50 protein-coding genes (2 of these 50 cut by a window edge) are annotated in these 56769 nt (G+C 71.6%); 27 read left to right on the top strand and 23 right to left on the bottom strand.

Annotated features, from left to right (window positions below; translation table 11 throughout):
* Positions 1-334 carry the 5' end (the start) of a beta-galactosidase gene (locus tag HD597_RS10645; RefSeq protein WP_253741845.1) on the bottom strand. It extends 1595 nt beyond the left edge of the window, so the window shows 334 of its 1929 coding nt (coding positions 1-334); its start codon is at positions 332-334; the stop codon falls past the left edge of the window.
* Between the two features lie 168 nt (positions 335-502).
* Positions 503-1552, bottom strand: a complete 1050-nt coding sequence (locus HD597_RS10640) for a Gfo/Idh/MocA family protein (RefSeq protein ID WP_253741844.1) — start codon at positions 1550-1552, stop codon at positions 503-505.
* Between the two features lie 139 nt (positions 1553-1691).
* On the opposite strand from HD597_RS10640, the gene HD597_RS10635 reads away from it, so the two are divergent.
* The 6 genes from HD597_RS10635 (at position 1692) to HD597_RS10610 (ending at position 9882) form a co-directional block, all read left to right on the top strand.
* Positions 1692-2693, top strand: a complete 1002-nt coding sequence (locus HD597_RS10635) for a LacI family DNA-binding transcriptional regulator (RefSeq protein WP_253741843.1) — start codon at positions 1692-1694, stop codon at positions 2691-2693.
* Entirely contained in the window at positions 2690-4105 is a 1416-nt protein-coding gene (locus tag HD597_RS10630) for a rhamnulokinase (RefSeq protein ID WP_253741842.1), read from the top strand. Before HD597_RS10635 ends, HD597_RS10630 begins: the two co-directional genes overlap by 4 nt.
* Before the next feature lie 62 nt (positions 4106-4167).
* Complete coding sequence (gene fdh / locus HD597_RS10625) at positions 4168-7395, top strand: formate dehydrogenase (RefSeq protein WP_253741841.1); 3228 nt, start codon at positions 4168-4170, stop codon at positions 7393-7395.
* Positions 7395-8213 (top strand): 4Fe-4S dicluster domain-containing protein, encoded by an 819-nt coding sequence (locus HD597_RS10620; RefSeq protein WP_253741840.1) that lies wholly within the window; start codon positions 7395-7397, stop codon positions 8211-8213. The genes fdh and HD597_RS10620 overlap by 1 nt, the downstream gene beginning before the upstream one ends.
* The gene (nrfD, locus tag HD597_RS10615) at positions 8210-9211 is read left to right on the top strand and encodes an NrfD/PsrC family molybdoenzyme membrane anchor subunit (protein ID WP_253741839.1); all 1002 of its coding nucleotides are present in this window, start codon (positions 8210-8212) and stop codon (positions 9209-9211) included. Before HD597_RS10620 ends, nrfD begins: the two co-directional genes overlap by 4 nt.
* A 134-nt stretch (positions 9212-9345) precedes the next feature.
* The gene (locus HD597_RS10610; protein WP_253741838.1) at positions 9346-9882 is read left to right on the top strand and encodes an NUDIX hydrolase family protein; all 537 of its coding nucleotides are present in this window, start codon (positions 9346-9348) and stop codon (positions 9880-9882) included.
* Between the two features lie 7 nt (positions 9883-9889).
* On the opposite strand, the gene HD597_RS10605 is transcribed toward HD597_RS10610, so the two are convergent.
* The 3 genes from HD597_RS10605 to HD597_RS10595 form a co-directional block, all read right to left on the bottom strand.
* Positions 9890-10408: a peptidoglycan recognition protein family protein gene (locus HD597_RS10605; RefSeq protein WP_253741837.1), complete on the bottom strand. Its 519-nt coding sequence runs from the start codon at positions 10406-10408 to the stop codon at positions 9890-9892.
* 183 nt (positions 10409-10591) lie between these two features.
* Positions 10592-12232 (bottom strand): arylsulfatase, encoded by a 1641-nt coding sequence (locus HD597_RS10600; RefSeq protein WP_253741836.1) that lies wholly within the window; start codon positions 12230-12232, stop codon positions 10592-10594.
* Positions 12233-12323: 91 nt separating this feature from the next.
* Positions 12324-13217 (bottom strand): sulfotransferase family protein, encoded by an 894-nt coding sequence (locus HD597_RS10595; RefSeq protein ID WP_253741835.1) that lies wholly within the window; start codon positions 13215-13217, stop codon positions 12324-12326.
* A gap of 184 nt (positions 13218-13401) precedes the next feature.
* Between HD597_RS10595 and HD597_RS10590 the strand changes: the two genes are divergently transcribed.
* A complete protein-coding gene (locus HD597_RS10590; protein ID WP_253741834.1) occupies positions 13402-14256 on the top strand; it encodes a hypothetical protein in 855 nt (284 codons plus the stop codon).
* 38 nt (positions 14257-14294) lie between these two features.
* Here the strand turns inward: HD597_RS10590 and HD597_RS10585 are convergent, their stop codons facing one another.
* Entirely contained in the window at positions 14295-15176 is an 882-nt protein-coding gene (locus tag HD597_RS10585; RefSeq protein WP_253741833.1) for a MurR/RpiR family transcriptional regulator, read from the bottom strand.
* An 80-nt stretch (positions 15177-15256) separates the two neighbouring features.
* On the opposite strand from HD597_RS10585, the gene HD597_RS10580 reads away from it, so the two are divergent.
* The 9 genes from HD597_RS10580 (at position 15257) to HD597_RS10540 (ending at position 24882) form a co-directional block, all read left to right on the top strand.
* Positions 15257-16804 carry an ABC transporter substrate-binding protein gene (locus tag HD597_RS10580; RefSeq protein WP_253741832.1) on the top strand — a complete coding sequence of 516 codons (1548 nt, stop codon included), beginning with the start codon at positions 15257-15259 and terminating at the stop codon, positions 16802-16804.
* Entirely contained in the window at positions 16801-17766 is a 966-nt protein-coding gene (locus HD597_RS10575; protein WP_253741831.1) for an ABC transporter permease, read from the top strand. Before HD597_RS10580 ends, HD597_RS10575 begins: the two co-directional genes overlap by 4 nt.
* The gene (locus HD597_RS10570; RefSeq protein WP_253741830.1) at positions 17763-18581 is read left to right on the top strand and encodes an ABC transporter permease; all 819 of its coding nucleotides are present in this window, start codon (positions 17763-17765) and stop codon (positions 18579-18581) included. Before HD597_RS10575 ends, HD597_RS10570 begins: the two co-directional genes overlap by 4 nt.
* Positions 18578-19477, top strand: coding sequence for an N-acetylmuramic acid 6-phosphate etherase (gene murQ / locus HD597_RS10565; protein ID WP_253741829.1), 900 nt, complete (start codon positions 18578-18580; stop codon positions 19475-19477). Before HD597_RS10570 ends, murQ begins: the two co-directional genes overlap by 4 nt.
* Entirely contained in the window at positions 19474-20697 is a 1224-nt protein-coding gene (locus HD597_RS10560) for an anhydro-N-acetylmuramic acid kinase (protein ID WP_253741828.1), read from the top strand. The genes murQ and HD597_RS10560 overlap by 4 nt, the downstream gene beginning before the upstream one ends.
* Entirely contained in the window at positions 20694-21719 is a 1026-nt protein-coding gene (locus HD597_RS10555; RefSeq protein ID WP_253741827.1) for a serine hydrolase domain-containing protein, read from the top strand. The genes HD597_RS10560 and HD597_RS10555 overlap by 4 nt, the downstream gene beginning before the upstream one ends.
* The gene (locus tag HD597_RS10550) at positions 21716-23308 is read left to right on the top strand and encodes an ABC transporter ATP-binding protein (RefSeq protein WP_253741826.1); all 1593 of its coding nucleotides are present in this window, start codon (positions 21716-21718) and stop codon (positions 23306-23308) included. Before HD597_RS10555 ends, HD597_RS10550 begins: the two co-directional genes overlap by 4 nt.
* Before the next feature lie 4 nt (positions 23309-23312).
* Positions 23313-24044, top strand: coding sequence for a carbon-nitrogen hydrolase family protein (locus tag HD597_RS10545; RefSeq protein WP_253741825.1), 732 nt, complete (start codon positions 23313-23315; stop codon positions 24042-24044).
* A gap of 145 nt (positions 24045-24189) precedes the next feature.
* A complete protein-coding gene (locus HD597_RS10540) occupies positions 24190-24882 on the top strand; it encodes a sensor domain-containing protein (protein WP_253741824.1) in 693 nt (230 codons plus the stop codon).
* On the opposite strand, the gene HD597_RS10535 is transcribed toward HD597_RS10540, so the two are convergent.
* Positions 24860-25669, bottom strand: a complete 810-nt coding sequence (locus HD597_RS10535) for an SDR family NAD(P)-dependent oxidoreductase (RefSeq protein WP_253741823.1) — start codon at positions 25667-25669, stop codon at positions 24860-24862. The genes HD597_RS10540 and HD597_RS10535 overlap by 23 nt on opposite strands.
* Before the next feature lie 71 nt (positions 25670-25740).
* Here HD597_RS10535 and HD597_RS10530 point away from each other — a divergent pair, with 71 nt between their 5' ends.
* Positions 25741-26289, top strand: coding sequence for a TetR/AcrR family transcriptional regulator (locus HD597_RS10530; RefSeq protein ID WP_253741822.1), 549 nt, complete (start codon positions 25741-25743; stop codon positions 26287-26289).
* Here HD597_RS10530 and HD597_RS10525 read toward each other — a convergent pair.
* Positions 26274-29972 carry a S8 family peptidase gene (locus HD597_RS10525; protein WP_253741821.1) on the bottom strand — a complete coding sequence of 1233 codons (3699 nt, stop codon included), beginning with the start codon at positions 29970-29972 and terminating at the stop codon, positions 26274-26276. The two genes, HD597_RS10530 and HD597_RS10525, sit on opposite strands and share 16 nt — an antisense overlap.
* Before the next feature lie 156 nt (positions 29973-30128).
* Between HD597_RS10525 and HD597_RS10520 the strand changes: the two genes are divergently transcribed.
* Positions 30129-30935 (top strand): alpha/beta fold hydrolase, encoded by an 807-nt coding sequence (locus HD597_RS10520; protein ID WP_253741820.1) that lies wholly within the window; start codon positions 30129-30131, stop codon positions 30933-30935.
* A gap of 45 nt (positions 30936-30980) precedes the next feature.
* Here HD597_RS10520 and HD597_RS10515 read toward each other — a convergent pair whose 3' ends face one another.
* Positions 30981-31586 (bottom strand): VOC family protein, encoded by a 606-nt coding sequence (locus tag HD597_RS10515; RefSeq protein WP_253741819.1) that lies wholly within the window; start codon positions 31584-31586, stop codon positions 30981-30983.
* Positions 31587-31696: 110 nt separating this feature from the next.
* On the opposite strand from HD597_RS10515, the gene HD597_RS10510 reads away from it, so the two are divergent.
* Complete coding sequence (locus HD597_RS10510) at positions 31697-34687, top strand: alpha-mannosidase (protein ID WP_253741818.1); 2991 nt, start codon at positions 31697-31699, stop codon at positions 34685-34687.
* Between the two features lie 29 nt (positions 34688-34716).
* Here HD597_RS10510 and HD597_RS10505 read toward each other — a convergent pair whose 3' ends face one another.
* A complete protein-coding gene (locus HD597_RS10505; protein ID WP_253741817.1) occupies positions 34717-35898 on the bottom strand; it encodes an ROK family transcriptional regulator in 1182 nt (393 codons plus the stop codon).
* Positions 35899-36009: 111 nt separating this feature from the next.
* On the opposite strand from HD597_RS10505, the gene HD597_RS10500 reads away from it, so the two are divergent.
* From HD597_RS10500 to HD597_RS10490, 3 genes are read left to right on the top strand one after another with little or no spacing between them, the layout of a single operon-like run.
* Positions 36010-37341 carry an extracellular solute-binding protein gene (locus HD597_RS10500; protein ID WP_253741816.1) on the top strand — a complete coding sequence of 444 codons (1332 nt, stop codon included), beginning with the start codon at positions 36010-36012 and terminating at the stop codon, positions 37339-37341.
* The gene (locus tag HD597_RS10495; protein WP_253741815.1) at positions 37338-38255 is read left to right on the top strand and encodes a carbohydrate ABC transporter permease; all 918 of its coding nucleotides are present in this window, start codon (positions 37338-37340) and stop codon (positions 38253-38255) included. The genes HD597_RS10500 and HD597_RS10495 overlap by 4 nt, the downstream gene beginning before the upstream one ends.
* Positions 38252-39073 carry a carbohydrate ABC transporter permease gene (locus tag HD597_RS10490; RefSeq protein WP_253741814.1) on the top strand — a complete coding sequence of 274 codons (822 nt, stop codon included), beginning with the start codon at positions 38252-38254 and terminating at the stop codon, positions 39071-39073. Before HD597_RS10495 ends, HD597_RS10490 begins: the two co-directional genes overlap by 4 nt.
* 307 nt (positions 39074-39380) lie before the next feature.
* On the opposite strand, the gene HD597_RS10485 is transcribed toward HD597_RS10490, so the two are convergent.
* Both HD597_RS10485 and HD597_RS10480 read right to left on the bottom strand, forming a co-directional pair.
* Positions 39381-40196: a maleylpyruvate isomerase family mycothiol-dependent enzyme gene (locus HD597_RS10485; protein ID WP_253741813.1), complete on the bottom strand. Its 816-nt coding sequence runs from the start codon at positions 40194-40196 to the stop codon at positions 39381-39383.
* Positions 40197-40337: 141 nt separating this feature from the next.
* The gene (locus HD597_RS10480; protein WP_253741812.1) at positions 40338-41951 is read right to left on the bottom strand and encodes an endo-1,4-beta-xylanase; all 1614 of its coding nucleotides are present in this window, start codon (positions 41949-41951) and stop codon (positions 40338-40340) included.
* Between the two features lie 306 nt (positions 41952-42257).
* Between HD597_RS10480 and HD597_RS10475 the strand changes: the two genes are divergently transcribed.
* From HD597_RS10475 to HD597_RS10460, 4 genes are all read left to right on the top strand, one after another.
* Complete coding sequence (locus HD597_RS10475) at positions 42258-43919, top strand: class I adenylate-forming enzyme family protein (RefSeq protein WP_253741811.1); 1662 nt, start codon at positions 42258-42260, stop codon at positions 43917-43919.
* 313 nt (positions 43920-44232) lie between these two features.
* Entirely contained in the window at positions 44233-44640 is a 408-nt protein-coding gene (locus HD597_RS10470) for a hypothetical protein (RefSeq protein ID WP_253741810.1), read from the top strand.
* A gap of 33 nt (positions 44641-44673) precedes the next feature.
* Positions 44674-45027 carry a nuclear transport factor 2 family protein gene (locus HD597_RS10465; protein WP_253741809.1) on the top strand — a complete coding sequence of 118 codons (354 nt, stop codon included), beginning with the start codon at positions 44674-44676 and terminating at the stop codon, positions 45025-45027.
* Between the two features lie 114 nt (positions 45028-45141).
* Positions 45142-46431 (top strand): MFS transporter, encoded by a 1290-nt coding sequence (locus HD597_RS10460; RefSeq protein ID WP_253741808.1) that lies wholly within the window; start codon positions 45142-45144, stop codon positions 46429-46431.
* 23 nt (positions 46432-46454) lie between these two features.
* Here HD597_RS10460 and HD597_RS10455 read toward each other — a convergent pair whose 3' ends face one another.
* Both HD597_RS10455 and HD597_RS10450 read right to left on the bottom strand, forming a co-directional pair.
* A complete protein-coding gene (locus HD597_RS10455; protein WP_253741807.1) occupies positions 46455-47198 on the bottom strand; it encodes a metallophosphoesterase family protein in 744 nt (247 codons plus the stop codon).
* Between the two features lie 60 nt (positions 47199-47258).
* Positions 47259-47492 carry a hypothetical protein gene (locus HD597_RS10450; RefSeq protein WP_253741806.1) on the bottom strand — a complete coding sequence of 78 codons (234 nt, stop codon included), beginning with the start codon at positions 47490-47492 and terminating at the stop codon, positions 47259-47261.
* Positions 47493-47569: 77 nt separating this feature from the next.
* On the opposite strand from HD597_RS10450, the gene HD597_RS10445 reads away from it, so the two are divergent.
* Positions 47570-48184, top strand: a complete 615-nt coding sequence (locus HD597_RS10445; RefSeq protein ID WP_253741805.1) for a Uma2 family endonuclease — start codon at positions 47570-47572, stop codon at positions 48182-48184.
* A 41-nt stretch (positions 48185-48225) separates the two neighbouring features.
* On the opposite strand, the gene HD597_RS10440 is transcribed toward HD597_RS10445, so the two are convergent.
* The 9 genes from HD597_RS10440 to mltG form a co-directional block, all read right to left on the bottom strand.
* Positions 48226-50778 (bottom strand): phenylalanine--tRNA ligase subunit beta, encoded by a 2553-nt coding sequence (locus HD597_RS10440; protein ID WP_253741804.1) that lies wholly within the window; start codon positions 50776-50778, stop codon positions 48226-48228.
* The gene (gene pheS, locus HD597_RS10435) at positions 50778-51818 is read right to left on the bottom strand and encodes a phenylalanine--tRNA ligase subunit alpha (RefSeq protein WP_253759302.1); all 1041 of its coding nucleotides are present in this window, start codon (positions 51816-51818) and stop codon (positions 50778-50780) included. The genes HD597_RS10440 and pheS overlap by 1 nt, the downstream gene beginning before the upstream one ends.
* A gap of 132 nt (positions 51819-51950) precedes the next feature.
* Entirely contained in the window at positions 51951-53042 is a 1092-nt protein-coding gene (locus HD597_RS10430; RefSeq protein ID WP_253741803.1) for a sensor histidine kinase, read from the bottom strand.
* A gap of 50 nt (positions 53043-53092) precedes the next feature.
* Positions 53093-53896, bottom strand: a complete 804-nt coding sequence (locus tag HD597_RS10425) for a TrmH family RNA methyltransferase (protein ID WP_253741802.1) — start codon at positions 53894-53896, stop codon at positions 53093-53095.
* 106 nt (positions 53897-54002) lie between these two features.
* Positions 54003-54386, bottom strand: coding sequence for a 50S ribosomal protein L20 (gene rplT / locus HD597_RS10420; protein WP_253741801.1), 384 nt, complete (start codon positions 54384-54386; stop codon positions 54003-54005).
* Positions 54387-54413: 27 nt separating this feature from the next.
* Positions 54414-54608 (bottom strand): 50S ribosomal protein L35, encoded by a 195-nt coding sequence (rpmI, locus tag HD597_RS10415; protein WP_090761693.1) that lies wholly within the window; start codon positions 54606-54608, stop codon positions 54414-54416.
* 121 nt (positions 54609-54729) lie between these two features.
* Positions 54730-55299: a translation initiation factor IF-3 gene (infC, locus tag HD597_RS10410; RefSeq protein ID WP_312904441.1), complete on the bottom strand. Its 570-nt coding sequence runs from the start codon at positions 55297-55299 to the stop codon at positions 54730-54732.
* 352 nt (positions 55300-55651) lie between these two features.
* Entirely contained in the window at positions 55652-56506 is an 855-nt protein-coding gene (locus HD597_RS10405) for a shikimate dehydrogenase (protein ID WP_253741799.1), read from the bottom strand.
* Between the two features lie 83 nt (positions 56507-56589).
* On the bottom strand, positions 56590-56769 hold the 3' end of the coding sequence (gene mltG, locus HD597_RS10400; RefSeq protein ID WP_253741798.1) for an endolytic transglycosylase MltG. It continues 972 nt past the right edge of the window; only the last 180 of its 1152 coding nucleotides appear in the window; its start codon lies off the right edge, out of view; it ends in the stop codon at positions 56590-56592.

Raw genomic sequence — 56769 nt, 5'->3', positions numbered from 1 at the left:
GACAGAAGCCCTGCCTGCTGCCGTGATGAAGGCGCCGGCCGTCTGCGTCCACGGGCAGCGCCTGCGGGTAGGCCTCCGAGAACCACGGCGGCGGGGAGGCGGTGGGGGTGGCGAGGTTGGCGCCGATCCCGTTCTCGGCCAGCAGGTCCATCACCCGGTCGAACCAGCCGAAGTCGAACACGCCCTCGACGGGCTCCAGCGACGACCAGGAGAAGATCCCGACGCTGACCCGGTTGACGCCGGCCTCGCGCATCAGCGCGACGTCCTGCTCCCACGTCTCCTCGGGCCACTGCTCGGGATTCCAGTCCCCGCCGTACGCGATGCCATCCGGCATGAATGTCTGCCTTTCGAGATAACCGTTAGCGCTCACAGTCCGTTACGCCTGTGTTTACGGGGGATTAAAACGTTCCGGCCGTACGCGCACAAGACCTGAGCTGCCTGGACCTGACGTTCCCGCAGGTCGGCAGGGGTACATCGGTGAGAGCCGGAAGACCCGTGCGGCTCACGCGATCCCGGCGGTGAAGAACGTTTCAATGCCACCGTCCAGCCGGTCGTAGAAGGGGCTGTCCGCGGTGAGCTCCTCGCGCAGCACCGGGCGGCCGGTGAAGGCGGAGGCGTACAGGCCGGTGACGAACTCCATGGCCCGCCTGGCGTCCGCGCCGGAGGCAGGCGGGCGCTCGCCGCGCTCGTAGGCGTCGAGCAGCAGGCCGAGCTGGGTGGCGTGGCTGCTCGGGACGTCCTCGGGCGGGCTCCACAGCGGGGAGGTGGAGGTCCAGGCCGCGTTGCCGTAGCCGTACAGGTGGCGCAACTCCACCGTGGCGTCGGCGAAGTCGAAGCGCAGGTAGCTCTCCTCGCGCGGTGACAGCACGCTGGTCACGACCGAGCCCATGGCGCCGTTCTCGAAGCGCACCATGGCCAGCGACACGTCCTCGGTCTCGATCGGCCGGTCCAGCCGCCCGGCCATGGCCCTGATCTCCGCCCAGTCTCCGAACACCGACAACATCAGGTCCATCTGGTGCACGCCGTGCAGCACCGTCGTGCCGCCGCCCTCGGTGGCCCACCTGCCGCGATACGGCGTCGCGTAGTACTCCTCGCCCCGGTGCCAGGTCGTCTGACACAGCGCCAGCATCGGGCGGCCCAGCGCCCCGCCCAGCGCGCGCAGGTGCTCGGCCCCCGAGCCGAAGCGCTGCTGGTAGACGACCGACAGGTACGGCCCGCCCGGCCCCTCGGCCGCCGCCATCCGGTCGAGTTCGGCCAGCGAGAGCGCGGCCGGCTTCTCGCACCACACCCACGCCCCCGCCGACAGGGCCGCCACGGCCTGGCCGGCGTGCAGGTACGGCGGCGTGCAGACGATCACCAGGTCGGGATGCTCGGCGTCGAGCAGCTTCCCCAGATCGGTGTAGACGGCCGCGCCGGGAACCAGCGACCCGGCCCTGGTCTCGTCCACGTCCGCCACGGCCACCACCTCGACCCGGTCGCCGTGGGCCCGCAGGGCGGGCACGTGGCTGTGCGCGGCGATGGCGCCGGCCCCTACGATGGCAGCGCGGATCACGAGCGCCCCCTCCGATAGAAACGTTTTACTTCCGGCGCGCGACGTTAGGCGTCGGCTCCCGACGATGTCAACGCGGATTTGCCGTCCCACCGGTGCCGCGACTGGCGCACTCTCCGTTAGTACGTTTTAATTTAGCTTCATGGCCATGGTCAGCATCAAGGACGTCGCCGCGCACGCCGGCGTCTCCCCGGGCACGGTCTCCAACGTACTGAACCGGCCCGGCAAAGTCGCCCCCGCGACGCGCGAGCGGGTGGAGGCGGCCATCAACGAGCTGGGGTTCGTCCGTCACGGCTCCGCCTCGACGCTGCGCGCGGGGCACAGCAGGACGATCGGCCTGAGCGTGATCGACATAGGCAACCCGTTCTTCACCGAGGTCGCCGCCGGGGTCGAGGACGTCGTCAGCGAGCTGGGGTACGCCGTGATCCTCGGCAACTCCGCCGGCTCTCAGGACAAGGAGGACCGCAACCTGCGGGTGCTGGCCGAGCACCGGGTGCGCGGCGTGCTGATCACCCCGTCGGGCGAGGACCCCGCCAGGCTCGACCGGCTGCGCGAGCACGGCATCAGCGTGGTGCTGGTCGACCATCCGGCGCACCGGCCCGACCAGTGCGCGGTGGCCGTGGACGACGTCGCCGGCGGCCGGGCCGCCGTGGCGCATCTGCTGTCCAAGGGCGCTCGCACGATCGCGTACGTGACGGGCCCGCTGACCATCCGCCAGTGCGTGGAGCGGCGTGAGGGCGCCAAGGCCGCGATGCGCGCGGCCGGGCTGGACCCCGACGACCTGCGGGTGAGCGAGGCCGCGACGATGACGGCCCGCGCGGGCGAGAAGGCCGCCGCCGACCTGATCGCCGGCGGCCTGCCCGAGGCCGTCTTCTGCGCCAACGACCTGCTCGCCCTCGGCGTGCTGCGCGCGCTGCTGCGCTCGGGGGTGCGGGTGCCCGAGGACGTGGCGCTGATGGGGTACGACGACATCGACTTCGCCGCCGCCTCCACCGTGTCGCTCAGCTCGATGCGGCAGCCCACGTACCAGCTCGGCCGCATCGCCACCGAGTTGCTGCTGGACGAGTGCGACAACCCCGACACGCACGCGCACCAGCACATCATGTTCCAGCCGGAGCTCGTCGCCAGGGAGTCCACCCAATGAGCCGCCGTTTCGCCGCCGTCGACCTCGGCGCCTCCAGCGGCCGGGTGATGCTGGCCGACCTGTCCGACGGGCTGAGCCTGACCGAGGCGCACCGCTTCCCGAACGGCCCGGTACGCCTGGCCGGCCACCTCTACTGGGACATTCTCGGCCTCTACCGCGAGATCCTCGCCGGGTTGCGCGCGGCGGGCCCGGTCTCCTCCATCGGCGTGGACTCGTGGGCGGTGGACTACGCGCTGCTCGACGAGTCGGGCGCCATGCTGGGCAACCCCGTCCACTACCGCGACGACCGCACGGCCGGCGTGGCCGAGCGGGTGGCCGCCTCGGTCGGGGCGGAGACCCTGTACGACGTGTCGGGGCTGCAGGTCCTGCCGTTCAACACCCTCTACCAGCTCCTGGCGGAGCGGCGGCTCGGCGAGGCGGCCACGATGCTGCTGATCCCCGACCTGATCGGCTACTGGCTGACCGGCGAGGCGGGCGCCGAGGTGACCAACGCCTCCACCACGGGCCTGCTCGACGTGCGCACGCGCGAGTGGTCGTTACCGCTGATCAAGCAGCTCGGCCTGCCGGCGGGCCTCTTCCCGCCGCTGCGTCAGCCCGGCGAGGCGGTCGGCGGCCTGCGCAGGGACGTGGCCGGGGAGATCGGCTGGTCGGCGCCCGTGCGCGCGGTCGGCTCGCACGACACCGCCTCGGCGGTGGCCGCGGTGCCCGCCACCGGCTCCGCGTTCGCCTACGTCTCGTGCGGCACCTGGTCGCTGGCCGGCGTGGAGCTGCCCGGCCCGGTGCTGACCCCCGAGAGCCGCGCCGCGAACTTCACCAACGAGGCCGGCATCGACGGCACCGTCCGCTACCTGCGCAACGTCATGGGCCTGTGGCTGCTGCAGGAGTGCCTGCGCGCCTGGCCGGGCGCCGACCTGGGCGGGCTGCTGAAGGCCGCGGCGGCCGAGCGGCCGTTCGCCGCCGTGGTGAACCCGGACGAGCCCGCGTTCCTGCCGCCGGGCGACATGCCGGCCAGGATCGCCGCCGAGTGCCGCCGCACCGGCCAGCGCCCGCCGGCCTCCCCCGCCGCGTACGTGCGGTGCGTGCTGGAGAGCCTGGCGCTCGGGCACCGGCTGGCCGTGCGGCAGGCGATGGAGCTGTCGGGCCGCGACGTCGAGGTCGTCCACCTGGTGGGCGGCGGGTCGCGCAACGAGCTGCTGTGCCAGTTCACCGCCGACGCGTGCGGGCTGCCCGTGGTGGCCGGTCCCGGGGAGGCCACCACGTTCGGCAACGTGCTGGTGCAGGCGCGGGCGGCCGGGCTGGTGTCGGATCTCGGGGAGATGCGCGCGCTGGTCGCCTCCTCGCAGCCGCTGCGCCGCTACGAGCCGTCCGGCGACCGCACCGCCTGGGACGAGGCGGCCTCCAGGGTGTTCTGACCTGCCGGTTTTCCCCCGGCCTGTCCAGGGCAGGACTCGGGCCGGGGGCATCGGGGGGTGTCATGGAGTTCGGGTGGCCGCTGCTGCGGCAGCTCACGGGGGCGGACCGGACGGCGCGGGGCTCGGCGGCGCGATCGGCGACGACGGCGAAGCTGCGGGCGCGTACGGCCACGGCCGACCGGGTGGTGAAGTCGGTGTGCCCGTACTGCGCGGTGGGCTGCGCCCAGAACGTGTTCGTGCGGGACGAGAAGGTCGTCCAGATCGAGGGCGACCCCGACTCCCCCATCAGCCGCGGCCGGCTGTGCCCCAAGGGCGCGGCCAGCCTCCAGCTCACCACCGACTCCCGCCGCCAGTACCAGGTGCTCTACCGCCCGCCCGGCGCGGCCGACTGGCAGGAGCTCGACCTGGCCACGGCGATGGACATGATCGCCGATCGGATCCTGGCGACCCGGCGCGAGACGTGGGAGCAGGAGCGCGACGGCCTGCGCACCGCCAGGACCATGGGCATCGCCAGCCTGGGCGGCGCCACGCTGGACAACGAGGAGAACTACCTCATCAAGAAGCTGCTGACGGCGCTCGGCGTGGTGCAGATCGAGAACCAGGCCCGCGTCTGCCACAGCTCGACCGTGGTGGGGCTCGGCACGTCGTTCGGGCGGGGCGGCGCGACCACGTTCATGCAGGACCTGCAGCACTCCGACTGCGTGATCATCGAGGGCTCCAACTTCGCCGAGGCTCATCCCGTGGGCTTCCAGTGGGTGATGGAGGCCAAGGCGCGCGGCGCGGTGATCATCCACGTGGACCCGCGCTTCACCCGCACCAGCGCGCTGGCCGACCTGCACGTGCCCATCCGGGCCGGCTCCGACGTGGCCTTCCTCGGCGCGATCATCAACCACGTGCTGGAGAACGAGCTGTACTTCCACGAGTACGTGGTCAACTACACCAACGCGGCGACGATCCTGCGCGAGGACTACCGCGACGCCGAGGACCTGGACGGTCTCTTCTCCGGCTTCGACGCCGAGGGCCGCTCGTACGACGTGGACTCCTGGCAGTACGAGGGCATGACGACGGTCGCCGCCTCGGGCGACCGGGACCAGGAGTACCAGGAGCGGAAGGGCGGTTCCCCGCCCGGCCGCTCGGAGGTGCAGGGCGGCACCGGGGCGCCGCTGGACGGCCACGCGCAGCGGGACGAGACGCTGCGCCATCCGCGCTGCGTGCTGCAGGTGCTGCGGCGCCACTACGCCCGCTACACGCCGGAGATGGTCGAGCGGGTGTGCGGCGTGCCGCGGCACCTGTTCGAGGAGGTGTGCCGGCACCTGACGGAGAACTCGGGGCCGGACAAGACGGCCGAGTTCGTGTACGCGGTCGGCTGGACCCAGCACAGCGACGGCTCCCAGTTCATCCGGGCGGCCTGCATCCTGCAGCTCCTGCTGGGCAACATCGGCCGTCCCGGCGGTGGCATCCAGGCGCTGCGCGGCCACGCCAGCATCCAGGGCTCCAGCGACATCCCGACGCTGTTCAACCTGCTGCCCGGCTACATCCCGATGCCGCACGCGCACGAGAACGAGCGGCTGCGCGACTTCCTCCAGGGCGACGCGCCGCGCCAGGGCTTCTGGGCCAACATGCCCGCCTACCTGATCAGCCTGCTCAAGGCGTGGTGGGGCGAGTCCGCGCAGCCCGACAACGACTACCGGTTCAGCTGGCTGCCGCGCCTGACGGGCTCGCACAGCACCTACGACACGGTGCTGGCGCAGCTCGACGGCATCTGCAAGGGGTACCTGCTGCTCGGCGAGAACCCCGCGGTCGGCTCGGCCAACGCGCGGATGCAACGCCTGGGCATGGCCAACCTCGACTGGCTGGTCGTGCGCGACCTCAACCTGATCGAGAGCGCGACCTGGTGGAAGGACGGCCCGGAGATCGAGACGGGCGAGCTGAAGACCGCCGACATCCGTACCGAGGTGTTCTTCCTGCCCGCCGCCTGCCACACCGAGAAGGACGGCAGCTTCACCAACACCAACCGGCTGCTGCAGTGGCACCACCAGGCCGTCGAGCCGCGGGGCGACGCCCGCAGCGACCTGTGGTTCATGTACCACCTGGGCCGCATCGTCCGCGAGAAGCTGGCCGGCTCGCAGGACCCGGCCGACGCGCCCGTGCTCGACCTGACGTGGGACTACCCGGTGAGCGGCGAGACGGCCGAGCCGTCGGCGGAGGCGGTGCTGGCCGAGATCAACGGCTGGGACGCCCAGGGCCGGCCCCTGTCCGGCTACGCGGAGCTGAAGGACGACGGCTCCACGGCCTGCGGCTGCTGGATCTACTGCGGTGTCCGCCAGGACGGCGTCAACCAGGCCGCCCGCCGCAAGCCCGCCGCCGAGCAGGACTGGATAGCCGCCGAGTGGGCGTGGGCGTGGCCGGCGAACCGGCGCATCCTCTACAACCGCGCCTCGGCCAGGCCCGACGGCAGCCCGTGGAGCGAGCGCAAGCGGCTGGTCTGGTGGGACGCCGAGGCGGGCGCGTGGACGGGGCACGACGTGCCCGACTTCGAGGCGGGCAAGAGCCCCGGTTACCGGCCGCCTCCCGACGCCACGGGGGTGGCGGCGCTGTCGGGGATCGACCCGTTCATCATGCAGGCCGACGGCAAGGGCTGGCTGTTCGCGCCCGCCGGGGTCGTGGACGGGCCGCTGCCCACGCACTACGAGCCGCAGGACTCGCCGGTGGCCAACCCGCTGTACGGCCGGCAGCGCAACCCGGTGCGCAAGCTCTACCCGCACGAGCACAACCGGTACCAGCCGAGCGGGGACGAGCCGGGGGCGTCGGTCTACCCGTACGTGGTGACGACGTACCGGCTGACCGAGCACTTCACGGCGGGCGGCATGAGCCGGTTCACGCCGTACCTGGCGGAGCTGCAGCCGGAGATGTTCTGCGAGGTCTCGCCCGCGCTGGCCGCCGAGCGGGGGCTGGTGCACGGCGACTGGGCGACGATCGTCACCGCGCGCAACGCCATCGAGGCCAGGGTGATGGTCACCGACCGCATCCCGTCGCTGCACCTCGACGGGCGGACGCTGCACCAGATCGGGCTGCCGTTCCACTTCGGCCCGAACGGGCTGGCCAGGGGCGACGCGGCCAACGAGCTGTCGTCGATCTCGCTGGACCCGAACTCGCACATCCAGGAGGTCAAGGCCCTGTCGGCGGACATCCGCCCGGGCCGGCGGCCGCGCGGCCCGGCACTGCCGGAGCTGGTGCGGTCCTACCAGCGGCGCGCCGGTGTGGGCGCCGACACCGGAATGGAGTCCTGATGGCCTTCGACCTGGAGGAGCGGCTCGGCGACAGCCGGGTGGGGTTCTTCACCGACACCAGCATCTGCATCGGCTGCAAGGCGTGCGAGGTGGCGTGCAAGGAGTGGAACCACGTCCCGGACGACGGCCTGAACTTCACCGGCTGGTCCTACGACAACACGATGAAGCTGAGCGCCGACACCTGGCGGCACGTGGCGTTCGTCGAGCAGCGGCGGCCTCTCGGGCACCAGGAGCCCGGGGTCGGCGAGATGGACTTCCGCTGGCTGATGGCCTCCGACGTGTGCAAGCACTGCACGCACGCGGCCTGCCTGGACGTCTGCCCGACGGGGTCGCTGTTCCGCACCGAGTACGGCACGGTCGTGGTGCAGGAGGACGTCTGCAACGGCTGCGGCTACTGCGTCCCGGCGTGCCCGTTCGGGGTGATCGGCAAGCGGGAGACCAGCGGCACGGCGGCCAAGTGCACGATGTGCTACGACCGGCTGGGCGCCGGGGAGGAGCCGGCCTGCGCCAAGACGTGCCCGACCGACTCCATCCAGTTCGGCGACCTGGAGGAGCTGCGCGAGAGGGCCGAGCGGCGGCTGGAGCAGGTGCGCGCGGCCGGGGTGGGCTCCGCCCGCCTGTACGGGCACGACCCGGACGACGGCGTGGGCGGCACGGGCGCGTTCTTCCTGCTCTTGGACGAGCCCGAGGTGTACGGCCTGCCGCCGGACCCGGTGGTGACGACCAGGGACCTGCCGTCGATGTGGCGGCACGTGGGGGTGGCGGCGGTGGCGCTGCTGGCCGGGGTGGCGGCGACGGCGTGGAGGCGGCACCGATGAGTCAGACCGATGTGCGGTTGGACGGCTCGCCGCGGCTGCGTGGCGAGCGTGAGGCCACGCCGGGCTCGGCGGGCCGCAGGCGCGAGCGGCTCATGGTGCCCAAGGCCACCTTCGACTCCTACTACGGGCGGCCGGTGCTGAACGAGCCGACCTGGAAGGCGCCCGACATCGCCGGTTACCTGTTCCTGGGCGGCCTGGCGGGCGCGTCGTCCACGCTGGCCGCCGCCGCGGAGCTGACCGGCCGGCCGCGCCTGGCCAGGGTGGCCAAGGTGGGGGCGCTGGGCGCGCTGGGCGGCTCGCTCTACGCGCTGATCCACGACCTGGGCCGCCCCGAGCGCTTCGTGAACATGTTGCGGGTGTTCAAGGTGACCTCGCCGATGAGCGTCGGCACGTGGATCCTCAGCGTGTACGGCCCGCACGCCGGCGCCGCCGCGGCCACCGACGTCACGGGGCTGTTCCCCGGCCTGGGCCGCGCCGCCACGGTGGGGGCCGGGATCGCGGGCACCGCGGTGGCCACGTACACGGCGGCGCTGATCTGCGACACCGCGGTGCCGGTCTGGCACGAGGCGTACCGGGAGATGCCGTTCCTGTTCGCGGGGTCGGCGGCGGCGTCGGCGGGCGGGCTCGGCATGCTGGCCGCGCCGCTGTCGGAGGCGGCCCCGGCGCGGCGGGCGGCGTTGCTGGGCGCGGCGGTGGAGGTGACGGCGGCGGCCCGGATGGAGCGGCGGCTGGGGCCGCTGGCCGAGCCGCTCAAGCGCAGCCGGCTGCTGCGGCTCGGCGAGGCGTTGTCGCTGGCCGGCGCGCTGGCCGGGGCGACCGTGGGCCGGCGCAGCAGGGTCGCGGCCGTCGCGGCGGGCGCCGCCCTGCTGGCCGGGTCGGCCTGCACCAGGTTCGGCATCTTCCAGGCCGGCATGGAGTCGGCCAACGACCCCAAGCACACCGTCCAGCCGCAGCGCAGGCGGCTGGCACAGGCGAGAGCGGAGCGTGACCTGACATGAAGCGCAAGATCGCGGAGTATCTGCCGTTCGTCGGCATCGTGCTGTTCATCTGCACGGCGTCCTGGGTGGCCGGGCGCACGCCTCCTGGCCGGTCTCTGGCACACCGCTGACCTCCCGCGCCGTACGATCAGCAGATGACCGAAAAGACCGAAACCACGCCTGCTTGGCTCGCACCGGAAGAACTGGAATCGGTGCGGGGCCGCATGCCGATCCTCTACATCGACGCCGTGCCGGTGCGCGTCGACGACACCGGCGTGGTCACCCGCGTCGGCCTGTTGCTTCGCATGTTGCCGGACGGCACGGTCAGCCGGGCGCTGGTCTCGGGGCGGGTGCTCCACCACGAGCGGATCCGCGACGCGCTGATGCGGCACCTGGAGAAGGACCTCGGGCCTGTGGCGCTGCCCCGCATCCCCGTCTCGCCGCAGCCGTTCACCGTCGCCGAGTACTTTCCCACGCCCGGCGTCACGCCCTACCACGACCCGCGCCAGCATGCCGTCTCGCTGGCCTACATCGTGCCCGTCGCGGGTGACTGCCGGCCCCGGCAGGACGCGCTCGACCTGGTGTGGTTCACACCGGAGGAGGCGGCCTCGCCGATGGTGCAGGAGGAGATGGCCGGTGGGCAGGGCGTGCTGCTGAAGCAGGCCCTGGCGCACGTCGGCTGCCTGCCCTGAGCAGGGGTCAGGGGCGTCCGGCGCCGTCGCGGAGCCAGCGGTAGAGAGGGTCGCCGGGGCAGGAGGTGTCGTAGCCGTCGCGGTGGCCCTTGACCTCGCGGCCCGCGTCGCCGTGCTCGCGGAGGTATTCGATGGCGTCGACCAGGGCGTTGAGCAGGTCGTCGTTCGGCTCCGTCAGCCCCGAGCTGCCGACCAGGGCGAGCACCGCGTAGTGGCCGGAGTTGAGGCCCGCGCCGTTGGCGGCCGGCAGGGCGTGGGGGCCGCGGCCCATGAACGTGCGCCGGTGAGGGCAGCACACCATGTTGTAGCCCAGGTCGATGTACTTCTCGCCGCGGCCCCCGGACATGTGCATGCGCTGGATGTCCTGGACCAGGTCGACGCAGCGGTCGTGGTTGCCGGAGTCGGCGAGGTCGGCGGGCACCTTCCCGCCCGTGTAGTGGATCTTGATGCCCTCGGTGGACGACAGCCGGACGTAGTCGCTGGTCGGCTTCTTGGCGTGCCACTCCGCACGGGTGACCAGATTCATGGGTTCCTCTCCTCGCAGGAATGTCATCGCCATCAGAGTGTCAACTTTCAGTAGCGATGTCATCACTCTTTGTCACTAGAGTGAGGTGCCGTCGTGGTGACGGTTCCCTGCGGGGAAGAGGGGGCGGGAGAGCAGGCGCCCCTCCCGGCCGCGCGAGCCGCCGGGCGGGGTGAGGTCAGGCGCTCACTGGCCGGTCAGCGTGATCGGCGTCTCCACGCCCCGGTGGACCCGGCGGAAGACGTGCGATCGGCCGCCCGACCGGAAGCCGGCCCGTGCCGTGATCCGCCCGGCGGACGGCGCGGGGAAGCCGACCGAGATGGCCATCCCGGGGTCCACGCGGGCGACCGTGTGCGCCCGCGCCCTGCGTCTGCCGTCGAGGCCCAGCTCGACCTGGGTCCAGGGCACGGCGGAGCCGTTGTGCAGGGTGACCACGACCTGCCCGCCGGTGAGCTCGGTGCGCAGCCCGTACGGCAGGCGCGGGTCCTCCCCGATCGAGCCGTCGAGCAGCTCCATCAGCTCCTGGGTGATCTGGGGCCTGGCGGCGGCGACGTCGCGCCTCTCCCCCGGGTCCTTGGTCAGGTCGTACAGCTCGACGCGGCCCTCGGGCCCGGCGGCGGCGATGTTCGGGTCGAACCTGACCAGCTTCCACCGGCCCCGGCGGATGGCCTGGGCCTTGCGCGGCCGGTTCCAGACGAGGTGGGTGTGCCTGGGCGCGCCCTCGCCGGTGAGCAGGCCGCGGAAGGACAGGCCGTCGAGGTTGGCGGGGACGGGCGTGTCCGCCAGGTCGGCCAGCGTCGGCAGGATGTCCCAGGACGCCACGGGCTGCCGCTCCACCCGCGGGCTCAGCCCCGGCGACCAGGCGATCAGCGGCACGCGGATGCCGCCCTCGTACACGTCGCGCTTGTCGGCCCGGTAGGGGCCGTTGGAGTCGAAGAGCCAGGGCGTGACGCCCTTCTCCCTGTGCGGCCCGTTGTCGCTGGTGAACAGCACGAGGGTGTCCTTGGCCAGGCCCGCGTCGCGCAGGGCCCGGATCAGCGCGGCGACGTCGGTGTCGAGCCTGGCCACCTGGGCCGCGTGGCGGCGGTTCGGACCGCTCCACGGCTTGTCCTCGTACTCGCCGGCGTCGCCGGGAACGACGCTCGGCGAGTGCGGCAGCGTGCTGGCGAAGTAGAGCAGGAACGGCTGGTCGCCGCCGGCGCCGATGAAGTCGACGGCCCGCTGCCTGAACAGGTGCGGCGCGTACTTGCTGCCGTCGAGCTGCACCTTCTGCCCGTTGTGCCACAGGTACTTGGGGAAGTACTGGTGCGCGTGCTTGTGGCCGATGTAGCCGAAGAACTCGTCGAAGCCGCGCATGTTCGGATGCGAGGCCTGGTCGGGCTGCTCGGGGCCGAAGCCCCACTTGCCGATGCAGGCGGTGCGGTAGCCGGACAGCTGCAGCACCTCGGCGAAGGTGAGGTCCGCGTCGGTGAGCGAGTGCTGCGGCCCGCCCTCCGGGTTCTCCCGCACGGTGCTGTGGCCGGCGTGCAGGCCGGTGAGCAGCGAGCAGCGTGACGGCGCGCAGAGCGGCGCCCCCGCGTACGCGGCCTTGAACTGCACGCCCTCGGCCGCCAGCCGGTCCAGGTTCGGAGTGTGGATCAGGCGCTGCCCGTTGCTGCCTATCTCTCCCCAGCCGAGGTCGTCGGCCAGGATGAGCAGGATGTTCGGCCGCCTGGGCAGGCTGCCACGACGTGCGGTGGCCTCGGCGCCCGCGGCAGTCACCGCGGGCAGGGCGAGGCCGGCGAAGGTACCGGCGAGTAAGGCTCGGCGCGAAGGCCCGTTGATCACGAAGGGCAACATATCGGAGCCTTGGGCGAATGGCGGGCAAATCGGAGGCGAACTCTGTCACAGAGTCGCAACCGATGCGACGCGATACCCATCAGGCGAGATACTCCCACGTCCGGCAGATGTCGTGCAGCTCAGCGGGGATCTCCTCGGGCGTCGGCAGCGGCCTGCCGGCCACGACGGTGCCGGTACGGATCTTGTCACGCCAGTCGCCGATGCCCTTGACGAAGCCGCCGTGGTCCTTCTTGCCGTACTCCAGCATGACGGGCTCGAACTCCACGCCCAGGAACAGGCAGATGCGGCGGAGCTGGCCCTCGGGGTCGGCGGTCAGCTCCTCGTAGCGCACGGTCAGGCCCTCCAGCTGGGTACGGGCCTCCTCCAGGTACTTCATGTAGTTGAGCGTGCGCGGCACGGCCTCGCTCATGGGCCGCTTGACCGGGTCGGCCTCGTGCCAGGACTGCACGATCGACATCGGGTGGCGCAGCAGGAAGATGAAGCGCGCGTCCGGCCAGCAGGTGGCGATGCGCCGCCAGACGAAGACGTTGCTGGGCGTCTTCTCGCACATGACCGTCTTGCCGCTGCGGGTCAGCTCGCGGTGCAGCAGCCGGTCCCACACCAGGTGCTCGATGTCGCTGTGGGTGTGGCCGAGCAGCTCCATGGCCTGGCGTACGGGGTCGGTGCCCAGGCCCACCGTCACCCGCCTGAAGTGCGTCTCGATCGGCGAGTGGATCCGGGAATGGCTGTTGAGCATGACGCGCAGCAGCGTGGAGCCGGACCGCACGGACGACAGCAGGAAGGCCGGCTCACGCAGCAGCCGGTCGTGCGAGGGATCGACGGGCGGGCGCACCCTGTCCTCCGGCAGCCGCTGCAACTCCAGCGGAACCTTGGGCGGTGGCGGCGGTTTGGGCGGCTCCTTCCGCAGCTTGCGCGACAGCGTGTATCCCGTCAGGCCCTCAAGAGTGGCGTTGGCCCGGTACCTCCAGTTCATGGGGCTACAAGGTAGAGCCGCCCAGTGAACCGCAGGTGAATCCGGCCTGTGAAGATGTTGCGAGGAAGACAGAACATCCGTGCACAAAGACGCAGAGCAGAACATTGTTCCGGCCCACCATGGAGCAGTCAAAGCTTCAAGCACTCCATGAGGAGGAGTCATGTACACGCTCAAGCGTCGAGCCATGCACCTTTCGTTACTCGGCGGCCTGGCCATCGGCGCGCTCGCCGCGCTGCCCGCCACCGGCCACGCCGCCACCGCGGTGGCCGGTTCTGCGGCCGGCACCTCGTCCGCCTCGGTGCGGGTGGTCAGCGGCGGCCTGCTGCAGCTCGACTACGTCGGCTCGGCCGACGCCAACAAGGTCCTGATCACGCTGGAGTCGGGCACCAACGCGCTGCGGATCAGCGACTCGGTGAACATCACCCCCGGCGCCGGCTGCGTCTCGGCCCCTGGCGACCTCACCACCGTGCGGTGCTCCGTCGGCATCACGCGCATCCTGGCCCGGCTGGGCGAGGGCGCCGACAGGTTCACCACGCTCGTCCCGCTGCAGGGCTACGTCGAGGGCGACGGCGGCAACGACGTCTTCCGCCCCAGCCAGTCCAAGGGCACCGTGGGCGCGGCGACCAGCCGGATCATGTACTTCGGCGGTCTCGGCGAGGACACCGCCGACTACCAGGGCGTGCCGGCCACCGGCCCCACCGGGACCAACGGCGTGCGGGTCAGCCTGGACTTCCGTCACAACGACGGGCGCGAGGCCGACGGTGCCCGCCCCGCGGACGAGGACAACGTCCAGACCGAGAACGTCGTCGGCGGCTCCTTCGGCGACACGCTCACCGGCGACGACCTGAACAACCGGCTCACCGGCGGCAACGGCCGTGACCTGCTGACCGCGGGCCGCGGCAACGACGTGATCGACCTGCGCGACGACACCGGCGACCAGTTGTCGTTCTGCGGCGAGGGCACCGACGTGGCCCTGATCGACGCCGGGGCGCGCGACCGGGTGGGCGTGGACTGCGAGACGGTCCAGGGCCCCAGTTAGTCGAGCAGGGCTGGTCGAGCACGGCTGGTCGAGCACGGCTAGGCGCGCTTGACCCGCCGGTCGTGCACCACCGCGTACGTGTTGCGCAGCGCCTCCATCGACGCGTCGTAGGAGGCCTGCGCGACCCCGGTGAACAGGCAGTCCACCACCATGAGCTGGGCGATGCGGCTGCCGAGCGCGCCGGAGCGGAAGCTGGTCTCCCGCGCGGCCGTCGTGAGCGTCACGTCGGCCGCGCGGGCCAGCGGCGACTCGCGGAAGTTCGTGATCGCCACGGTGGCGGCCCCGGTCTTGCGTGCGATGGCGAGGAACTCGACGGTGTCCACGGTGGCTCCGCTGTGCGAGACGGCCACCGCCACGCAGCCGGGGCCGAGCGTGGCCGCCGAGGTCCAGGCCGAGTGGGAGTCGTGCCAGTTGATCGCGGTGCGGCCGATGCGTGACAGCTTCTGCTGCAGGTCGAGCCCGACCAGCGCGCTCGCCCCCACCCCGAAGGTGTCGATCCGGCGGGCGGCCAGCAGCCGTGCCACCGCCTCGCCCAGCGCCTCCATGTCCAGCATGCGGGCCGTGTCGGCGATGGAGAGCGTCTCGTTCATGGCGACCTTGGAGACGATGCCCTCCAGGCTGTCGTTCCTGTCGATGTCGCCCGACACCTCGGGCAGGCTGGCGGCGGCCAGCTCCTCCCTGGCCACGGCCCTGGTCAGGTCGATGCGGAAGTGTTTGTAGTGGGCGTAGCCCATGCGCTGGTAGAAGCGCACCACGGAGGTCGTCGAGGTCTCGCAGCGGGCGGCCAGCTCGGCGATGGACAGGTTGGCGGCGGCGCCCGGGTCGCCCACGAACAGCTCGGCGATGCGCCGCTCCGACGGCCGCAGGGCGGGCATGGCCGCGCGGATGCGGATCAGCAGCGTCTCGGCGTCCTCGGTCATCGTCACCCCGTCGCTGGAAAGAAAATACCCCGGTGGTAGGGTCTGCGTAATTTTATGACCTACTGCCCGAAGGAGACCACATGCCCCGTGGCGCCTTCTCCGCGGCCGGCCTCGCCGCCGCGTTGTCCCTCGCCCTCACCGCCTGTTCGTCCTCCTCCGGGCCGGCCACCAGCAGCGCCCCGGCCGGTCAGGGCGGCGGCACGCTCGTGGTCGGGGTGACCTCCGACCCCGACACGCTCTTCCCCTGGAAGGCCACCCAGTTCACGGCCGTCAACGTGCTGCAGAACCTGTACGGCACGCTCACCGAGTTCGACAAGGACCTGAACGTGGTCCCCGGCCTCGCCGAGTCCTGGGAGCCCTCGCAGGACGGCAAGAAGCTGACGCTCAAGCTGCGGCAGGGCGTCACGTTCGCCGACGGCAGCGCGTTCGACTCCAAGGACGTCAAGTCCTCCCTCGACAAGATCATGGACGAGAAGACGGCGGCCGTCGCCCGGGCGTCGCTGGCGTCGGTGAAGTCCGTCGAGGCCCCCGACGCGAGCACGGTGGTGCTGGAGCTGACCGGCCCCGACGCCGCCCTGCCCGCCAACCTCGCCACGGTCAACATGGCCATGCTCTCCTCCGACGACACCGAGGAGAAGCTGAACGCCACGCCCAACGGCACGGGACCGTTCACGCTGGGCAAGCGCGTGGCCAGCCAGTCGATCACGCTCACCAGGAACGACAAGTACTGGGGCGCGGAGAAGGCCAAGGCCGGCACGGTCGAGTTCCGGGTGATCCCCGACGAGTCGTCCATCGTCTCGGCCATGCAGTCGGGCAACGTGCAGCTCGCGGTCTTCAACGACCCGCTGGTCGCGCAGACCGCCGAGGGCGGCGGCACGATCACCGTGGCCAAGACACCGCAGCTCAACTACCACGTGCTCCAGCTCAACGCGCAGCGCGGCGAGCTCAAGGACGTCAACGTGCGCCTGGCGATGCAGTGCGCGATCGACCGCAAGCAGGTGCTCGACACCGCCGCGCTCGGCGAGGGCGAGGTGACCGGGCCGATCACCGCCCCGGCGTTCAAGTCCGACCCGAACAAGCGCCCCTGCCCGAACCGCGACCTGGCCAAGGCCGCCGAGTATCTCGGCAAGGCCGGCAAGACCGGTGGCGTGACGGTCAAGGCGATCGTGTCCCAGGGCGAGTACGCCACCTCCGTCAACGAGGCCCAGAACCTCAAGGCCCAGCTCGCCGAGGCGAAGATCAACCTGGAGCTGGAGGTGCTGGAGTCGGGCGCGTTCGTGGACCGCTGGGTGGCGGCCGACTTCGAGGCGGCCGTCGCGCTCAACGGCGGGCGGCCCGACCCCGACGGCTCCTACGGCCGCTACTTCACCAGCGAGGGCAACCTGAACAAGGTCGCCGGCTACAGCTCCCCCGAGCTGGACGAGCTGTTCGCGCAGGGCAAGGCCACGACCGACCAGGCCGGGCGCAAGGCGATCTACGACAAGGTCGGCGAGCACCTGGAGGCCAACGCCGCCTGGATCTGGCTGTTCTCGGGTTACACCTACACCGCGACGACGGCGAACGTGACCGGCTTCGTGCCGATGGCCAGCGGTTCGCTGCAGTACCTGCGGACCACCTCGGTCGGATGAGGCTGCTGCGCAACCGGCCGCTGCGGCGCGTGGCGGAGACGATCGGCATCCTGTTCGGGGTGGCCGTGGTCGTCTTCGTCATGCTGCGCGCCCTGCCCGGCGACCAGATCACGGCCGGGCTGGGCACGGAGGCCGCCGCGCTCACCCCGGCCCAGCGGCAGGCCCTGGAGCAGTACTACGGGCTGGACCAGCCGCTGGTCACGCAGTTCTTCTCGTGGCTGGGCAACATGTTCACCGGCAACTTCGGCTACTCGGCCCGCTCCCAGCAGAGCGTGCTGGGGCTGACCCTGAACGCGCTGCCGGTGACGTTCGAGCTCGCCGTGCTGTCGATCGTGCTGGCGCTGCTGATCGGGGTTCCGCTCGGCATGCTGGCCGCCTCCCGGACGAACTCCGCCAGGGACGCCGCCGGCCAGGTCGTGAGCCTGGCGGGGCTGTCGATCCCGGCGTTCCTGCTGGCCACGACGCTGCTGTCGATCTTCGCGGCGTCGTTCGGGTTCAACCCCAACGGGCAGGGCTTCGCCACCCTCTTCGAGGACCCGCTGCTCAACCTGCAGCAGATGCTGCTGCCCGCGCTGGTGCTGGGCTTCGGCATCGCGGCGCCGATCCTGCGCACCACCCGCACGGCGGTGCTGGAGGTGCGCTCGAACGACTTCGTGCGCACCGCCCGCGCCAAGGGCGTGCCGGAGCGGCGGCTCCAGGTGCGGCACGTGCTGGGCAACGCGCTCGTGCCGATCGTGACCATGACCGGGCTGCAGTTCGGCTACCTGCTGGGCGGGGCGGTCGTGGTCGAGCAGATCTTCTCCGTGCCGGGCATCGGGCGGCAGGTGCTGCTGGGCATCCAGCAGAAGGAGTACGCGGTGGTGCAGAGCACTGTGCTGGTGATCGCGCTGGCGTTCGTCCTGGTCAACCTGCTGACCGACCTGCTCTACCGGGTGATCGACCCGCGGGTGAGGGCGTCATGAGGCGCAGTCCCGCGGCGGTGACGGGCATCGCGATCCTGGTGCTGCTGGCGGTCGTGGCGGTGCTGTCGTACCTGGGGCTGCTGCCGTACGACCCGATCGCGCAACATCCGCCGTCCCGGTTCCAGGCGCCGTCGGGCGAGCACCTGTTCGGCACCGACCAGTTCGGGCGGGACGTGTTCTCCCGCGTGGCGTCCGGAGTGGGCAACTCGGCGCTGATCGCGGTGGTCGCGGTGGCGTTCGCGACCGTGGTCGGCACGCTCGGCGGGCTGGTGTCCGGCTTCTACCGCGGCCTGGCCGACGGCGCGATCGGCGGCGTGACGAACGTGCTGTTCGCGTTCCCGCCGCTGCTGCTGGCGCTGTCGCTGGCCTCGGTGCTGGACCGCAACTGGTTCACGATCGCGGTGGCCATCGCCATCGTGTACGTGCCGATCTTCATCCGCGTCACGCGCGGCCCGGTGCTCTCGCTCAGGGAGATCGAGTACGTCAAGGCCGCCGTCTCCACCGGCCAGAGCCGCTGGCAGATCATGCTGCGCCACGTGCTGCCGAACATCACCTCCATCATCGTCGTCCAGGTGGCGCTGTCGCTGTCGTGGGCGGTGCTGACCGAGGCGTCGCTGAGCTTTCTGGGCCTCGGCACCCCGCCGCCTGCGCCGTCGCTCGGCTCGATGATCTTCGAGGCGCGCAGCCTGGTGTTCATCGCGCCGTGGACGCTGATCGCGCCCGGCGTGGTCGTCGTGCTGCTCGTGGTGGGGCTGAACCTGCTCGGCGACGGCCTGCGTGACACTCTCGACCCCCGGAACCGAGGTAACCGGTGAACCTCTCAGAACTGACCACGGAGTCGGCCGATCCGCGCTTCGCCCACATCGACACGATGAGCGTGGGCGACCTGGCCGCCACCATGAACGCGGCCGACGCCACGGTGCCCACCGCGGTCGCCGCGGCGCTGCCCAGCATCACGGCGGCGATCGAGGCCACGGCCGCGCGCATGGAGGCCGGCGGCCGGCTCGTCTACGTGGGCGCGGGCACGCCCGGCCGGCTGGGCGTGCTGGACGCCTCCGAGTGCCCGCCGACCTTCTCCACGCCGCCCGAGCAGGTCTTCGCGATCATCGCGGGCGGCCGGAGCGCGATCGTCTCCCCCTGCGAGGGGGCCGAGGACGACGAGGAGGCGGGAGCCGCCGAGGTGGACGCCGCCGGGATCGGGCCGCTGGACACCGTGGTGGGCGTCGCCTCCAGCGGGCGCACCCCGTACGTGCTGGCCGCCGTGCGGCGGGCGCGCGCGCTGGGGGCGCTGACCGTGGGGCTGTCGTGCAACACGGGCACGCCGCTCAGCGCGGCGGCAGAGCACGCGATCGAGGTGCTGGTCGGGCCCGAGGTGATCAGCGGCTCCACCCGGCTCAAGGCGGGCACGGCGCAGAAGCTCGTGCTCAACATGTTCTCGACGATCGTGATGGTGCGGCTGGGCAAGACGTACGGCAACCTCATGGTCGATGTGAAGGCCAGCAACGGCAAGCTGCGCGAGCGGGCCGTGCGCATGGTGCGGACGATCACCGGGAGCGGGCGCGAGGAGGCGCTGGCGGCCCTGGCCGCGAACGGGTTCAACGTCAAGCAGGCGGTCGTGGCCGCCCGCTTCGAGCTGTCGCCGCAGGACGCGGCGGCCCGGCTGGCCGCGGCCGGCGGGCGGCTGCGCGCGGCTCTGGGGGAGTTGTCATGAAGGTTCTCGGGATGATCTCCGGCACCTCGCACGACGGGATCGACGTCGCCGTGGTGGACTTCGAGCTGGTCGGGAGCGTGCTCGAAGGCCGGGTCCTGCACACGGCGAGCACGCCGTACCCGGCGGAGCTGCGGGCGCGGCTGATCGCGGCGATGCCGCCCGCGCCGACGACGCTGGCGGAGGTGTGCGAGCTCGACACGCTCATCGGGCAGAGCTTCGCCGGCGCCGCCGTCGCGGCGATCGAGGCGGGCGGGCCCGTCGACCTGGTCGTCTCGCACGGGCAGACCGTCTACCACTGGGTGGAGGGCGCGCACGCGCTCGGCACCCTGCAGATCGGGCAGCCCGCCTGGATCGCCGAGCGGACCGGCGCGCCCGTGCTGTCCGACGTGCGGATCAGGGACATCACGGCCGGCGGGCACGGGGCGCCGCTGGTGTCGGTGCTGGACGGGCTGCTGCTCGGCGCGTACGAGGGCGGGGCGGGGGCGCTCAACCTGGGCGGCATCGCCAACGTGACCGTGGTGCGCGGCGACACCCTCTACGCCTACGACATCGGGCCCGCCAACGCGCTGATCGACGCCGTGGTGACGAGCCGCGGGCTGCATCCGCGCGGGTTCGACGAGGACGGGCGGATCGCCGCCTCCGGGCGGGTGCACGCGGGGCTGCTGGAGGTGCTGCTGGACGAGCCGTACTACCGACTGGCCGCGCCCAAGAGCACGGGCAAGGAGCTGTTCCACCTGGATTACGTGGACGCGGCCCTGGTTCGGGCGGGCATCCGCCTCGCAGGCCCGGACGCGGTGGCGGGCGGCACGACGGCGGGCGGCACGACGGCGGGCGGCGTGATCGGCGAGGCCGATCTCGTGGCGACGCTGACCGAGCTGACCGTGCGCACGGTCGCGCACGACGTGCGGGCCGCCGCGGTCGGCGCGCTGGTCGTGTCGGGCGGCGGATGCCGCAACCCCGTCGTCATGGACGGGCTGCGGGCGGCGCTGCCCGGCGTGAGCGTGTCGCCGTCCGACGAGTTCGGCGCGCCCGCCGACGACAAGGAGGCGATCGCGTTCGCGCTGATCGGCTGGCTCACCGCGCACGGCCTGCCCGGCACGGTGCCCGGCGGGACGGGGGCCGCGAGCGCGCGCATCCTGGGCACGCTGACCCCGGGCGCCGGGCCGATCGTCCTGCCCGCGCCGGTCGCCTCCCCGCCCCGGTCCCTGAGGCTGGCATGAACGCGCCGCCCGGCCTGATCATGGCGGCCCGCACGCCCTGGTTCGACCTCGACGAGTGCGCCGGCCACCGGACCGTGTCCGGCGAGGGCGGCGGGGCGGCGCCGATGACCATGGACACCTACCACGACCTGGCTTCGGTGACCAAGGTCGTGGCCACGACCACGATGCTGATCCGCCTGGTGTCCGACCGGCTGGTGGACCTGGACGCGCCGCTGAGCGCGTACCTGCCGAGGTCGTACGAGGCGATCACCGTGCGGGACCTGCTGCTGCACCGCGGCGGCCTGTGGGAGTGGTGGCCGCTGTACATCCAGCCGCAGCTGCCCCCGCCCCGCTACCGCCCCGGCCGCGCCCGCCACTACTCCGACCTCGGCTTCATCCTGCTGGGCAGGATCGTCGCGCAGGTGACGGGGCTGCGCCTGGACCGGGCGCTGGCCGAGCTGGTCACCCGGCCGCTGGGCCTGACCTCCACCACGTACGCCCGCCCGGCGGGCTCCGAGGTGGCCATGAGCGCCCTGGACGACCGCGTCGAGATGACCATGCTCGACACCGGCCGCCCGTACCCGGTGCCCTACCGCAGCGGCGACTTCGCCCGCTGGCGCGCCGAGCCGGTGCTCGGGGAGGTCGCCGACGGCAACGCCTACCACGCCTTCGACGGCGTCGCGGGGCACGCGGGCCTGTTCTCGACGGTGCCCGACCTGCTGAAGTACGGCCTGGCCCTGTCCAGGTACGAGGAGTACGACCACCTGTGGCGGCCGGAGGTCGTCCGCGAGTTCCTCGCCCCGGGCCCCGACCAGGAGCAGGCGCTGGGCTTTCGCAGGTACGCGCTGGAGCTGCCCGGCGAGACCGTCACCGTCCTCGGCCACCCCGGCTACGTGGGCTGCGCGGTCGGCTTCGTGCCCGGCCGCGACATCGCGCTGGCGATGGCGAGCAACCGCCTGCTCGCCGAGGGCGCGCCGACGCCCACCGACGACCTCTGGACCGCCCTGCTGCAGGACATCGCACACCGATCGGGGACCGCATGAGCCCGCTCCTGGAGATCCGCGACCTGTCGGTCGCCTTCCGCAACCGCAAGCGGGACGTCACCGTCGTCAGGAACGTCTCGATGGACATCCAGCCGGGCCAGACGGTCGCGGTGGTGGGCGAGTCGGGCTCCGGCAAGTCGACCACCGCCGCCGCGGTCAACCGGCTGCTGCCCGACAACGGCCGCATCACCGGCGGCCAGGTGCTGTTCGAGGGCCGCGACCTGGCCACGGCGAGCCGGCGCGAGATGACCGCGATCCGCGGCGCCGGCATCGGCCTGGTGCCCCAGGACCCGATGTCGAACCTCAACCCGCTCATGCGCATCGGCGACCAGATCGCCGAGGCGCTGGAGGTGCACGGCGTGGCCGCGGGCAGGGCGGCGCGGGCCCGCGTCGTCGAGCTGCTTGACATGGTGGGCATCCCCGACCCGCAGCGGCGCGCCGGGCAGTACCCGCACGAGTTCTCCGGCGGCATGCGGCAGCGGGCGCTGATCGCCATGGGGCTCGCCTGCCGGCCCAGGCTGCTCATCGCCGACGAGCCGACCTCCGCCCTGGACGTGACCGTGCAGCGGCGCATCCTCGACCAGCTCGGGCAGCTCACCGCCGAGATGGGCACGGCCGTCTTCCTCATCACGCACGACCTGGCGCTGGCGGCCGAGCGGGCCGACGTGGTGGCCGTCATGTACCAGGGCGAGATCGTCGAGACCGGGCCCGCGGCCGGGATCCTGTCCGACCCGGCGCACGAGTACACCAGGCGGCTGCTCCAGGCCGTGCCGAGCCTGTCGTCGGTACGCGTCAGCGCGCCGCCCTCCGGCGAGCCGGACCTGGTCGTGGTGGACGGGCTGCGCAAGGTGTTCCCGATGAGGGGCGGCGGGGAGGAGTTCACGGCGGTCGACGGGGTGTCGTTCGCCATCCCGCGGGGCCGTACCGTCTCGATCGTGGGCGAGTCGGGCTCGGGCAAGTCGACGACCGCGAACCTGCTGCTCGGCCTGGACACGCCGACCGCGGGCGGCATCCGCTTCGACGGCACGGACCTGAGCGCGCTGGGCAGGAAGGACCTGTTCGCCTTCCGCCGCCGGGTCCAGCCGGTCTTCCAGAACCCGTACGCCTCGCTCGACCCGCGCTACACGGTGGAGAAGTCCATCACCGAGCCGCTGCGCGTGCACCGCGTCGGCACCGCGGCCGAGCGCAGGAAAACGGCGGCCGAGCTGCTGGAGAAGGTGTCGCTGCCCGCGTCGCTGGCCGGGCGGCTGCCGCACGAGCTGTCCGGCGGCCAGCGCCAGCGGGTGGCCATCGCCCGCGCGCTGGCCCTGTCGCCGGAGCTGGTCGTGCTCGACGAGGCCGTCTCCGCGCTGGACGTGCTGGTGCAGGCGCAGATCCTGGAGCTGCTCGCCGAGCTGCAGCGGGAGCTGGGGCTCAGCTACCTGTTCATCAGCCACGACCTGGCCGTCGTACGGATGATCTCGCACGCGGTGCACGTCATGCGCAACGGCCGGATCGTGGAGAGCGGCACCGCGCAGGAGATCTTCGACAGTCCCTCCGACGACTACACCCGGGAGTTGCTCGCCGCCATCCCCGGCCGGTCACAGTAGAGACGTGAAGATCCTCCTGGTTCAACCCCCGCACTGGTCCCCCGACGGTCACGCCAACTTCGACGCCGTCGAGGAGCTGCTCGGCTCCTCCTCGGGGGACGTGATGCTGCTGCCCGAGCTGGCGGGCTCCAGCCTGCCCCGCGCCGACTACCTGGCCAGGGTCCGGGCGCTGGCCGAGGGCTCGGGCATGACGGTCGTCGGGGGCTCGCACTACGACGGGCCCGTCAACCGGGGCGCGGTGTTCGACGGGCGGGGCACGCTGCTGCTGGAGTACGACAAGGTGCATCCGTACGGGCTGGAGCTGCGCTCCGGCGTGCGCCCCGGCAGGCCGAGCGCGGGCTTCGAGCTGGACGGCCGCCGCCTGCACGTGCTCCTCTGCGCCGACCTGTGGTACTCCGGCAGCCTGGCCGGGCACGACGGGCTCGACGCCGTCCTCGTGCCCGCCTTCTCCGTCACCCGCTGGGACGGCCCCGCCCCGGCCCGGGAGCTGTGGCAGCACATGAGCGTGGCGCGGGCGTACGAGTTCATGACGTACGTGGCGGTCAGCGACTGGCATCACGAGACCACCTACCACGGCCACCCCTGCGCCGGGGTCACCGGCCTGGCCAACCCGTGCCCGCAGACGCACGCGGGCTTCTTCACCGGCCCGCCCGGCGCCCCCGTCTCGCGGCACGAGCTGGACTTCGACCGCCTGGACGCCTTCCGCCGCGACCGCGACGAGCGCGGCTTCCGGTAGGCGGGCTGCCTTGCGTGGCGGGGCCGCTCCCCGGGGCAGGGCCGCTCCCCGGGGTAGGGCTTCCCCGGGGTAGGGCTGTCCCTACCGTCGCTTGGACCGCGCGCAGGATCGAGCGGGCCGGGGCCGCGCCCGTAGCGTCGTCCCCATGAGAACCCTCCGGCACCGCCTCGCCACCGACACCCGTTACACCCTGCTCGGCCTGCCGATGGCCGTCCTGCACTTCGCCGTCGTCGTGGTCGGGATCTCGGCCGGGCTGGGCACCGCGGTCGTGTTCGTCGGCCTGCCGATCCTGGCGGCCACCGCCGCCGCGGCCAGGAACCTGGCCGACTTCGAGCGTGTCGCGCTGCCCGGCGTGCTCGGCCGCCCCGTGGCCCGACCGGCCTACCGGCCCGCGCCGGCGTGGGCGGGCTGGTTCCGCCGCACGATGAACCCGCTGGCCGGCGGCCAGGCCGTGCTCGACCTGCTGTACGGCATCATCGCCTTCCCGATCTCGCTGGCCGCCGCCGTCGTCTCCGCCGTCTGGTGGGCCGGGGCGCTGGCCGGCCTGACCTTCCCCCTCTACGGCTGGATCATCGCCGCCATCCCCGGCGTGGACCGGAGCCTGCCCGAGCTGCTCGGCCTGGGCGGCGGCGACACGATGTTCGTCGTCTTCAACACCGCGATCGGCGTGCTGTTCGCGCTGACGCTCGTCCCGGTGGTGCGCGGCGCGGCTCTGGTCAAGGCGAGCCTGGCCCAGGCCATGCTCACCCGCGCCCCTTCCGCCTCTCCCTCCCCCTCCCCCTACGCCGACGCCGACGCCGACGCCTACGAGCGGGTCAGTGAGCCGCGCTGGGCGTGAGCTCGTCCGCCACCTGGCGGGTGACGCGCCGGCCCATGAGAGCCACCAGCTTGCGGGGCCGGCGCGGCATCAGGTGGGCCATCGCGAAGTTGCCGCGGCCGGGCACCACGTAGCCGCGGTCGCGGTCGTAGGCCCGCAGGGCGGCCGTGACGACGGACTCGGGGGTGGCGGGCGTGGCGCCGATGGCGGCCTTCCTGGTGCCGATCCGGTCGAAGAAGGCCGTCTCGACCGGGCCGGGCGTGACGGCGAGCACCTTGACGCCGCTGCCGCGCAGCTCGCTCCACAGGGCCAGGCTGAAGTTGAGCACGAACGTCTTGGACGCGGCGTACGTCGCGAAGTACGGCGCCACGTTGAACCCGGCCGTGGACCCCACGTTGATCACGCCGCCGGAGCCGCGGCGGAGCATCGCCGGCAGGAACGCGTGCGTCAGCCCCACCAGCGACACGACGTTGACCATGAGCTCGTCGTGCTCGCGCTCGGCGGCGATCCGGTCGAAGTTGCCCGCCGTGCCGAAGCCGGCGTTGTTGACGAGCAGCTCGACGGTGAGGCCGCGGGCGGCGCTCTCCTCGGCGACCCGGGTGGCGGCGTCGGGCGCCGACAGGTCCTGGACGATGACCTCCGCGCGTACGTCGTGGTGGCGGCGCAGCTCGTCGGCCAGCGTTTCGAGGGCCGGCGCGGACCTGGCGACCAGCGCGAGGTCGTGCCCGCGGGCGGCGAGGCTGCGGGCGAACTGGGCGCCGAGGCCGGAGGACGCGCCGGTCACGAGAGCGGTTCCCTTGGTAGTCATGAGCTAGAAAGTAGCAGATATCTCTAAATCTGCAACACTTCGTCTCACTTCAAAGCTGTAGTGTTCCTTCCATGGTGAAACTGCGGGCCGACGCCGAGCGCAGCATGCGCGCGATCATGGCGGCGGCGGAAGAGGTGCTGAGCGCCAGCCCGGTGGCCACGATGGAGCAGGTCGCCGAGGCGGCGGGCGTGGCCAGGGCCACCGTCCACCGCAGGTTCGCCAGCAGGGAGGCGCTGATCGAGGCCATGGAGGTGACCGCGTGGCGGGAGATACTCCAGGCGGTGCACGCCGCCCGCCCGCAGACCGCTCCCCCGCTGGTCGCGCTGCACCAGGCCACCGCCGGCATCCTGCAGATCAAGCCCGCCTGGCGCTTCACGCTGGCCCGGCAGGTGCCGCTCAGCGCCGAGGCGCAGGCCGTGCAGGCGGAGGTGATGTCGGTGTGCGAGGAGGTCTTCGGCAAGCTGCTCGGGCCCGGCGCCGACCTCGTCTGGGCCAGGCAGGTCTACCTCGCGCTGCTGGGGGAGGCCGCGCACGGCACTCCCCCAGCGGGCCAGGATCCTGACACGATCGCCGCGAAGGTGATCGACACCCTCATGCACGGCGTTCAGCGCAGGGCGTAGGCGCGGATCACCTCCTGCGAGAGCGTGTCGCCGTTCACGTCGGAGACGTTCAGCCGCAGCGAGACGAAGCCGGGGCGCGACCGGTCGAGCGTCGTCTCGTAGGCCCGGTCGCCCTTGGCCGCCCGCAGCCGGGCCGGCTTCCAGCTCGCGCCGTCGTCGTACGACACCTCCAGCGCGACCCGCTCGATCGCGCTCTGCCGCGCCCCCTCCTGGTGGCGCAGGGTCAGGCCGAGCCGGCGCGACCCGGCCCGGTTCGTCAGGTCCACAGGCGCGTCGAAGGCGGCCACCAGCAGCGGGATCACCGCGGTCTCATGCTGGGAGGCGAACGTCCACACGCCGCGCGTGCGGGTGGACAGCTTCGCCCACTCCGACTCGTTCGCCACGTCGTACTCGATCCGGTACGACGCCTTCTCCGGCACCAGCGTGCCCGAGCCGGAAGGCAGGTAGTTCGTCTGCCAGAGCAGCGTGTCGCCCTGGTAGAGCCGGAAGTCGGTCTTCAGGCCGCGCTCGAAGTCGCTGGTGTACGCCTCGCCGTAGTTGCCCCCGGCGTCCACGAAGCCCTGCATCGACAGCCGCAGGTTGTCGCCCTCCCTGCGCACCGGGTTGCGCGGGTTGACGCCGGGCAGCAGCGGCTGCCTGAACACGGTGCGGCCGACCCGCTCCCCCGCCTCGTACGGGCGCATCTCCGGCGCCGACACCGCCACCCGTGCCGTGTCCGGGTGCGGCCACATGTTGTTGTAGGACCGCTCCGGCGTGCCCGCGGACGTGCTCCACCGCAGGCCGGGGTCGGGGGTGACGTAGTCGACGCGGGTGCGCGGCGCCTTGGCCATGGGGTGGTTCGTCGAGATCGACATGGTGTCCCAGGGCTCGAACACGTAGCGGGCCTCGTTGACCGTCATGTCGCCGGCGAGCTGGCCGTGGTAGCCGGTCTCGATCCTGGCCTGGGACCTGGCGCGCACGACGTACGTGAGCGAGTCGCGGACCCTGCCCTGCTCGCGCAGGTACAGGTCGTACACGTACGGGCTGGCCACGATGCCCTTGGCCACGATCGGCGCCGGCAGGCGGCGCAGCCGCTCGACGAGCTTCAGCCCCTCCTCGTGGGTCAGCCGGACGGTCGGGACGGCCAGCTTGACCCCGTTGCCGCCGGTGGTGACGTCGGAGCCGGGCCGGTCGCTGTAGACGGCCACCATGGCGGCCCCGGCCGCGGCGGCGGCGTTCGACTGCGTGGAGACGGGCACGCCGTCGGTGCGCCGGATGACGGCGAGCTTGCCGCGCAGGTCGCGGCCCTTGATCTCGTCGGCGCCGCCCCGGCCGGCGTCCACGGCCAGGAGCAGGCGGGTGCCGTCGAGGCGCGGGTACTCGGTGGAGAAGTCGCTGAACTGGACCGGGTCCACGTACTCGGGCGCCAGCTTCAGGCCGGGCGTGGAGAAGGCGATCTCCGGGGCCCTGAGCCGCCAGCGGGTGGCGACCACGAACGTGCCCTTGGTGACCTTCCTGGTCGGCTGGACGAACAGGCGCTCCTCGACCTGCCCGCCGGGCGAGATCGTGGTGCCGCCGCGCAGCGCGGTCCCCTGCTCGCCGGCGCGGTACCACATGAGGGCGGCGGCGGAGCCGGTGTTCCGCTTGGTCTCGTGGTCGGGGGTCTCGACCTTGACCTCGACGGCCTTGCGGGCGTCCAGCACGACCTCGGTGTCCGCGGTGATCTCCATCTCCGGGTCGCCGAGCAGGCTTTCGTTGAGCGGCTTGCCGCCGGCGGTGCTGTCCTGGGTGGCGGGCATGGTGAAGATGTGGCCGAGCACCGAGTACGTGCCGGGCTTGACGAGCAGGCAGGTGCCGGAGCCGTACTTGGCGTCGGTGCAGGGCTGAGCCGGGTCGCCGGGGAGCACGCGGCCGACGAGGGTGCCCTCGTCCAGGTTCAGCACGGTGAAGCCGCCGCGGCCGGGGCGGCCGTCCCTGGCGATGCCGCGGACGCGCAGCTCGACCCGCTTGACGTCCACGCTCGCGGTCAGCAGCGTGCGGGTGCCCGCCGCCGTCAGCTCCTGGCGCAGCGTCCCCGCCTCGCCCGCCTTGATCGTGACCTTCGCCTCGGCGGTGCCGCCCGCGGGGACGGTGAGCGTGGCGGGCTCGACCGTGAACGCGTCGCCGGCCGCCAGCGGCAGCTCGGCGGCGCTCCGGCCGAGGTTGCGGTAGGTGATGGTGAGCGTCTTCTCCTCGCCGGTGGTGAGCCGGCCGAAGTTGAGCGAGCCCGCCGAGGCGACGACCGAGCCCTTGATCGCGGCGGCCACGTCGATCCTGCCCGCGCCCTGCGCGTCCACCGGGATGTCGCCGCCCGCCTTGGCGGTGGCCATGAGCAGGGACTTCAGCTCGTTCCCCGTGATGCCGGGGCGGGCCTGGCGCAGCAGCGCCGCGGCGCCCGCGACGTGCGGGGTGGCCATGGAGGTGCCGGACATCGCGACCCGTCCGCCGCCCGGCTTCGCGGCGGTGACGTCCACGCCCGGAGCGGTGACGTCGGGCTTGACCGCCTGGTCGGCCACGATCGGGCCCCTGCTGGAGAAGGGGGCGAGCCGGTCCTGGCCGTCCACCGCGCCGACGGTCAGCGCCGCCGGGGCGTCACCGGGGGCGCCCACGCACGAGTCGCAGCCGTCGTTGCCCGCGGCCACCACGAACAGCGTGCCGTACTGCTGGGTGAGCCGGGCGACGGCGTCGGTGAGCGGCCCGCCCGCCTCGGGGCTGCCCAGGCTCAGGTTGACGACCTCGGCGCGCTTCTCGCCGGCCGCCCACTCCATGCCGTCGATGATCCAGGAGAGCTGCCCGTAGCCGTCGGCGCCCAGCACCCGGCCGTTGAGCAGCCGCACGCCGGGCGCCACGCCGGAGGCCGTGCCCGCCACGTGGGTGCCGTGGCCGTGCGGGTCGGCGGTGGTGTTCTCGCCGGTGAAGTCCCGCTGGTCGGCGACCTTGCCGGCCAGGTCGGGGTGGGTGGCGTCCACCCCTGTGTCGAGCACGGCCACGGTGGTGCCGGCGCCGTCGTACCCGGCGGCCCACGCCTCGGGCGCGCCGATCTGCGGCACGCTGTCCTCCAGCACCGCCCGCACCTCGCGGTCCAGCCAGACCTTCGCCACGCCGGCCAGCGGCGAGGCGGCCCGCGCGCCCTGTCCCGGGGCGGCCAGCCTGGCCAGCTCCGCTCCGAACGCCGCCGCGTCCTTGGCCTGGAGCCGCACGCCCGCGCCGCCGATGCTCTCCAGCGCGCGCACCTGCTCGACGGCCGGCAGCGCGGCCCTGGTCGCGTTCGGCGAGGCGTAGGTGAGGATCAGCGGGATGGCGGCGCCGTAGCCCTGCTCGGCCAGGGCCGTCACGTTGAACAGCTCGGTGTCGAGCCGCTCGGGCACCAGGGAGGCGACGTCGTCGGGGATGACCGTCACGCCACGGCCGGTCTCCAGCACCTGGAACACCGGCACGGACCCGTCGGCCCTGGGCGCGGGGGTGACCGTCACCGTGCTGTGCCCGCCGTCCACGGCCCGCACCTGCACCCGGTCACCGGTGATCAGGGTGATCTCGCCGCTGCCCGCCTCCGGTGTGAACGCCGCCGCCGGAGCGGTGGCGGCGTACGCGCCGGGAGCCGGGAGCGGGGCGGCCGCCATGAGGGCCGCGACGGCCACCACCATCCCCCGCCGTAAGCCACGCATGGACGACCTCCAGTATCGGTAAGCACGAATACCGAATTCCTAGCCATCCTGAACTGGTGCTGTCTATGAGATGGGCATGGCCACATCCCGACTTGTCGTAAAGCCGCCACTCGCGAGTTGGCTAACGAACACGCCCCGTTTACAGTGAGCCGGACCATGGACACAGGCATGCTCGACGTTCCCGGCGCCAGGCTCCACTACGAGGTCCGCGGCTCGGGCCCGGTGCTCCTGGTGATGCTCGGCGGCAGCACGGACCCCGCGATGGCCGCCCCGCTGGCCGAGATCCTGTCCGGCCGCCACACGGTCATCACCTACGACCGCCGCGGCTACTCCCGCAGCCCCCTGACGGAGCCGTCCGGTGAGCACCCCGTCGCGCTGCACGCCGGCGACGCGCTACGCCTCCTGCAAGCCGCCGGCTCCGAGCCCGCCTCCGTCTTCGCCACCCACGCGGGCGCGCTGATCGCCCTCGACCTGCTGGCCCGCCACCCCGCACGGGTGCGGCGGCTGGTGGCGCACGAGCCGCCCGCCTTCGAGCTGCTGCCCGACGCCGGACGCTGGCGCCGCCTGACGGAGGAGACGCTCGCCCTCTTCGAACGCGAAGGCGCCGGCGCGGCGATGCGCCGGATGGGCGAGGAGACCGGCCTGATGCCCCCCGCCCCGCCGGACCCCGGCCTGCCGGAATGGGTGCGCGACATGCTGACCAGGATGGCGGCCAACGCCGAGCCGAACCTGCGCCACGAGCTGCGCGCCTTCAGCGGCTACGTCCCCGACGCGGCGGCGCTGCGCGGCGCCCCGCTCGTCCTGGCGTACGGGGCCGGCGACCAGGGCACGCTCTTCCACCGTGCCACGCTGGCCGTGGCGGAGCACCTCGGCAGGCAGGCGGTGGAGCTGCCCGGCGACCACGTCGGCTACCTGCGCGACCCCGCCGCCTTCGCCGAGGCGCTGCACGCGTGCCTGGCGTGATCGTGCCGGGCGGGGCCGCCCGGCACGCGAGCCGGCCCGTCCCGGTCACGAGTCCAGGGTGATGCCCTCCCTGCGCAGGTCCTCGACGATCCCGTCCACCAGGCGGGTGGCGACCGTGTGCCGCAGCCGCCCGTGCTCGCGCAGCTCGCGTACGGCGGGCACCGGGTCGGGGTCGGCGAACAGGCGCTCGTCGGAGTAGTCCACCGGGCGGCCCGTCGGGTCGACGGTCCACCAGGAGGCCTCCAGCGCGATGCCGTTCGGGTCGCTGAAGTAGATCGAGCGCAGGAAGCCGTGGTCGATGACGTCGGTCACCTCGCAGCCGTGCGCCTTGAGCCGGTCGCGCAGCCGCAGCAGCGCGTCCTCGTCGGGCAGGTGGAGGGCCAGGTGGTCGAACTGCGCCGCCTTCGCGTACGGCACCCCGGCCGGCTTGGCGAAGCTGTCGAGCTCCTGGTCGGCGTATTCGAAGAAGGCGACGGTGTTGCCCGTGCCCACCTCGAAGAAGTAGTGCTTGAACGCGGGGACGGCGAGGGTGGTGACGAGCCGGGCGTCGAGCACGCCGTGCCAGAAGCGCACGGTGGCGTCCATGTCCGCCGTCACCAGGGCGAGGTGGTGCACGCCGCGCCAGTGCACCGTTTCCGGGGTCGCAGCCATGCGTCAAACGTACGCCTTTCAACTATCCCCGTTAAGGGACATTGCCCTGGCGGCAACAGGATGCCTAACGTGCTGTTTGCCACTTCCTGACCGACGAGGAGCCCTGCCTGATGCATGACGACCGTGACCTGGTCGAAGCCCGGTTGAAGCGCGTTCTGAACGAGCGGATCCGCCCGGCGATCTACCCCGAGTCCGTCCCCCTGGAGGTGGCCGTCTGGCACGCGCCCGATGAGCCCGTGCCGGTGGCGCAGGGCCTGGCGGCCGGGGGTGAGCCGATCGCGGTGGGTCAGGCGTGGGGCAAGCCGTGGGGGACGAGCTGGTTCACCGTCTCCGGCGCCGTCCCCATGGAGTGGAGCGGCCGGATCGTGGAGGCGATCCTGGATCTCGGCTTCGACGCGGACAGGCCGGGCTTCCAGTGCGAGGGCCTGGTCTACCGGCCCGACGGCACGCCGGTGAAGGGGCTCAACCCGCGCAACCAGTGGGTCCGCGTCGCCTCGCCCGCCGAGGGCGGCGAGGAGGTGCTGCTGCACGTCGAGGCCGCTTCCAACCCGATCATCCTGGGCCACGACGCCTTCCGGCCTACGGCGATGGGCGACAAGGAGACCGCCGGCGGCGACCCGCTGTACCTGCTGACCCGCATGGACCTGGCCGTCTTCGACAAGACGGTGTGGGAGCTGGTCATGGACCTGGAGGTGATCGGCGAGCTCATGCTGGAGCTGCCGGTCGACGGTCCCCGCCGCTGGGAGCTGCTGCGGGCCGTGGAGCGGGCGCTGGACGCGGTCGACCTTCAGGACGTCGGCGGCACCGCGGCGGCGGCCAGGGCGGAGCTGGCAGGGGTGCTGGCCTCGCCGGCCGTGCCGTCGGCGCACCGGATCAGCGCGGTCGGGCACGCGCACATCGACTCGGCGTGGTTGTGGCCGCTGCGCGAGACCGTGCGCAAGGTGGCCCGCACGACCTCCAACATGACCGCGCTGCTGGAGGACGAGCCGGACTTCGTGTTCGCGATGTCGCAGGCGCAGCAGTGGGCGTGGGTGAAGGAGCACCGGCCCGAGGTGTGGGCGAAGGTGACCAAGGCGGTGGCGGCGGGCAGGTTCGTCCCGGCGGGCGGCATGTGGGTGGAGTCCGACACGAACATGCCCGGCTCGGAGGCCATGGCCCGGCAGTTCGTGCACGGCAAGCGGTTCTTCATCGACGAGTTCGGCGTGGACAACGAGGAGGTGTGGCTGCCGGACACGTTCGGGTTCGCGGCGGGGCTGCCGCAGATCATCAAGGCGGCCGGGTCCAGGCGGCTGCTCACGCAGAAGATCTCGTGGAGCCAGACGAACACGTTCCCGCACCACACGTTCCTGTGGGAGGGCATCGACGGGACCCGGATCTTCACGCACTTCCCGCCGGTCGACACCTACAACTGCTCGATGCAGGGCAGGGAGCTGGCGCACGCGGCCCGCAACTTCAAGGACAAGGGCGTGGCCCGGCACTCGCTGGCCCCGACGGGCTGGGGCGACGGGGGCGGCGGCACGACGCGGGAGATGGTGGCCAAGGCGGCCCGTGTACGCGACCTGGAAGGCTCCGCCATGGTCGCGTGGGAGACGCCGGCCGAGTTCTTCGCCAAGGCCGAGGCCGAGTATCCGCAGCCGCCCGTGTGGGTCGGCGAGCTCTACCTGGAGCTGCACCGCGCCACGCTGACCAGCCAGGCCAAGACCAAGCAGGGCAACCGGCGCAGCGAGTCGCTGCTGCGGGAGGCCGAGCTGTGGGCCGCCACGGCGGCGGTGCGGGCGGACGCGCCCTACCCGTACGAGCGGCTCGACCGGATCTGGAAGACGGTGCTGCTGCACCAGTTCCACGACATCCTGCCGGGGTCGTCGATCGCGTGGGTGCACCGGGAGGCGCGCAGGACGTACGAGGTGGTGGCGCGGGAGCTGAACGAGATCATCGACGGCGCCCAGCGGGCGCTGGCGGGCGAGGGACAGCAGGAGCTGATCTTCAACGGCGCCCCGCACGCCCGCCACGGCGTCCCCGCCGGCGGCGCCGCACCCGCCGGCCCCGCGCCGGCAACGCGGGCGCGCCCCAGGGCGGGAGGCGGCTTCGTGCTGGAGGACGAGCTGCTCAGGGTCGAGGTCGACGGGCGCGGGCTGGTCGTGTCGGCCTTCGACCTGCGGGCCGGCAGGGAGACGGTCGCGCCGGGCCGCGCGGCGAACCTGCTCCAGCTCCACCAGGACTTCCCCAACAAGTGGGACGCCTGGGACGTGGACGAGTTCTACCGGCGCACGGTCACCGACCTCACCGAAGCCGCCGACGTCCGGCTGGACGGGGACGCCGTGCTGGTCGAGCGCTCGTTCGGAGCGTCGGCGGTCACCCAGCGGCTCACCCTCACCTCCGGGCGGCTGGAGATCGACACCGAGGTCGACTGGCACGAGACGGAGAAGTTCCTCAAGCTGGCCTTCCCGCTGGACGTGCGCGCCGACCGGTACGCCTCCGAGAGCCAGTACGGCCACTCCTTCCGCGCCACCCACACGAACACGAGCTGGGAGGCGGCCAAGTTCGAGGCCTGCAACCACCGCTTCGTGCACGTGGAGGAGCCGGGCTGGGGCGTGGCCGTGGTCAACGACTCCACCTACGGCCACGACGTGACCCGCGAGGTGGACGGGCACGGCACGACCACGACGCTGCGCGCCTCGTTGCTGCGCGCCCCGCGCTTCCCCGACCCGGAGACCGACCAGGGGACGCACCGCTTCCGTCACGCGCTGGTGCCGGGCGCGGCCATCGGCGACGCGGTGCGCGAGGGGTACTTCATCAACCTGCCCGAACGCCGCCTGCCGGGCGCCGCGCCGGTGCAGCCGCTGGTCACGGTGGACGACGACGCCGTCGTGGTGACGGCGGTCAAGCTGGCCGACGACGAGAGCGGCGACGTGATCGTCCGCTTCCACGAGTCCAGGGGCGGCCGGGCGAAGGCGACCCTGCGGCCCGGTTTCCCCGTCGCCGAGGTGGTCGCGACGGACCTGCTGGAGCGGCCCACGGGCGAGCCGCAGCGCCCGGTGGACGGGATCCCCGTGACGCTGCGGCCGTTCGAGCTGGTCACGCTCCGGCTCAAGCGCGCCTGATCGCTCGCGTACGCGCGCCTCGCCCGGAGCTAGCCCTGGACCAGGGCGCCCAGGCGGGGCGCGTAGGTGGCGTGGAAGACCAGCGAGGCCGCACCGATCGCCGCGGCGTCGGCGGCGATCGGCGAGGTCTCCACCCTGACCGCGTGCAGCCGCCTGGCCAGCGGCCGCTCCGCCACGGCCCGCGCGATCACCTCCCGGTAGATCTCCCCGACCTCCCTCAGCGCGGGCCCGCCGAGCACGAGCAGATCGATGTCCAGCATGTTCACCACGCTCACGGCGGCGTCGGCCAGCCGCTGCGCCACCCGCTCGATCACCCGGCGGGCCGCGGGCTCCCCGCGCGCCGCCGCCGCGCAGATGGCGGCGTGGTCCGCGCCGTTGCCGAGCGCGGCCTCGATGGCGCTCGGGCAGCACACGGCCTCCACGCACCCCCGGTTGCCGCAGTAGCACTCGGGCCCCTCCGGCTCCACCGTGATGTGCCCGAACTCGGCGGCGTTGAGCGAGCTGCCCCGGTAGACCTGGTTGTCCAGGATGAGCCCGCCCCCGATCCCGGTGCCGAGGTAGAGGTAGGCGAAGCCGGGAGCCGAGCGCGCGATGCCCGCCCAGCGCTCCCCGATCGCCGCCGCCGTGGCGTCGTTGTCCACCGTCACCGGGAAGCGGGTGTACTGCTGGAGCAGGCCCTTGATCGGCACCCGGTCCCAGCCGGGCAGCCGCGGCGGCGAGACCATCACGCCGTCGGCGTCCAGCGGCCCGGGGCAGGCCAGCCCCACGCCGAGCACCTTGCCGTCGGGCACCCCGGCCTCCCGCAGGATCCTGCGGGCCGCCCTGGCCATCCTGCGGATCACCGCGTCGGGGCTGGTCTCCGGGCGCAGGGGCAGGTGCAGCCGGGCGACGGGGTTGCCCGCCAGGTCGGCCAGCACGCAGGAGAGCTCCTGCGGGTCGAAGTGCACGCCGACCGCGTAGCCGGCGCCCGCGTCCACGCGCAGGATCGTGCGCGGCTTGCCGCCGCTCGACGGCGCGGAGCCGTCCTCGACGACCAGCCCCTCCTCCAGCAACCTGCGCACGATCACCGACACGGTCTGGGCGGTGAGCCCCGTCACGGCGGCGATCTGCACCCGGCTGATCCCGCCGGACGCCTGGATGGCCTCCAGCACGACGGCGCGGTTGTAGCTGCCTACCTTGGGCAGGTTCGTGCCCTGCTGCATGTGAGCCATGTCACCACAGAGTGTTGACTTAGTAAATCAAAAAGATTTACGTTTCTCCGCAACCCAAGGAAACAAGGGGAGGCCGTGATGAGACGTAGCCTGGCTGGTTCCCTCGTGTTGTTGACAGCGCTGACAGCAGCAGGTTGCGGCGGCGACGCCGCCGAGGAATCCGCGTCCGGAGCCAAGGAGCTCGAAGTCCTCTACAAGGTCGAACCGACGTGGCCGCATCTGGAGAAGATGCTGCGCGACGCCAAGAAGCAGTACGAAACCGCCCACCCCGGCGTCACGATCAAGCTGACCCCGGTGCAGGGCAACAACGAGGCGTACTACACCAAACTGGCGCTGCTCAACCGCTCCCCCGACTCGGCGCCCGACCTCTACTACCACGACACGTTCCAGGTCAACGCGGACGTCGCGGCGGGCAAGCTGGCCCCGCTCGACGACTACCTGGCCAAGTGGCCCGACTGGAACACCCAGTTCCCCGACTCGGTCAAGCAGGCCGCGAAGGGCGCCGACGGCAAGATCTACGGCGTGCCCATCAGCACCGACACGCGCGGCCTCTGGTACCACAAGGACGTCTTCGCCAAGGCCGGCCTGCCCGTCCCGTGGGAGCCGAAGACCTGGAACGACGTCCTGACCGCGGCCCGCGCCATCAAGCAGAAGGTGCCGGACACCGTCCCGTTCAGCATGTACTCCACGAAGATCCACGGCGAGGCCGCCACCATGCAGGGCTTCGAGATGCTCCTGTACGGCACCCCCGGCGGCACCCTGTACGACGACACGCAGCAGAAGTGGGTGGCCGGCGGCAAGAACTTCACCGACGCCCTGACCTTCATCGACACCGTCTACCGGGAGGAGCTCGGCCCCAGGCAGGCCGACGCGCACAACGCCAAGCTCGCCGACAAGGTCAACCTGGAGTGGTTCCCGGCGGGCAAGGTCGGCATCTCGCTCGACGGCGCCTGGACGGCGGCGGCCTGGAAGCCGACCAGCACCAAGCCGTGGCCGGAGTGGAAGGACAAGATCGGCTGGACGGCCATGCCGACGCAGAACGGCGAGGAGCCGGGAGCGGTCAGCATGTCGGGCGGCTGGGTGATGGCCATGAGCTCCTACACCAAGCTCAAGCAGGAGGCGTTCGACTTCATCGCGGTGGCCACGAACAAGGAGAACTCGATGACGTACTCCGTGAGCACCGGCGACCTGGCCGCCCGCAAGGACGTCGCGGCCGACCCGGAGTACACCGCCGACAACCCGAGCGTGAAGTTCTGGACCGACCTGGCCGCGGTGACGCACTACCGGCCGGCGTACGAGGCGTACCCGAAGGTGTCGGCGCAGGTCCAGGAGGCGATGGAGGCGGTCACCACCGGCTCGCGCACCCCTGAGGAGGCCACCGCCGCCTACGTCAAGGCGCTGCCCACGGCCGTGGGAGGCGCCGACAAGGTCCTGGCCCGATGACGGTCGCCACAGCGCCGTCACCCGCCGTGACCGGCTCGCCCGCGGGCGGCCCGGCACGGCGGCGGCGGGTCCTGCGCTGGCTGCTCCCGATGGCTCCCGCGCTGGCGCTGCTGGCGCTGTTCCTCGCGGGGCCCATCCTGTGGAGCGTCTACATCGCCTTCACCAACGAGACCCTGACCGGCTCGGCCTCGGTGAACTCGCAGTTCGTGGGCTTCGACAACTTCGTCAGGATGTTCGGCGACCCGAACTTCGTCAACTCCTTCCTGCTCACGTTCGTCTTCGTCATCGGCTCGGCCGTGATCGGCCAGAACACTCTGGGCCTGATCATCGCCCTGCTCCAGCGCGGCCGCGGCCGGGTGACGCGCAGCGTGGTCAACGGCGTGGTCATCGGCGCCTGGGTGATGCCCGAGATCGTGGCCGCCGCCTGCTGGTTCTCGTTCCTGGCCGAGGACGGCACGCTCAACACGGTCCTCGGCATCTCGCAGGAGTGGCTCTACACCGCCCCGATGCTCGCCATCATCCTGGCCAACGTCTGGCGCGGCACCGCGTTCTCGATGCTGGTGTACTCGGCGGCCCTGTCGGAGGTGCCGCCCGACCTGGTGGAGGCGGCGGCGGTCGACGGGGCGAGCCCCCTCCGGCGGCTGCTGCACATCACGCTGCCGCTGATCCGCCGCTCGATCATGTCGAACCTCATGCTGATCACGCTGCAGACGCTGGCGAGCTTCGGCCTCATCTACGCGCTGACCGGCGGCGGCCCCGGCACGGCCAGCCAGACCACCCCGCTCTACATGTACGAGCAGGCCTTCCGCTACTTCGAGATCGGCTACGGCTCGGCCATCGCGCTGGTCATGCTGGTCATCGGCGCCCTGTTCTCGCTGGTCTACCTGCGTCTGATCAAGGTGGAGGACGCATGACGCGCATCGCCGCCAGGGGGGCGGCCCTGCTGTCGCTCCTGGTCATCACGCTGGCCTTCCTGGGCCCGTTCCTGTGGGTGCTGATCGCCTCCGTGCAGCCGGAGGCCTCGCTCTCCGCCGCCCCCACGCTCACCTTCTCCCTGGACAACTTCGAGGCGGTGCTCACCTGGGAGACGATCGTCCTGCCGCTGATCAACTCGATCGTCATCTCGGGGTCCACGGCCCTGCTCACGGTCCTGGTGGCGGGGCTGGCCGCGTACCCGCTGTCGCGCTACCAGCTCCGCTACCGCCGCCACTTCATGCTGACCCTGCTGTTCACGACGGGCCTGCCGGTGACAGCTATCCTCGTCCCCGTCTACGCGATGTTCTTCCGGTTCAACCTGTACGGCTCCGTGCCGGCGATGGTGCTGTTCCTGACGGCCAGCTCGCTGCCGTTCTCGATCTGGATGATGAAGAACTTCATGGACGGGGTGCCGGTCAGCCTGGAGGAGGCCGCCTGGGTGGACGGCGCGGGCTGGGTGCAGTCGCTGCGGGCCGTGGTGGGCCCGCTGATGGCGCCGGGGATCGCGGTGGTGGCCATCTTCGTGTTCGTGGGGCAGTGGGGGAACTTCTTCGCGCCGTTCGTGCTGCTGGACACGCCGGAGAAGCAGCCGGCCGCGGTCACCATCTACACGTTCTTCTCGCAGTACGGGCAGGTCGCGTACGGGCAGCTCGCCGCGTTCTCGATCCTGTACACGGCTCCGGCGGTGGTCCTGTACGTGGCGGTCAACAAGTACCTGGCGGGGTCGTTCAACTTCGGCGGCTCGGTGAAGGGCTGACCGCCGCCGAACGGCCTCCGCGCGCCTCGCCCTCCCCCGTCTTCCCAGCCCGTGGACTTCCCGAGGTCAGTAACGGCGGCCGCGAAGCCTGTTCAACCAGCCTCGTGCCCTCTGCTGATTCCTCGGATCACGAGCCATCCGCTTCGCCTTCTCCACCGTCTGCCTGCCTTGGGGGCTGCGCAGGTACGCCCTTACCCGGTCCATGAGTTTCGCCATGCGCCTCCCCTACCCGGGCGAAGGCGTTCGATGCCGTCGCCCTCGGCCTGCCGGCTCCATGGGCGGCAGGCCGAGAAACCCCAGTCGGCCGCTAGATCCGGAAGAACAGGTTCAGGTACCGGTCGGCGACGGCCAGGTCGCCCCTGACCGTCCCCGCGTTGCCGCGCCCGAACGTCGTGAGCACCATGCTGCCGGCGTCGAACTCGATGACCGCCGCCAGCCCGTCCAGGGCTCCAGGAGCGTACGTCATCCCGCCGGAACCCACCGAGACCCGGAAGTCGCCCCCGTTGACCCCGCTCACCCGGATCCCGAGCTCGAACGGCGTCAGATCGGCCCCCTGCCGGATCGTGGACTGCCACAGCACGAACATGAACGGCACGAGCAGGTCGGCCGCCTCCCCCGGCAGCCCGTGCGCGCGCCCGGTGCCCTGCCGGATGTCCCACGAGTGCACCGCGTAGTCCATGAGCTGCCCCGCCGCGTAGAAGTAGGCCGGCAGCGGCCCCATGTAGTAGTGCGGGACGGTCAGCCCCGCCCACTCGGATTCGCCGAGCTCCCGCAGGATGCCCTGCATGCGCTCGAAGTCCGCCTTGAGCCGGTCGAGCAGCTCCTTCTGCGGCATCCCGCGCATCGCCGTGGCCTGCGCGTTGACGCGGGCCCCCATCCCGGTCAGCCCGTACGCCGCCCCCTGGTCACCGCCGCGCCGGGCGGTGTCGAAGGCGGCGAAGTACCCTTCGGTCGTGTCGACGAGGTGCGCGACCACGTCGCGCGTCGTCCAGCCCGTGCAGGCGGTCGGAGCCTCCCAGGCCTCCTCGGGCTCGGCCAGCGCGAACAGGCGCTCGGCCTCCTCCCTGACGACCCGCAGGATCGTGTCCTTTCCCGCGTACGAGGTGGCATCCCACTCGTTCATGCCGTTCACCTCCTACGGCGAACGACAGCCCTCGACGGTTGAAAAGTCAATGTTCCGGGCGGAGAGAATCCCCTGGGGCGGGTGCCGATGCCGGGCGGGCAGGCGGGCAGGCCCCAGGGGATCCCCGATCAGGCGCCCGGATCAGGCACAGGTGTAGCCGGAAGGCGTCTGCGTGTTGCCGCTCGGGCGGGTGACCTGGAAGCCGAAGGTGGTGCTGCCGCTCGGCGCCAGGTTGCCGTTGTAGCCGGCGTTCCTGGCGGTGACGGTCTGGCCGCTGACGGTCAGGGTGGCGTTCCACGACCCGGCGAGCGTGTGACCGGCGGGCAGGGTGAACGTGACGGTCCAGCCGGTGATCGCCGACGAGCCGCTGTTGGTGACGGTGACGGGCTGGACGACGTAGCCGTTGCCCCACTGGTTCTGCACGGTGCCGACGGCGGTGCAGCCGCCGCCCACCGGGCCGGACTGCGTGGTGAACGTGGCCAGTGCGGAGTTGGCGGACAGGTTGCCCGCCCCGTCACGGGCGCGGACGTACACCTGGTACTGGGTGCTGGGGGTCAGCCCGGTGAGGTTGATCGAGTTGGTGGTGCTCTGCCCGAGCTGCGTGTCGGTCGTCCCCTGCTCGCGGTAGACGTTGTAGCCGGCCAGGCCGCTGCCGCCGCTGTCGGTGGAGGCCGTCCAGGTCAGCGTGGCCGAGTTGGACGTCACGTTGCTGGAGGCCGGCGTGCCCGGCGCGGTCGGCGGGGTGGTGTCGGTGGTGGTGCCGCCCGCCAGGGCGTCGTGCACGGCGGTGTAGGACGGCTTCTGCTGGTAGTTCTCGTCGTAGATCAGCGCGGCGCCCTCGCCGGAGAACGTGTCCGGCACCCAGGAGTACTTGTCGGTGAAGCCCCAGATCGTCACCCCGGCGCAGGCGGTGACGGCGTTGCAGGCGTTGATCACGTTGCGGTAGTAGGTGGCCTGGGTGGTGTCCTTGCTGGAGCTTCTGGGCATCTGCATGCGCACGTCCAGCTCGGTGACCCGCACCTGGACGCCGAGGTCGGCGAAGCGCTGCATGTTCTGCTGGATGTCGCTGGGGAAGCCGTACTGGATGGCGAGGTGGCCCTGGAAGCCCACGCAGTCCACCGGCACGCCCTGCTGGCGCAGCGACGAGACCAGGTTGTACATCGCGGTGCTCTTGGCGTTGATGCCCTCGACGTTGTAGTCGTTGATGCACAGCCGGGCGTTCGGGTCGGCGGCGCGGGCGGCGCGGAAGGCGTCGGCGACGAAGCTCTGGCCGAGCGTGTTGTACCAGAACGAGCTGCGCCAGCCGCCGTTGTCGTCGAAGATCTCGTTCACCACGTCCCACGAGACCACGGTGGCGTTGCTGGCGTAGCGGCCGACGAGCTGGCTGATGTGGTTCTGCATCGCCGTACGCATCGCGCTGGCGCTCAGGCCCTGCACCCAGCCGGGGGTCTGGCTGTGCCACACCAGGGTGTGGCCGTGGACCTGCTGGTTGTTCTGCGTGGCGAAGTTGACGATGGCGTCGGCGCCGGAGAAGTTGAACTGACCCTGGCTGGGCTGGACGGTGTCCCACTTCATCACGTTCTCGGCGGTCACCTGGTTGAACTCGGTGGCCGCGATGTTGCGGTAGGAGGTCTCATTGGACAGCGGGCTGGTGGCGAGCGCCGCACCGATGAACTTGCTCCTGGCGGCGGCGTGCGTGCGCAGCGGCGCTGACGCTTCCGCGGAGGTGGCGGGCAGGAGGAAGGCTGCGAACATCCCCAATAACGTGAGGATTCGAAGGAGCGAGGACGAATGCACGGACATCTACCTCCGGAGGCAGGCACTCGGTTCCGAAAGTTTCGGCCTGGTTCAGACCGCATCGCAGACGGTATTGACATGCGCGTGAGCGGTCAATGGCAAGCTCACAGTGTCGCCAAAGCAGCAGTTGGCGAGCAGAAACTATCGGTAGATCAATGAAACTTTCACGCCCAGCGGGTGCCCGTGCGACCGTCTAGCGCTACGTACCTACCGGTCGGTACTGTGAAATCTCCGGAATAATCGTCCATTGCGGGAGTTCTGCGTATGTCTCTTTCGCACGCCCAGGTCCAGGCCCAGCTCACCGCCCCCGGCCAGCTTTTCGAGATCGAGGAGATCGGCGACAACGGCGTACGCACGTGGAAGCACGCTCCCGCCCACTTCCGTGCCCTGCTGGAGATGAGCAGGTTCCACGGCGAGAAGGTCTTCCTGGTCTACGAGGACGAGCACATCACCTTCGAGGAGCACTTCCGCCGCGCCGCCACCCTGGCCAACCGCCTGGTCGAGGAGTACGGCGTGGGCAAGGGCGACCGGGTGGCCGTGGCGATGCGCAACTATCCCGAATGGGTGGTCGCGTTCTCGGCCACGCTGGCGGCGGGGGCGATCGCCGTACCGCTGAACGCCTGGTGGACGGAGGCCGAGCTGGCCTACGGCGTGAGCGACTCCGGAGCCAAGGTGCTGATCGCCGACGGCGAGCGCGCCGAGCGGCTGGCCTCGACGGGCGTGCCGATGATCGTCACCAGGGGCGAGGTGCCCGCGGGGGCGCGCGCGTTCGGCGAGGTGCTGGGCGAGGTCGTGGCCGACGTGAAGCTCCCCGACGTCGAGCTGGCCTCGGACGACCCCGCCACGATCTTCTACACCTCGGGCACGACCGGCAGCCCCAAGGGCGCGCTCGGCAGCCACCGCAACATCGGGCAGTCCCCCATGACGGTCGCCTACGGCCTCATGCGCGCCGTCGCCATGGCCGGCAAGGACGTCGGCGCGGCGGCCGGCACCCGCAGGATCACGCTGCTGACCGTCCCGCTCTTCCACGTCACCGGCTGCTTCTCGGCCATGACCACCACGATGTTCAGCGGCGGCGGCCTGGTGCTGATGTACAAGTGGGACCCCGAGCAGGCCCTGCGCCTCATCGAGCGGGAGCGGGTCACCGCCATGATCGGCGTGCCGACCAACGCCTGGCAGCTCATGTCCCACCCCGACTTCGGCAAGTACGACCTGTCGTCCCTGGCCACCCTCGGCTACGGCGGCGCGCCCGCCCCGCCCAAGCTGCTGGAGCGCATCACCACCAACCTGCCCAACCGCGCCCCCTCCAACGGTTACGGCATGACCGAGACCTCCGCCCTGGCCATCGGCAACGGCGGCGCCGACTACCAGGCCAAGCCCGACAGCATCGGCCTGCCGTCGCCGGTGGTGGACGTGCGCGTGGTGGACCCGATGGGCCAGGAGCTGGCGCCGGGCGAGGTGGGCGAGCTGTGCGTACGCGGCCCGAACGTCATCCTCGGCTACTGGAACAAGCCTGAGGCGACCGCGCAGACGTTCGTGGCCGGCTGGCTGCACACCGGCGACCTGGCCAAGATCGATGACGAGGGTTTCGTCTACATCGTGGACCGCGCCAAGGACATGGTGATCAGGGGCGGCGAGAACGTCTACTGCGCCGAGGTCGAGGCGGCCCTGTTCGAGCACCCGGCCGTGGACGACGCCGCCGTCATCGGCGTGCCGCACGACGAACTGGGCGAGGAGGTCGGGGCGGTCATCCGGCTGGCCCCCGGCCAGACGGTCACGGCAGGGGAGCTGCAGACCTTCCTGGCCGAGCGGATCGCCAAGTTCAAGATCCCGGTGCACGTCTGGTTCCGGGAGGGCGAGCTGCCCCGCAACCCCGGCGGCAAGATCCTCAAGACGCACCTGCGCCGGGAGGTCCTCGGCAGCTGACACGCTTGATCGTCTCCCTGGGGGATCGCCAGAGGCCCGAGCGCCCGCCATCCCCCAGGAGCGCTCGCCGCCCTCGTCGTCACTGAGCGTCCAGCGGGGGCGATGATGGGTGATCGTCGGCGTGCCCCCACACGGCCCCGCCCCACCGGAACGCCCGCCCGGCCATGTGACGGCCCTCACAAAGTCTGCGTTCCCCCTGCTCGGCGCGGCCATCGCCGCCCCCCATTACCTGGCGCGTAATCGCGGCTCCTACCCCTGGCCTGACATCTTTCAGGTGTCAGAACGAACGAGGCCACTCCCGAAGGAGCCCGAAATGACCGCCGTTACCGTCACCACCGACCGGATGAAGTTCCTGCGTATGGCGCTGGCCGCCGACGCCGTCGTCACGGGCGGCAACGGCCTGGCCTACCTCGCCTTCGCCGGCCCGGTCGGCACCCTGCTCGGCCCGGACGCCGGCCTCCTGCGCGGCATCGGCGTCTTCCTCCTCGTGTACGGCGCCGCCGTCGGCTTCCTGGCCACCCGCCGCGACATCAGCCCCGCCGGCGTCAAGGCCGTCATCGCCCTGAACATCATCTGGACCCTGGCCAGCATCGCCGCAGTCGTCACCGGCGCGGCAGGCTTCACCACGATCGGCGCGATCTGGGCCATCGCCCAGGCCCTGGTGGTCGCCGGGTTCGCCGAGCTTCAGATCACCGGCCTGCGCAAGAGCCGCAAGAACTGACGCCCCGCACGAACCCGCCCGAAGGAGATCGCCATGAACCTCGTCGACCGCTACACCGCCTGCTGGAACGAGACCGACCCCGAGGCCCGCGCCAAGGCCGTCGCCGAGCTCTGGACCGAGGACGCCACCTACACCGACCCGCTGGCCGACGTCGCCGGCCACGCCGGGATCGCCGCGGTGATCGAGGGCGCGCAGGGCATGTTCCCCGGCCTGGTCTTCACCGCCGGCGACCTGTACGACGCCCACCACCACACCGCCCGCTTCACCTGGCACCTGGGGCCGGCGGGCGGGGAGCCGGTCGCGGTCGGGTTCGACGTGGTCGAGCTGGCCGCGGACGGCAGGATCAGCAAGGTCCTCGGCTTCCTGGACAAGGTCCCCGCCGCCTGAACGCCCTGCTCACGATGGCCCTCCGGAGATCCGGAGGGCCATCGCCGTGCCCCGCGAAAACGATTTGCCCAACACTCCGCCGCTGACCGACAATTGCACTTCGTGCTACCTGCCGTGAAACGCCTTCTCCGTCACCTTTCGCTGGACCTGAGCCCGCTGCGCGATTCCCGCGACTACCGGCTGCTCTTCGGCTCCGGCGTCATCACGATGTTCGGCACGATGATCACGATGGTCGCGGTGCCGTACCAGATGAAGGAGCTGACGGACTCCTACCTGGCGGTCGGCCTGGTGAGCCTGGCGGAGTTCGTGCCCATGGTGGTGTGCGGTCTGTGGGGCGGCGCCATCGCCGACGCGCTCGACCGCCGCAGAATCATCGTCCTGAGCGAGCTCGGCCTGCTGGTGACCTGCTCGGCCCTGCTGGTCAACGCGCTCCTGCCCAGCCCGCAGGTCTGGGTCCTGTACGTCGTGGGCGCCCTCTCCACCGGCCTGGCCTCCCTGCAGCGCCCGAGCCTGGAAGCGGTGATCCAGCAGGTGGTCAAGCACGACCAGCAGGCCGCCGCCGCCGTGCTGTCGAGCCTGCGCTGGAACTTCGGCGCCATCGTCGCCCCGGCGCTCGGCGGCCTGCTCGTCACGTGGAGCACGGCCGCCGCGTACGCCGTGGACACGCTGACGTTCGTGGTGTCGCTGGTCCTGCTCTGGCGCGTCAGGTCGATCCCGCCCGCCGAGGACGCCGCTCCCGCGTCGCTGCAGTCGCTGGTCGAGGGCGTCCGGTACGCGGTGAGCCGCAAGGACCTGATGGGCACCTACCTGGTGGACATCGCGGCCATGGTGTTCGCGATGGCCACGTCGCTGTTCCCGTTCCTGGCCGACGAGCTGCGCGCGCCGCAGGCGCTCGGGCTGCTCTACTCGGCCGCCGCCGTCGGCGCCCTGATCGCCTCGCTCACCGGCCGCTGGACGGCACGCGTGCAGCGCCAGGGGCTCGGCGTGATCGTCGCAGCCGTGCTCTGGGGCGCGGCGGTGGCCCTGACCGGCCTGGCCCCGAACGTCTGGCTGGTCTTCGTCTGCATCGCGCTCGCGGGCGCCGCCGACATGGTCAGCGGCATCTTCCGCATGACGATGTGGAACCAGACGATCCCGCCGGAGTACCGCGGGCGCCTGGCCGGCATCGAGCTGCTCTCCTACGCCAGCGGCCCGATGCTGGGCAACGCCAGGGCCAGCCTGATGGCCAACTTCGGCGGCACCCGCTTCTCCCTCACCAGCGGCGGCATCCTCTGCGTCGCCGCCGTCATGGGCCTGGCCGCCGCGCTGCCGAAGTTCCTGCGCTACGACGCCAGGACGGACGAGCACGCGCTCGCGGAGAAGGCCCGCAGGGAGGCGGCGGCAGCCGCGGAGGCCACCGCCTGACACCGGGGGGCCCACCGCCGCGCTCATCCTCTCCCCTCGGCCTTGGCGAGCACCCGCAAGGCCTCGGCGTCGGAGTACACGCTGGTCACGTACTCCCCCACCCACTCCTCGATCCCCTCGAACCCGCTCCCCGCCAGCAACCGCTCCCCCACCCGCCGGGCGTCGAGCGGCGTGCACCGCAACGTCACCGCGCCGCTCTCCCCGTCGAGCAACGCCCAGTGCGCCCCAGGAGTCCCGTACGGCATCCCCACGGACCCGGGGTTCACCACCCGCACCCGATCGACCAGCCGTACGAACGGCATGTGCGTGTTCCCCACCACCACCGTCGCGGCCCGCTCCCCCGCCAGCACCTCACCCCACCGCTCCAGCGAGCTGTCGACCAGGATCACCTCCTCGTCGCTGCGCGCCGTCGCATGCACGAACAGGGTCTCCCCCAGCCGCCCCAGCTCCAGCACCTGCCGCGCCGGCAACCCGGCCAGCAGCTCCACCTGGTCCGCACGCAGCCGCCCGGCCGCCCACTGGGAGACGGCATGCCGGCTCACCTTCCCCGCCGCCGCCTCGACCAGCTCCCGATCGGCGTTCCCGCTCAGCCACAGGGCCCGCTCCCCCAGCGAGACCAGCAGGTCGAGCGTCTCCACCGGCATCGGCCCCGCGGCCATGTCACCGGTGAGCACGATCAAGTCGGCCGCGGCCACGTCGGGCTCGGCCAGCACGGCCTCCAGCGCGGGCAGCACCCCGTGAATGTCGGAAAGCACGGCAACTCTCATGCCCCCACTCTCCCGCGCCCCAGCCCTGCCGGAGCCCGTGTTCGCTACCCGGCGAACCCCTCAGCCCGCCTCGCGCCACCCGTCGTACCGCTCGACCAGCTCATCCACCCGGCCCAGCGCCCCCTCGTCCAGCCCTTCGACCACGACCAGCCACTGCGCGTCCTCGGCGTCGTCCTCCCCGGCCAGCGTCTCCCGCACCACCCGCGGCACGCCCAGCCCGGGAAACCACTCCCCGAGCTTCTCGGCGACTTCCTCGGCGTCGTCTCTCTCGCCGAAAACGAGCAACTGAGTCATAGAACGACCTTCTTAACTTCCGATCTGTGTCTTGACGTTCACGAGGCGTGAGCACAATAGATTGGTAGCGTTGGTCCATGACTGCCGAAGCGGTGATCGTTACGATGACGCCTCCCTCGCTCCCCGACTGGGTGTTTCCACCACCGCAGGGCTTCGTCGCCGAGGATCTCGATCACCTTCCGGATTTGCCTGCGCACACAGAGTTGATTGATGGAAGCTTGGTCTTCGTGAGCCCCCAGCGACACTTCCATCAGATGGTCATTCGTCGGTTGTGCAACGCCTTGGATGAATTCGTGCCGACCGGACACGCGGTGGCTCAGGAGATGACCATCAAACTAGGTCCGCGGCAGCGCCCGGAGCCTGACATCATCATCCTCGGCCCGAACGCGACCATTACCAGCGGGGTGACCTGCTTCGATGCCGCAGATGTCGTGCTCGTCGTAGAGGTGGTCTCCATCGAGTCCGAGCTGCGAGACAGGTTCCGCAAGCCCGCCCTCTACGCCGAGGCTGGAATTCCTCATTTCTGGCGTATCGAGGAGATCAACGAGAAGCCCGCCGTCTTCGTTTACGAGCTCGACCCGGCCACCAAGTCCTACGTCCCTGCCGGAGTCTGTCACGACTGGCTGAAGCGCACGGTCCCGTTCGACATCGACATCGATCTGTCTACGCTTTATATGCCCGGTACCCGCTGAAGGCCGGCGCGGCACCCGCCGCACCGGCCTTGGAAGCAAGCTCACCCGCGCAGCTGCGCCCCCACGCGATCCGCCGCCATGGCCACAGCCGCATCCCGCGCCGCCGTCGTCTCCTCGACGGTCAACGTCCGATCGGCGGCCCGGAAGCGCATCGAGTAGGCGAGCGACTTGTTCCCCTCGCCCACCTGCTCCCCGGCGTACACATCGAACAGCCGGATCGACTCCAGCAGCTCCCCGGCCCCGTCGCGCAGCGCCGCCTCCACGTCGGCGACCGGCGTGAAGTCGGGCACGATCAGCGCGACGTCCTGCGTGGCCACCGGATAGGCGGACACCGGGGGCGTCTGCACCGGCCCCGGCATGACGGCCTCCAGCCGCGACAGCTCCAGCTCCATCGCCGCCGTACGAGCCGGCAGCCCGTACGCCTCGATCACCCGGGGGTGCAGCTCACCGGCATGCCCCACCAGCGTGTCGCCCACGTAGAGGGCGGCGCACCGGCCGGGGTGCCAGGGGTCGTGCTGGTCGGCGCTGATGGACAGCTCCACCCGCGCCTCGGCCGCCACGAGCCGGGCGGCCTGCACCGCGTCGGCCCAGGAGGCCGCGCGCCCGCCGCCCCACCAGCCGGACCGCTCGAACTCGCCGGCCAGCACCACCGCGACCCGCAGCGGCTGGTCGGGCAGCGCCGCCTCGATGGAGGCGACCTCCTCGGCGGTCGGCCGCCGCTCGACGCCGAGCACGGGCGCCGCCTCGGGCGCACTCGGGCGGGGCCGGTAGACCGCGCCCGTCTCGAACAGCGCCACGTCGGTGAAGCCGCGCCCGACGTTGCGGACGAGGGTCTTGAGCAGCCCCGGCAGCAGCGTGGTGCGCATCAGCGGCTCGTCCTCGGACAGCGGGTTGGCCAGCCGCGCGGCGGTGCGCCGCGCGTCGTCGCCGGGCAGCAGCAGCCGGTCGAAGTCGTCGCCGCTGATGAACGGGTAGCTGAGCACCTCGACGTAGCCGCCCTCGGCCAGCGCCCTGCCGACCCGCCTGCGCAGCCGCTGGCCCTCGGTGAGGCCGGCGCCCGCCGGGGCGGAGGGCAGCACCGACGGGAGGCTCTCGTAGCCCTCCAGCCGGATGACCTCCTCGGCCAGGTCGTTGGGGTCGGTGAGGTCGGGCCGCCAGGACGGCGGCGTCACCGTGATCATGTCGTCGCCGGTGACGGCCAGCTTGGCCGCCAGCGCGCCGCCGGTCACGACCCCGGTGGGGGCCACGCCGCCCTTGCGCACGGCGGGGTCGTCGCCGTCGGCCACGACGCAGCCGACCTGCTCCAGCCGGGCGACCACGGTGTCCTTGGAGTACTCGACGCCGGCGACCCGGCTCGGGTAGCCGGACGGGATCGCGATGCGCGCGGGCTCCACCTCGACCTCGGCGTGCGTGACGCCGGGCTGCACGGTGGCGCCGCCCAGCTCGGCCAGCAACCGCACGGCCCGCCACGAGGCGACGAGCGGCAGCTCGCGGTCCACGCCGCGCTCGAACCTCTTGGAGGCCTCGGACACGAGCCCGTGCCGGCGCGACTCGCGGGAGATGCCGGTCGCGGAGAAGTGCGCGGCCTCGATGACGATCTCGGTGGAGACGCCGGAGATCTCGGTCTCCAGCCCGCCCATCGTGCCGGCCATCGAGATCGGCCCCGACTGGTCGGTGATGAGGATGTCGTCGGGGTCGAGCTCGCGCACCACGTGGTCGAGCGTCTCCAGCCGCTCGCCGGCCACGGCCCGGCGCACGACGATCTCGCCGCGCAGCTTGGCCCGGTCGAACGCGTGCAGCGGCTGCCCCAGCTCCAGCATGAGGTAGTTGGTGATGTCGACGGCCAGCGACACGGGACGCATGCCGGCCCGCGTGAGGCGTACGCGCATCCACAGCGGGCTCTGGGCATCCGGGTCGAAGCCGCTCACCTCGCGCAGCACGAACCGGTCGCACGCCGTCGGGTCGGCGATCGAGGCCGGCCAGGCGGAAGCGCTCTCGGCGGGCAGCTCCACGTCGGCGGGGTCGCGGAAGTCCACCCCGAACGCGGTCGCCGCCTCGCGGGCCACGCCGCGGATCGACAGGGCGTAGCCGATGTCGGGCGTGATCTCCAGCTCGATGACGTCGTCGCGCAGCCCGAGCAGCTCGACCACGTCGGTGCCGATCGGCGTGCCGGCGGGCAGCACCATGATGCCGTTGTGGTCGTCGCCCAGGCCGAGCTCGCGCTCGGAGCAGATCATGCCCTCGGACATGCGCCCGTACGTCTTGCGCGCCCCGACCTCGAACCCGCCGGGCAGCACGCCGCCGGGCAGCACGACGGGCACGCGGTCGCCGGCGGCGAAGTTCGTCGCGCCGCAGACGATCTCGCGCGGCGTCGCCTCGCCCACCTCGACCTTGCAGTGCCTGATCGGCTTCTTGAAACCGGCGAGCTCCTCGATCTCCAGCACCTCGCCGACCACGACGTTCTTGACGTCGTAGCCGTGCGAGGTGATCGACTCGAGCTTGAGCCCGGCCGCGGTCAGCCTGTCGGCCACCTCGTGCGCGGTGACCGCCGGGAGATCGACGTACTCCCGCAGCCAGGAAAGAGGGACCTTCATCAGATCTCCGTTCCGAACGGGAGGGTGAAGCGGATGTCGCCCTCGACCATGTCGCGCATGTCCTCGGCGTTGTGGCGGAACATCAGCGTCCGCTCGATGCCCATGCCGAAGGCGAACCCGGAGTAACGCGTGGGGTCCACGCCGCACGCGATGAGCACGCGCGGGTTGACCATGCCGCAGCCGCCCCACTCGATCCAGCCCTCCGACTTGCAGGTGCGGCAGGGCGGGTTGCCGGGCACGGCCGAGGCGCCGCGGCAGACGAAGCACTTGAGGTCCATCTCGGCGGACGGCTCGGTGAACGGGAAGTAGTTGGGCCGGAAGCGGGTCGTGATGCCCTTGCCGAACATCACCTCGGCGAACCGGTCGAGCGTGCCCTTCAGATGGGCCATGGTCAGGCCCTCGTCGACGGCCAGGCCCTCGGTCTGGTGGAAGACCGGCGTGTGGGTGGCGTCGAGCTCGTCGGTGCGGAACGTCTTGCCCGGCGAGATCACGTACACCGGCAGCTCGCGCTGGAGCAGCGCGCGGATCTGCACCGGCGAGGTCTGCGTGCGCAGCACCATGCCCGACTCGGTGGACCCGACGAAGAACGTGTCGTGGTCGGAGCGGGCCGGGTGGTCCTTGGCGATGTTGAGGGCGTCGAAGTTGAACCACTCGCCTTCGAGCTCGGGGCCCTCGGCCACCTCGTAGCCCATCGCGACGAACGCGTCGGCGATGCGCTCCTGCAGCGTGGTCAGCGGATGGCGGGCGCCGTGCGGGCGGCGGTCCCATGGCAGGGTGACGTCGACGGTCTCCTCGACGAGCACCCGCGCGTCGCGCTCGGCCTCGAGCTCGGCCTGGCGGGCGGCCAGTGCCTCGTTGATCGCCTTGCGGGCGCCGCCGACCCGCTTGCCCGCCTCGGCGCGGGCGGCCGGGGGCAGGGCCCCGATCTCACGGTTGGCCAGGGCGATCGGCGAGCGGTCACCCGCGTGCGCCAGCCTGGCCTGCTTGAGTGCGTCGAGGTCGCCGGCCGCCTTGATCGCCGCGATGGCGTCGGCCTCCATCCGGGACAACTCGTCGGCATGCAACGGTGTCACCTCGACGGGATCGTAGTCAGACAAGAGTGGGCTCCGTATCCAGGGCTTGAGCGGAAAAGAGTCTAGTGGGACCCGCCCACCGGGCCCGAACTCGACGACCTAGACGCTGGCGAAGTCGGGCGTGCCGGTGGGCACGGTAAATCGGAACTCCGCCCCGCCCTCGGGTGCGCGCTGCACCGTGATCGTGCCACCATGCGCCTCGACCAGGCCCTTCACGATGAACAGGCCCAGCCCGGTGCCGCCGCGGCGGCGGCTGTTGCCGCCCCGCCAGAACTGCCTGAAGACGCGCGGAGCCAGCTCGGGCTCGATGCCCTCGCCCTCATCGCGCACCGACACGGCAACTCCCCATCCGACGGACTCGATCTCGATTGTGACAGTGCCACGCCCATGACGCAGCGCGTTTTCCACCAGGTTACCCAGGATCTGGTCGACCTTGTCCTGGTCGAGCCACATCTCCGGCAGGTCGTCGCCCACGATGAGCCGGAACCGGTCTTCGGCCTCACCGGCCGCCACCCGGCCGGCGAGGAGCCTGCGCGCCCTGGCGGGCAGGTCGACGACCTGGCGTCGCACCTCCAGCCGCCCGGACTCGATGCGCGAGACGTCGAGCAGCTCGGTGATGAGCCGGGTGACGCGGTCGGCGTCGTTGTTGACGGTCTCGAGCATGACGCGCTTCTGCTCGTCGGTGAAGCGGGTCCACTTGGCCAGCAGCGTCGCGGTGAAGCCTTTGACGCTGGTCAGCGGGGAGCGCAGCTCGTGGGCCACGGTCGAGACCAGGTCGGCGCGGCTGCGCTCCAGCCGGGCGCGGGCGCCGCCGTCGCGCAGGGTGATCGTGACGCGCTCGACCTCGCCGGCACGCTCGGGCTCGCGCACGAGCCTGGCCGCGACGTACAGCTCCTGCCCGCCCGGCAGGTGCAGCGGCCGCTCGGGCGCCCTGCTCCTGGTGCGCAGCCCGCCCTCGGGGTCGAGCGCCTTCCACCAGTCGCGCCCGTCGTGGTCGCGGAAGGGGAACACGTCGTTCATGTGCCGGCCCACCGCGCGCTCCATCGCGACGCCGGTGAGCCGCGAGGCGGCCCGGTTGACGGCCAGGACGCACCCATATCGGTCGGCCACGATGAGGCCGTCCGGAAGGTCGTCGATGGCTATCGTGCACGCGGCGGCCACTATTCGCCCGTCGGTGTCTGCGCCGTGCACGACCTCGCCTCCTCCGCCTACAACGCCGACAATAGCGGGTTTCCCGCCACCTAGGGCACTCGCTGAGCCCTCGCCGAGGAGTAAAGGCATACCGCCGCGGCGGTGGCCAGGTTCAGGCTTTCAGCCTGTCCGTAGATGGGCACTCTGACAACGTCGTCCGCCTCGGCGAGTATCTCCTCCGGCAGTCCCCAGGCCTCGTTGCCGAAGATCCACGCGGTGGGTCCCGAGAGATCGACGTCGTCGAGCGTGTGCTTGCCCGCGCCGTCGGCCGCCAGCACGCGCAGGCCCCGCTCCCTCAGTTGACGCACGGCGGCGCCCACCGGTGCACCGATCGTGACGGGGAGATGGAAGAGACTGCCGACGCTCGCGCGCACGCACTTGCCGTTGTACGGGTCCACGGAGGCGTCGGTGAAGATCACCGAGTCGGCCCCGGCGGCGTCGGCGGCCCGCATCACGGTGCCCGCGTTGCCCGGGTCGCGTACGTGCGCGAGCATCGCGACCAGGCGCGGCTCGCCGCGCAGCGCCTCCTCCAGCGGCACGTGCACGAGCCGGCAGACGGCCACCAGCCCCTGCGGGGTCACGGTCTGGGAGAGCTCGGACATGACCTCGCCGCTGGCCCGGTGCACGGGGACGCCCCTGCTCGCGGCCTCGGTGACGATCTCGGGGTGGCGCAGCTCGGCCTCGGCCGTGGTGAACAGCTCCAGCGTCACGTCGTCGAGCCTGAGCGCCTCGCGAACCGCCTGCGGCCCCTCGGCCAGGAACTTCCTGTCCTGCTCGCGGAAGGCGCGCTTGGTGAGCCGCCTGGCGGCCTTCACCCGCGGCGACCTGACGTTGGTCAGCTCGGACCCGGTCACAACTTCCCCCACTCGTACAGACGGCGACCGTTCAACCCAGCAACCGCTCAGACAGCAGCAAAGGGCCCACCGGCATCGGTGGGCCCCTCGGTCAGATCAACCCGCTTCAGCTCGCGGCCGGAGCGTTCACGTTCGCCGGAAGCGCCTTCTTGGCGGCCTCGACGAGCGTGGCGAAGGTCTGGATGTCGTTCACCGCGAGGTCGGCCAGGATCTTCCTGTCCACCTCGATGTTGGCCAGACGCAGACCCTGGATCAGGCGGTTGTAGGTCATGCCGTTCTGACGAGCGGCGGCGTTGATGCGCTGGATCCACAGACGACGGAAGGCGCCCTTACGGTCCTTGCGGTCCCGGTAGGCGTACGTCATCGAGTGGAGCATCTGCTCCTTGGCCTTGCGGTAGAGACGCGACCGCTGGCCACGGTAACCGCTCGCCCTCTCGAGGACGACCCTGCGCTTCTTCTTGGCGTTGAGCGCCCGCTTCACGCGTGCCATGTTTCTTCTCCCCGGGGAAAGTTCGCGCTACTTGGCGAGCAGCTTCTTGATCTTCTTGGAATCGGCGTCGGAAAGGACGACCTCGTTCTTGAGACGGCGCGTCAGCGTGGACGACTTCCACTCGTTGTAGTGCGCGCGGTTGGCACGGCGACGCTTGATCTTGCCGGTGCCGGTGACCCGGAACCGCTTCTTCGCACCGCTGTGCGTCTTCATCTTCGGCATGTCGCCGTCTCTCCTCGTTTCGGTCGTGCCGGTGGCCGGGCCGGTGCTGGCCGACCCGGTCGCGGCGTCTTCGTCTGCCGGTGGCTGCTGGGGCGCTTGTAAGGCTAACCCCAACCGCGGGTCACTCTTCCGGTACGGAAGGCTCCTCGCCGCCACGCTGTGCCTTGGCTGCGGCCTTTTCGGCCTTTGCCTCGGCCTTCTTCTTGTGCGGACCGATCACCATGATCATGTTACGGCCGTCCTGCTTGGCGTGGGACTCCACGAAGCCGAGCTCCTGGACGTCGTCCGCCAGCCGCTGCAGCAGCCGGAAGCCGAGCTCCGGCCGGGACTGCTCACGTCCGCGGAACATGATCGTGACTTTGACCTTGTCCCCCGCCTTGAGGAACCGCACCACGTGACCCTTCTTGGTCTCGTAGTCGTGCGGGTCGATCTTCGGCCGGAGCTTGATCTCCTTGATGATCGTGTGCGCCTGATTCTTGCGCGCCTCGCGCGCCTTCATCGCGGACTCGTACTTGAACTTGCCGTAGTCCATGAGCTTGCACACGGGCGGTCGAGCCGTGGCCGCGACCTCGACGAGGTCGAGGTCGGCCTCCTGGGCGAGCTTCAGGGCGTCGTGAATCGAGACGATGCCAACCTGCTCGCCGTTCGGGCCCACGAGGCGAACCTCGGGAACTCGGATACGCTCGTTGATGCGGGGCTCAGTGCTGATGGGGCCTCCTAGGTTTGCGATCCCTACGTGCTCGTCGTATCGGAGCTTGACGCATTCCCCCGAATGCGAAAAGCCCCGCACGTCGCGCATGCGGGGCCACTGAGCTCTGTGGCTTTCGTGGCCTCGAGCTCCCCGGAGTAGTCCGGCGTGATCCTGGACCCGGCCACCTTTCGGTGACTCAGGTGGGAGGGAGACCTCCGCTTGCGCGTCCAGCAAGGCATGCCGGACCGATCAGAGAGCTACATTACCACAACGCTGAAGCCTGCTCGAATCATCCCGACGGCCGGAGGCGTCTCGCCCGGCCTCCGGCCGAGCGGCACCGGCGTGACCGTGGTCAACCCGTCCGGACCGCCCGCCTGAGGATCTCCGCCTCCCCGGCCGCGCGCATCGCCCCCACGGGCACCTCCGCGACACCGGTCATCAGCTGGACCTGCCGCACCGCCTGGTGCAACAGCATCTCGAACCCGCCGACCACGATGCCGCCCCCGGCCGTCACCGCCGCCGCCGCGTCGGTCGGCCAGGGTGAGTAGATCACGTCGAACAGCGCAGGCACCCGCGCCAGCCGCCCCGCGAACGCGTCGGCCGCCCCGCCCGGCAGCGTGGAGACCACGAGGTCCACCCCGGTGAACGCGTCGAGCTTGTCGAACGTCTCCACCGCCAGCGCCACTCCCAGCCGTTCGGCCACCGCCACGGTCTCCCCCGCCCGCGCGCGATCGCGGACCAGCAGCGTGGCCGAGTACAGCCCGAGGTTGCGCAGCGCCGCCAGCGCGGAGGCCGCGGTGGCGCCGCCGCCCAGGACGGCGGCCGAGCGCGGCGCCGGCACCCCCGCCTCGGCCAGCGCCTGCTCGATGCCGTAGACGTCGGTGTTGTCGCCGTGGCGCCGCCCGTCGCGGAAGAGCACGGTGTTGGCCCCGCCGACCTCGACGGCCGTCTCGGAGACCGTGTCGAGCAGGGGGAGCACGGCCCGCTTGAGCGGCATCGTGAGCGACAGGCCCGCCCAGGCGTCCTCACCGGCGCCGGCCTGGCCGCGCACCGGGCCCAGCCCCGCCAGCAGCCCCGGCAGCCGCGCCTCGTCGCACTCGAACGCCTCGTAGCTCCACCCGACGAGCCCCATCGCCTGATAGGCGGCCCTGTGCAGGTAGGGCGAGAGCGAATGGCCGATGGGCGACCCCATCACCGCAGCCCGCATCCCCCACTCCTTCCGAACGAAGACGACCTTACAGCGACGCGGCCGCCCGGAGATCCGGGCGGCCGCGTCGGGTCGGCTCCGGGTCAGCCGCCGTTGGCGCGGTACTCGGCCAGCAGCCGGTCGAACTCAGCCGCCGTGGTGGCGAACTTGGTGACGTTGCTCTTCGGGTCGGTGGCGACGAAGTAGAGCCAGTTGCCCTTGGCCGGGTTCAGCGCGGCCTCGATGGCGTGGTCGCCGGGGTTGGTGATGGCTCCGGGCGGGAG

Origin of the sequence: Nonomuraea thailandensis (genome assembly GCF_024172165.1) — a bacterium.
GTDB classification, from domain to species: domain Bacteria; phylum Actinomycetota; class Actinomycetes; order Streptosporangiales; family Streptosporangiaceae; genus Nonomuraea; species Nonomuraea thailandensis.
The sequence above is the reverse complement of the archived record's forward strand: the minus strand, read 5'-3'. Positions and strand labels throughout refer to the sequence as shown.

Excerpts from the sequence above, each read along its gene's own strand:
- HD597_RS10635 (WP_253741843.1), top strand. The coding sequence starts at position 1,692 with ATGGCCATGGTCAGCATCAAGGACGTCGCCGCGCACGCCGGCGTCTCC.
- HD597_RS10630 (WP_253741842.1), top strand. The coding sequence starts at position 2,690 with ATGAGCCGCCGTTTCGCCGCCGTCGACCTCGGCGCCTCCAGCGGCCGG.
- fdh (WP_253741841.1), top strand. The coding sequence starts at position 4,168 with ATGGAGTTCGGGTGGCCGCTGCTGCGGCAGCTCACGGGGGCGGACCGG.
- HD597_RS10620 (WP_253741840.1), top strand. The coding sequence starts at position 7,395 with ATGGCCTTCGACCTGGAGGAGCGGCTCGGCGACAGCCGGGTGGGGTTC.
- nrfD (WP_253741839.1), top strand. The coding sequence starts at position 8,210 with ATGAGTCAGACCGATGTGCGGTTGGACGGCTCGCCGCGGCTGCGTGGC.
- HD597_RS10610 (WP_253741838.1), top strand. The coding sequence starts at position 9,346 with ATGACCGAAAAGACCGAAACCACGCCTGCTTGGCTCGCACCGGAAGAA.
- HD597_RS10605 (WP_253741837.1), bottom strand. The coding sequence starts at position 10,408 with ATGAATCTGGTCACCCGTGCGGAGTGGCACGCCAAGAAGCCGACCAGC.
- HD597_RS10595 (WP_253741835.1), bottom strand. The coding sequence starts at position 13,217 with ATGAACTGGAGGTACCGGGCCAACGCCACTCTTGAGGGCCTGACGGGA.
- HD597_RS10590 (WP_253741834.1), top strand. The coding sequence starts at position 13,402 with ATGCACCTTTCGTTACTCGGCGGCCTGGCCATCGGCGCGCTCGCCGCG.
- HD597_RS10585 (WP_253741833.1), bottom strand. The coding sequence starts at position 15,176 with ATGACCGAGGACGCCGAGACGCTGCTGATCCGCATCCGCGCGGCCATG.
- HD597_RS10580 (WP_253741832.1), top strand. The coding sequence starts at position 15,257 with ATGCCCCGTGGCGCCTTCTCCGCGGCCGGCCTCGCCGCCGCGTTGTCC.
- HD597_RS10575 (WP_253741831.1), top strand. The coding sequence starts at position 16,801 with ATGAGGCTGCTGCGCAACCGGCCGCTGCGGCGCGTGGCGGAGACGATC.
- HD597_RS10570 (WP_253741830.1), top strand. The coding sequence starts at position 17,763 with ATGAGGCGCAGTCCCGCGGCGGTGACGGGCATCGCGATCCTGGTGCTG.
- HD597_RS10560 (WP_253741828.1), top strand. The coding sequence starts at position 19,474 with ATGAAGGTTCTCGGGATGATCTCCGGCACCTCGCACGACGGGATCGAC.
- HD597_RS10555 (WP_253741827.1), top strand. The coding sequence starts at position 20,694 with ATGAACGCGCCGCCCGGCCTGATCATGGCGGCCCGCACGCCCTGGTTC.
- HD597_RS10550 (WP_253741826.1), top strand. The coding sequence starts at position 21,716 with ATGAGCCCGCTCCTGGAGATCCGCGACCTGTCGGTCGCCTTCCGCAAC.
- HD597_RS10540 (WP_253741824.1), top strand. The coding sequence starts at position 24,190 with ATGAGAACCCTCCGGCACCGCCTCGCCACCGACACCCGTTACACCCTG.
- HD597_RS10535 (WP_253741823.1), bottom strand. The coding sequence starts at position 25,669 with ATGACTACCAAGGGAACCGCTCTCGTGACCGGCGCGTCCTCCGGCCTC.
- HD597_RS10530 (WP_253741822.1), top strand. The coding sequence starts at position 25,741 with ATGGTGAAACTGCGGGCCGACGCCGAGCGCAGCATGCGCGCGATCATG.
- HD597_RS10525 (WP_253741821.1), bottom strand. The coding sequence starts at position 29,972 with ATGCGTGGCTTACGGCGGGGGATGGTGGTGGCCGTCGCGGCCCTCATG.
- HD597_RS10520 (WP_253741820.1), top strand. The coding sequence starts at position 30,129 with ATGGACACAGGCATGCTCGACGTTCCCGGCGCCAGGCTCCACTACGAG.
- HD597_RS10515 (WP_253741819.1), bottom strand. The coding sequence starts at position 31,586 with ATGGCTGCGACCCCGGAAACGGTGCACTGGCGCGGCGTGCACCACCTC.
- HD597_RS10510 (WP_253741818.1), top strand. The coding sequence starts at position 31,697 with ATGCATGACGACCGTGACCTGGTCGAAGCCCGGTTGAAGCGCGTTCTG.
- HD597_RS10505 (WP_253741817.1), bottom strand. The coding sequence starts at position 35,898 with ATGGCTCACATGCAGCAGGGCACGAACCTGCCCAAGGTAGGCAGCTAC.
- HD597_RS10495 (WP_253741815.1), top strand. The coding sequence starts at position 37,338 with ATGACGGTCGCCACAGCGCCGTCACCCGCCGTGACCGGCTCGCCCGCG.
- HD597_RS10490 (WP_253741814.1), top strand. The coding sequence starts at position 38,252 with ATGACGCGCATCGCCGCCAGGGGGGCGGCCCTGCTGTCGCTCCTGGTC.
- HD597_RS10485 (WP_253741813.1), bottom strand. The coding sequence starts at position 40,196 with ATGAACGAGTGGGATGCCACCTCGTACGCGGGAAAGGACACGATCCTG.
- HD597_RS10480 (WP_253741812.1), bottom strand. The coding sequence starts at position 41,951 with ATGTTCGCAGCCTTCCTCCTGCCCGCCACCTCCGCGGAAGCGTCAGCG.
- HD597_RS10475 (WP_253741811.1), top strand. The coding sequence starts at position 42,258 with ATGTCTCTTTCGCACGCCCAGGTCCAGGCCCAGCTCACCGCCCCCGGC.
- HD597_RS10470 (WP_253741810.1), top strand. The coding sequence starts at position 44,233 with ATGACCGCCGTTACCGTCACCACCGACCGGATGAAGTTCCTGCGTATG.
- HD597_RS10465 (WP_253741809.1), top strand. The coding sequence starts at position 44,674 with ATGAACCTCGTCGACCGCTACACCGCCTGCTGGAACGAGACCGACCCC.
- HD597_RS10455 (WP_253741807.1), bottom strand. The coding sequence starts at position 47,198 with ATGAGAGTTGCCGTGCTTTCCGACATTCACGGGGTGCTGCCCGCGCTG.
- HD597_RS10450 (WP_253741806.1), bottom strand. The coding sequence starts at position 47,492 with ATGACTCAGTTGCTCGTTTTCGGCGAGAGAGACGACGCCGAGGAAGTC.
- HD597_RS10445 (WP_253741805.1), top strand. The coding sequence starts at position 47,570 with ATGACTGCCGAAGCGGTGATCGTTACGATGACGCCTCCCTCGCTCCCC.
- HD597_RS10440 (WP_253741804.1), bottom strand. The coding sequence starts at position 50,778 with ATGAAGGTCCCTCTTTCCTGGCTGCGGGAGTACGTCGATCTCCCGGCG.
- pheS (WP_253759302.1), bottom strand. The coding sequence starts at position 51,818 with ATGGAGGCCGACGCCATCGCGGCGATCAAGGCGGCCGGCGACCTCGAC.
- rplT (WP_253741801.1), bottom strand. The coding sequence starts at position 54,386 with ATGGCACGCGTGAAGCGGGCGCTCAACGCCAAGAAGAAGCGCAGGGTC.
- rpmI (WP_090761693.1), bottom strand. The coding sequence starts at position 54,608 with ATGCCGAAGATGAAGACGCACAGCGGTGCGAAGAAGCGGTTCCGGGTC.
- HD597_RS10405 (WP_253741799.1), bottom strand. The coding sequence starts at position 56,506 with ATGCGGGCTGCGGTGATGGGGTCGCCCATCGGCCATTCGCTCTCGCCC.